The sequence below is a fragment of the Hydrogenophaga sp. 5NK40-0174 genome, from assembly GCF_040372165.1.
In the GTDB taxonomy this organism is placed as follows: Bacteria; Pseudomonadota; Gammaproteobacteria; order Burkholderiales; family Burkholderiaceae_C; genus Hydrogenophaga.
Map to the genome: position 1 here is coordinate 178,682 of NZ_BAABWG010000002.1, position 56,834 is coordinate 235,515.

General features: G+C 61.4%; 49 protein-coding genes and 1 tRNA gene (2 of these 50 running past the window's edge). 24 read left to right on the forward strand and 26 right to left on the reverse strand.

Annotation, left to right across the window (positions count from 1 at the left end):
* From ftsW to lpxC, 8 genes are all read left to right on the forward strand, one after another.
* Window positions 1-200, forward strand: partial view of a putative lipid II flippase FtsW gene (ftsW, locus tag ABWV89_RS06490; protein WP_353395375.1) — the 3' end only. 1,081 nt of this gene lie to the left of the window's left edge; 200 of the gene's 1,281 nt are visible here — the last part of the coding sequence; its start codon lies beyond the left edge, outside the window; the stop codon is at window positions 198-200.
* Complete coding sequence (gene murG, locus ABWV89_RS06495; RefSeq protein WP_353395376.1) at window positions 197-1,282, forward strand: undecaprenyldiphospho-muramoylpentapeptide beta-N-acetylglucosaminyltransferase; 1,086 nt, start codon at window positions 197-199, stop codon at window positions 1,280-1,282. Before ftsW ends, murG begins: the two co-directional genes overlap by 4 nt.
* A complete protein-coding gene (gene murC, locus ABWV89_RS06500; RefSeq protein WP_353395377.1) occupies window positions 1,279-2,682 on the forward strand; it encodes a UDP-N-acetylmuramate--L-alanine ligase in 1,404 nt (467 codons plus the stop codon). The genes murG and murC overlap by 4 nt, the downstream gene beginning before the upstream one ends.
* Window positions 2,679-3,665 (forward strand): D-alanine--D-alanine ligase, encoded by a 987-nt coding sequence (locus ABWV89_RS06505; RefSeq protein ID WP_353395379.1) that lies wholly within the window; start codon window positions 2,679-2,681, stop codon window positions 3,663-3,665. The genes murC and ABWV89_RS06505 overlap by 4 nt, the downstream gene beginning before the upstream one ends.
* A gap of 5 nt (window positions 3,666-3,670) precedes the next feature.
* A complete protein-coding gene (locus ABWV89_RS06510; RefSeq protein WP_353395381.1) occupies window positions 3,671-4,471 on the forward strand; it encodes a cell division protein FtsQ/DivIB in 801 nt (266 codons plus the stop codon).
* A gap of 18 nt (window positions 4,472-4,489) precedes the next feature.
* Window positions 4,490-5,719, forward strand: a complete 1,230-nt coding sequence (ftsA, locus tag ABWV89_RS06515) for a cell division protein FtsA (RefSeq protein ID WP_353395383.1) — start codon at window positions 4,490-4,492, stop codon at window positions 5,717-5,719.
* Between the two features lie 239 nt (window positions 5,720-5,958).
* Window positions 5,959-7,185 carry a cell division protein FtsZ gene (gene ftsZ / locus ABWV89_RS06520; RefSeq protein WP_353395385.1) on the forward strand — a complete coding sequence of 409 codons (1,227 nt, stop codon included), beginning with the start codon at window positions 5,959-5,961 and terminating at the stop codon, window positions 7,183-7,185.
* A gap of 105 nt (window positions 7,186-7,290) precedes the next feature.
* Window positions 7,291-8,214 (forward strand): UDP-3-O-acyl-N-acetylglucosamine deacetylase, encoded by a 924-nt coding sequence (gene lpxC, locus ABWV89_RS06525; RefSeq protein ID WP_353395387.1) that lies wholly within the window; start codon window positions 7,291-7,293, stop codon window positions 8,212-8,214.
* Here lpxC and ruvC read toward each other — a convergent pair whose 3' ends face one another.
* The 5 genes from ruvC to ABWV89_RS06550 all read right to left on the reverse strand — a co-directional run bounded on the left by ruvC (window position 8,215) and on the right by ABWV89_RS06550 (window position 13,296).
* A complete protein-coding gene (gene ruvC, locus ABWV89_RS06530) occupies window positions 8,215-8,763 on the reverse strand; it encodes a crossover junction endodeoxyribonuclease RuvC (RefSeq protein WP_353395388.1) in 549 nt (182 codons plus the stop codon).
* 43 nt (window positions 8,764-8,806) lie between these two features.
* Window positions 8,807-9,571 (reverse strand): monofunctional biosynthetic peptidoglycan transglycosylase, encoded by a 765-nt coding sequence (mtgA, locus tag ABWV89_RS06535; protein WP_353395389.1) that lies wholly within the window; start codon window positions 9,569-9,571, stop codon window positions 8,807-8,809.
* Between the two features lie 50 nt (window positions 9,572-9,621).
* Window positions 9,622-10,479, reverse strand: a complete 858-nt coding sequence (locus ABWV89_RS06540; RefSeq protein ID WP_353395390.1) for an energy transducer TonB — start codon at window positions 10,477-10,479, stop codon at window positions 9,622-9,624.
* A gap of 47 nt (window positions 10,480-10,526) precedes the next feature.
* Complete coding sequence (locus tag ABWV89_RS06545) at window positions 10,527-12,611, reverse strand: ribonuclease catalytic domain-containing protein (RefSeq protein ID WP_353395391.1); 2,085 nt, start codon at window positions 12,609-12,611, stop codon at window positions 10,527-10,529.
* A 64-nt stretch (window positions 12,612-12,675) separates the two neighbouring features.
* A complete protein-coding gene (locus ABWV89_RS06550; protein ID WP_353395392.1) occupies window positions 12,676-13,296 on the reverse strand; it encodes a YqiA/YcfP family alpha/beta fold hydrolase in 621 nt (206 codons plus the stop codon).
* A gap of 20 nt (window positions 13,297-13,316) precedes the next feature.
* On the opposite strand from ABWV89_RS06550, the gene rodA reads away from it, so the two are divergent.
* The 6 genes from rodA to ABWV89_RS06580 all read left to right on the forward strand — a co-directional run bounded on the left by rodA (window position 13,317) and on the right by ABWV89_RS06580 (window position 20,021).
* Window positions 13,317-14,471: a rod shape-determining protein RodA gene (gene rodA, locus ABWV89_RS06555; RefSeq protein ID WP_353395393.1), complete on the forward strand. Its 1,155-nt coding sequence runs from the start codon at window positions 13,317-13,319 to the stop codon at window positions 14,469-14,471.
* Window positions 14,471-15,403, forward strand: a complete 933-nt coding sequence (locus ABWV89_RS06560; RefSeq protein ID WP_353395394.1) for an NAD(P)-dependent oxidoreductase — start codon at window positions 14,471-14,473, stop codon at window positions 15,401-15,403. Before rodA ends, ABWV89_RS06560 begins: the two co-directional genes overlap by 1 nt.
* A 66-nt stretch (window positions 15,404-15,469) precedes the next feature.
* Window positions 15,470-16,948: a metalloprotease TldD gene (gene tldD, locus ABWV89_RS06565; protein WP_353395395.1), complete on the forward strand. Its 1,479-nt coding sequence runs from the start codon at window positions 15,470-15,472 to the stop codon at window positions 16,946-16,948.
* A 249-nt stretch (window positions 16,949-17,197) separates the two neighbouring features.
* Window positions 17,198-18,331 carry a 3-deoxy-7-phosphoheptulonate synthase gene (locus tag ABWV89_RS06570; RefSeq protein ID WP_353395397.1) on the forward strand — a complete coding sequence of 378 codons (1,134 nt, stop codon included), beginning with the start codon at window positions 17,198-17,200 and terminating at the stop codon, window positions 18,329-18,331.
* Window positions 18,332-18,507: 176 nt separating this feature from the next.
* Window positions 18,508-19,548, forward strand: coding sequence for a hypothetical protein (locus ABWV89_RS06575; RefSeq protein WP_353395398.1), 1,041 nt, complete (start codon window positions 18,508-18,510; stop codon window positions 19,546-19,548).
* Between the two features lie 152 nt (window positions 19,549-19,700).
* A complete protein-coding gene (locus ABWV89_RS06580) occupies window positions 19,701-20,021 on the forward strand; it encodes a hypothetical protein (RefSeq protein ID WP_353395399.1) in 321 nt (106 codons plus the stop codon).
* 4 nt (window positions 20,022-20,025) lie between these two features.
* Here the strand turns inward: ABWV89_RS06580 and mpl are convergent, their stop codons facing one another.
* Window positions 20,026-21,477 (reverse strand): UDP-N-acetylmuramate:L-alanyl-gamma-D-glutamyl-meso-diaminopimelate ligase, encoded by a 1,452-nt coding sequence (mpl, locus tag ABWV89_RS06585; protein ID WP_353395400.1) that lies wholly within the window; start codon window positions 21,475-21,477, stop codon window positions 20,026-20,028.
* Between the two features lie 48 nt (window positions 21,478-21,525).
* Here mpl and ABWV89_RS06590 point away from each other — a divergent pair, with 48 nt between their 5' ends.
* From ABWV89_RS06590 to ABWV89_RS06620, 7 genes are all read left to right on the forward strand, one after another.
* Window positions 21,526-22,158, forward strand: coding sequence for a hypothetical protein (locus tag ABWV89_RS06590; RefSeq protein ID WP_353395401.1), 633 nt, complete (start codon window positions 21,526-21,528; stop codon window positions 22,156-22,158).
* Entirely contained in the window at window positions 22,155-22,679 is a 525-nt protein-coding gene (locus tag ABWV89_RS06595; protein ID WP_353395403.1) for a TlpA family protein disulfide reductase, read from the forward strand. The genes ABWV89_RS06590 and ABWV89_RS06595 overlap by 4 nt, the downstream gene beginning before the upstream one ends.
* 268 nt (window positions 22,680-22,947) lie before the next feature.
* Window positions 22,948-23,427 (forward strand): acetyl-CoA carboxylase biotin carboxyl carrier protein, encoded by a 480-nt coding sequence (accB, locus tag ABWV89_RS06600; RefSeq protein WP_353395405.1) that lies wholly within the window; start codon window positions 22,948-22,950, stop codon window positions 23,425-23,427.
* 12 nt (window positions 23,428-23,439) lie between these two features.
* Window positions 23,440-24,789, forward strand: coding sequence for an acetyl-CoA carboxylase biotin carboxylase subunit (accC, locus tag ABWV89_RS06605; RefSeq protein WP_353395407.1), 1,350 nt, complete (start codon window positions 23,440-23,442; stop codon window positions 24,787-24,789).
* A complete protein-coding gene (gene prmA, locus ABWV89_RS06610) occupies window positions 24,786-25,682 on the forward strand; it encodes a 50S ribosomal protein L11 methyltransferase (protein WP_353395409.1) in 897 nt (298 codons plus the stop codon). The genes accC and prmA overlap by 4 nt, the downstream gene beginning before the upstream one ends.
* Window positions 25,683-25,792: 110 nt before the next feature.
* The gene (locus tag ABWV89_RS06615) at window positions 25,793-27,613 is read left to right on the forward strand and encodes a DUF3426 domain-containing protein (RefSeq protein ID WP_353395410.1); all 1,821 of its coding nucleotides are present in this window, start codon (window positions 25,793-25,795) and stop codon (window positions 27,611-27,613) included.
* Window positions 27,614-27,640: 27 nt separating this feature from the next.
* Window positions 27,641-28,528, forward strand: coding sequence for a carbohydrate kinase family protein (locus ABWV89_RS06620; RefSeq protein ID WP_353395411.1), 888 nt, complete (start codon window positions 27,641-27,643; stop codon window positions 28,526-28,528).
* 13 nt (window positions 28,529-28,541) lie between these two features.
* On the opposite strand, the gene ABWV89_RS06625 is transcribed toward ABWV89_RS06620, so the two are convergent.
* From ABWV89_RS06625 to ABWV89_RS06665, 9 genes are all read right to left on the reverse strand, one after another.
* Window positions 28,542-29,756, reverse strand: coding sequence for an SGNH/GDSL hydrolase family protein (locus ABWV89_RS06625; protein ID WP_353395412.1), 1,215 nt, complete (start codon window positions 29,754-29,756; stop codon window positions 28,542-28,544).
* A gap of 259 nt (window positions 29,757-30,015) precedes the next feature.
* Window positions 30,016-30,708 carry a histone H1-like DNA-binding protein gene (locus ABWV89_RS06630; RefSeq protein WP_353395413.1) on the reverse strand — a complete coding sequence of 231 codons (693 nt, stop codon included), beginning with the start codon at window positions 30,706-30,708 and terminating at the stop codon, window positions 30,016-30,018.
* Window positions 30,709-30,921: 213 nt separating this feature from the next.
* Window positions 30,922-32,097, reverse strand: coding sequence for a ribonucleotide-diphosphate reductase subunit beta (locus ABWV89_RS06635; protein WP_353395414.1), 1,176 nt, complete (start codon window positions 32,095-32,097; stop codon window positions 30,922-30,924).
* A 156-nt stretch (window positions 32,098-32,253) separates the two neighbouring features.
* Window positions 32,254-35,151 (reverse strand): ribonucleoside-diphosphate reductase subunit alpha, encoded by a 2,898-nt coding sequence (locus tag ABWV89_RS06640; protein ID WP_353395415.1) that lies wholly within the window; start codon window positions 35,149-35,151, stop codon window positions 32,254-32,256.
* A gap of 450 nt (window positions 35,152-35,601) precedes the next feature.
* Window positions 35,602-36,231, reverse strand: a complete 630-nt coding sequence (ampD, locus tag ABWV89_RS06645) for a 1,6-anhydro-N-acetylmuramyl-L-alanine amidase AmpD (RefSeq protein WP_353395416.1) — start codon at window positions 36,229-36,231, stop codon at window positions 35,602-35,604.
* Window positions 36,221-37,726 (reverse strand): sigma-54-dependent transcriptional regulator, encoded by a 1,506-nt coding sequence (locus ABWV89_RS06650; RefSeq protein WP_353395417.1) that lies wholly within the window; start codon window positions 37,724-37,726, stop codon window positions 36,221-36,223. The genes ampD and ABWV89_RS06650 overlap by 11 nt, the downstream gene beginning before the upstream one ends.
* 18 nt (window positions 37,727-37,744) lie before the next feature.
* A complete protein-coding gene (locus ABWV89_RS06655; protein ID WP_353395419.1) occupies window positions 37,745-39,622 on the reverse strand; it encodes a sensor histidine kinase in 1,878 nt (625 codons plus the stop codon).
* A gap of 2 nt (window positions 39,623-39,624) precedes the next feature.
* Window positions 39,625-39,867, reverse strand: a complete 243-nt coding sequence (locus ABWV89_RS06660; RefSeq protein WP_353395420.1) for a PP0621 family protein — start codon at window positions 39,865-39,867, stop codon at window positions 39,625-39,627.
* A gap of 16 nt (window positions 39,868-39,883) precedes the next feature.
* The gene (locus ABWV89_RS06665) at window positions 39,884-40,684 is read right to left on the reverse strand and encodes a cytochrome C assembly family protein (RefSeq protein WP_353395422.1); all 801 of its coding nucleotides are present in this window, start codon (window positions 40,682-40,684) and stop codon (window positions 39,884-39,886) included.
* Window positions 40,685-40,885: 201 nt separating this feature from the next.
* Here ABWV89_RS06665 and ffh point away from each other — a divergent pair, with 201 nt between their 5' ends.
* Together ffh and ABWV89_RS06675 are read left to right on the forward strand one after the other, a co-directional pair.
* The gene (ffh, locus tag ABWV89_RS06670) at window positions 40,886-42,256 is read left to right on the forward strand and encodes a signal recognition particle protein (protein ID WP_353395423.1); all 1,371 of its coding nucleotides are present in this window, start codon (window positions 40,886-40,888) and stop codon (window positions 42,254-42,256) included.
* Between the two features lie 46 nt (window positions 42,257-42,302).
* Window positions 42,303-42,938, forward strand: a complete 636-nt coding sequence (locus tag ABWV89_RS06675) for a hypothetical protein (RefSeq protein ID WP_353395424.1) — start codon at window positions 42,303-42,305, stop codon at window positions 42,936-42,938.
* Here ABWV89_RS06675 and mdoH read toward each other — a convergent pair.
* From mdoH to ABWV89_RS06710, 7 genes are all read right to left on the reverse strand, one after another.
* Window positions 42,913-44,958, reverse strand: coding sequence for a glucans biosynthesis glucosyltransferase MdoH (mdoH, locus tag ABWV89_RS06680; RefSeq protein WP_353395425.1), 2,046 nt, complete (start codon window positions 44,956-44,958; stop codon window positions 42,913-42,915). The two genes, ABWV89_RS06675 and mdoH, sit on opposite strands and share 26 nt — an antisense overlap.
* Window positions 44,931-46,508 carry a glucan biosynthesis protein G gene (locus ABWV89_RS06685; protein WP_502903163.1) on the reverse strand — a complete coding sequence of 526 codons (1,578 nt, stop codon included), beginning with the start codon at window positions 46,506-46,508 and terminating at the stop codon, window positions 44,931-44,933. Before ABWV89_RS06685 ends, mdoH begins: the two co-directional genes overlap by 28 nt.
* A 191-nt stretch (window positions 46,509-46,699) precedes the next feature.
* Window positions 46,700-48,103, reverse strand: a complete 1,404-nt coding sequence (locus tag ABWV89_RS06690; protein ID WP_353395426.1) for a sigma 54-interacting transcriptional regulator — start codon at window positions 48,101-48,103, stop codon at window positions 46,700-46,702.
* Between the two features lie 5 nt (window positions 48,104-48,108).
* Window positions 48,109-48,774 carry a hypothetical protein gene (locus ABWV89_RS06695; RefSeq protein WP_353395427.1) on the reverse strand — a complete coding sequence of 222 codons (666 nt, stop codon included), beginning with the start codon at window positions 48,772-48,774 and terminating at the stop codon, window positions 48,109-48,111.
* The gene (locus ABWV89_RS06700) at window positions 48,764-50,182 is read right to left on the reverse strand and encodes a sensor histidine kinase (protein ID WP_353395428.1); all 1,419 of its coding nucleotides are present in this window, start codon (window positions 50,180-50,182) and stop codon (window positions 48,764-48,766) included. The genes ABWV89_RS06695 and ABWV89_RS06700 overlap by 11 nt, the downstream gene beginning before the upstream one ends.
* Before the next feature lie 46 nt (window positions 50,183-50,228).
* Window positions 50,229-51,590, reverse strand: coding sequence for a tRNA (N6-isopentenyl adenosine(37)-C2)-methylthiotransferase MiaB (gene miaB, locus ABWV89_RS06705; protein WP_353395429.1), 1,362 nt, complete (start codon window positions 51,588-51,590; stop codon window positions 50,229-50,231).
* Window positions 51,591-51,747: 157 nt separating this feature from the next.
* Window positions 51,748-52,119: a hypothetical protein gene (locus ABWV89_RS06710; protein WP_353395430.1), complete on the reverse strand. Its 372-nt coding sequence runs from the start codon at window positions 52,117-52,119 to the stop codon at window positions 51,748-51,750.
* Window positions 52,120-52,401: 282 nt separating this feature from the next.
* Between ABWV89_RS06710 and ABWV89_RS06715 the strand changes: the two genes are divergently transcribed.
* Entirely contained in the window at window positions 52,402-52,962 is a 561-nt protein-coding gene (locus ABWV89_RS06715) for a lipocalin family protein (RefSeq protein WP_353395431.1), read from the forward strand.
* Between the two features lie 56 nt (window positions 52,963-53,018).
* Here the strand turns inward: ABWV89_RS06715 and ABWV89_RS06720 are convergent, their stop codons facing one another.
* The 4 genes from ABWV89_RS06720 to ABWV89_RS06735 all read right to left on the reverse strand — a co-directional run.
* A complete protein-coding gene (locus tag ABWV89_RS06720) occupies window positions 53,019-53,579 on the reverse strand; it encodes a YaeQ family protein (RefSeq protein WP_353395433.1) in 561 nt (186 codons plus the stop codon).
* Between the two features lie 73 nt (window positions 53,580-53,652).
* Window positions 53,653-53,729 (reverse strand) — tRNA-Met (locus tag ABWV89_RS06725).
* Between the two features lie 36 nt (window positions 53,730-53,765).
* Window positions 53,766-55,373 carry a VWA domain-containing protein gene (locus ABWV89_RS06730; RefSeq protein ID WP_353395434.1) on the reverse strand — a complete coding sequence of 536 codons (1,608 nt, stop codon included), beginning with the start codon at window positions 55,371-55,373 and terminating at the stop codon, window positions 53,766-53,768.
* A gap of 120 nt (window positions 55,374-55,493) precedes the next feature.
* Window positions 55,494-56,834: the 3' portion of a hypothetical protein gene (locus ABWV89_RS06735; protein WP_353395436.1), read on the reverse strand. It continues 147 nt past the right edge of the window; only the last 1,341 of its 1,488 coding nucleotides appear in the window; its start codon lies beyond the right edge, outside the window; the stop codon is at window positions 55,494-55,496.

Here is a 56,834-nt window from a genome sequence, read left to right on the forward strand (position 1 = left end):
CCCAGGGCGTGGGCTTGTGGTTCGGGTTTCAGGCTTTCATCAACATTGGCGTGAACCTGGGCGCATTGCCGACCAAGGGTCTGACGCTGCCGTTCATGAGCTATGGAGGGTCAGCGATTCTGATGAACATGGTGGCGCTGGCCATCGTGCTGCGGGTCGACTATGAAAACCGGCAGCTGATGCGGGGAGGACGTGCATGACCGGTCAGCATCAACCCGCAGCGCTGATCATGGCCGGCGGTACCGGTGGCCACATCTTCCCCGGCCTGGCCGTGGCGGAAGCCCTGCGCGATCGTGGATGGCGTGTCCATTGGCTGGGTGCGCCAGGCAGCATGGAGAGCCGCCTGGTGCCGGCACGCGGATTCACCTTGGAGACGGTGGAGTTCGGTGGCGTGCGAGGCAAGGGTCTCAAGACCGTGCTGCTGCTGCCGCTTCGTCTGCTCAAGGCGTTTGCGCAAGCGATTGGCGTCGTGCGGCGCGTACAGCCGGATGTGCTGGTGGGCCTGGGCGGATACATCACTGTTCCTGGCGGCATGATGGGCAGCCTGCTGGGCAAACCCATGGTCCTGCACGAGCAGAACTCGGTCGCCGGGCTGGCCAACAAAGTGCTCGCAAAGCTGGCCGACAAAGTCTTTTCTGCATTTCCAGGCGCAATCGAAAAAGCGCAATGGATTGGCAACCCCTTGCGCCGTGCTTTTCTCGAGCAGGCCTCGCCGGCGGAACGTTTTGCCGGTCGCTCGGGCCCGCTCAAGCTACTGGTGGTGGGTGGCAGCCTTGGCGCCAAGGCACTCAATGAAATCGTGCCCCAGGCAGTTGCCTTGTTGCCCGATGCTCAGCGTCCGATCATTCTTCATCAGAGCGGCGAAAAGCAAATCGCCGAGCTGCAATCCAATTACGAAAAGGCCGGTGTGACCGCCGAACTGACTCCATTCATCGACGACACCGCACAAGCCTACGCTGACGCGGACCTCATCATCTGCCGCAGTGGTGCCAGTACGGTGACCGAAATTGCCGCAGTCGGTGCAGCCGCCTGGTTCGTTCCGTTTCCCCATGCGGTCGATGACCATCAGACCACCAATGCCCGGTTCCTCTCGGACAAAGGCGGCGCCTGGCTGACCAGGCAGAACGAGTTGACCGCGCAAATGGTGGCTGATCGCCTTCGCGCGCTGACCCGGCAAGAGCTGCTGTCCGTTGCCGTCAAAGCCAAGGAGGGCGAAAAGCTCGGCGCAGTTGAAGCGATGGTCGGCGCCTGCGAGGTACTGGCGAAAGTGAGGGCGGCATGAAACACGCGATTCGCCATATTCACTTCGTCGGCATCGGTGGAGCAGGCATGAGCGGCATTGCCGAGGTGCTGCTCAACCAGGGCTACGTCATCTCAGGCAGTGACCTGGGCGAGAGTGCAGCGACACGTCGTCTCAGTGAAATGGGTGCCAAGGTCAATTTCGGACATGATGCCGCCTACATGGAAGGGGCTGATGCCATCGTTACGTCCACGGCCGTCAAGGAAGACAATCCTGAAGTGGTGGCCGCCCACGAGCGCCTGATTCCTGTCGTGCCTCGCGCCATCATGCTCGCCGAACTCATGCGCATGAAAAAGGGCGTAGCCATTGCCGGCACCCACGGCAAGACCACGACCACCAGCCTGGTGGCGAGCGTGCTGGCTGCGGCAGACCTTGATCCGACCTTCGTCATCGGAGGCCGGCTCAACAGCGCAGGCGCCAATGCGCGCCTTGGAACGGGTGAGTACATTGTTGTCGAAGCCGATGAATCCGATGCATCGTTCCTGAATCTTCTGCCCATGCTGTCAGTGGTCACGAACGTCGATGCGGATCACATGGACACCTACGGGCACGACTTCGGCAAGCTCAAGAGCGCCTTTGTCGACTTCCTGCATCGCATGCCTTTTTATGGCGCAGCGGTGGTGTGCGTGGACAGCCCGGCCGTTCGGGAGATGCTGCCGCAAATTGCGCGCCCCATCACCACCTACGGTCTGTCTGAAGATGCGCAGATTCGAGCAGTCGATGTCAAAGCCTGTGAAGGCCAGATGCACTTCACGGTCTTGCGCCGCAATGGTGAGCAAATGCCTGACCTTCGCGTGGAGCTCAATCTCCCAGGCGAACACAACGTGCTCAATGCTCTGGCGGCGATCGGTATCGCCGTAGAGCTGGGTATCCCGGACAGTGCTGTCCAGCAGGCTCTGTCGGACTTCAAGGGCGTGGGACGTCGGTTCCAGCGATACGGAGATGTCCGCCTGGCCACTGGCGGCGCAGCGACGATCGTTGACGACTACGGACACCACCCGGTCGAGATGGCCGCCACGATTGCCGCAGCGCGCGGCGCGTTTCCTGATCGGCGGCTGGTATTGGCGTTCCAGCCTCACCGCTACAGCCGGACACGGGACTGCTTCGAAGACTTTGTCAAAGTCATCGGGCAGGCCGACGCCGTCTTGCTCGCGGAGGTCTATCCCGCTGGCGAGGCTCCGATCGTCGCGGCCGATGGCCGCAGTCTGACGCGGGCTCTGCGCGTTGCCGGCAAGGTCGAGCCAGTCTTTGTCGACGAAATTTCGGATATGCCGCAAGCGATTCTCGACAACGCAGCCGACGGCGACGTGGTCTTGTGCATGGGGGCAGGATCGATCGGTGCCGTGGCTGGACAGGTCGTGGAGATCGGAGGTCAGGCATGAGCGATACCTCGCAGAAGAACGTGAAAGTCGACCCCGCAACCATGGGCAAAGTCGCCGTTCTCATGGGTGGCCGCTCAGCGGAGAGAGAGGTCTCGTTGATGTCGGGCAATGGTGTGCTCGCGGCGCTGGTCTCCCAGGGGGTGGATGCTCACGCGTTTGATCCGGCCAACCGTGAGCTCTCCGACCTCAAGGCGGACGGGTTCGATCGCTGCTTCATCGCATTGCACGGTCGCTGGGGCGAAGACGGCACGGTTCAGGGTGCGCTTGAGCTGATGGGCATCCCCTATACAGGCCCTGGCGTTCTGGCGTCGAGTCTGGCCATGGACAAGCTCATGACCAAGCGTATCTGGCTGTCTGAAGGCCTTGCGACACCAGCGTGGCGAAAGGTCGAGAGTGTGCCTCAGACGCGCAAGGCGTTCGAGGCCCTGGGCAAGCCCATGATCGTCAAGCCGGTGCGGGAAGGCTCGACCATTGGCCTGACGAAAGTCATGGATGTCTCCCAGTGCGAGACGGCGTACCAGCTGGCGGCGTCGCAGGACCCCCTGGTGATGTGCGAGCAGTTCATCTCGGGAGACGAAGTCACTTGCCCCATCCTGGCCAGCGCAGACGGCGTTCGTGCCATGCCGGTCATCCGCATCGTGGCACCTGATGGCAACTACGACTACCAGAACAAGTACTTCAAGAACGACACCCAGTACTTCGTTCCCTGTGGCCTGCCCGAAGGCGAGGAATCGCAGATTCAGAAGCTGGCACTGCAAGCGTTTGAAGCGCTGGGTTGCCGTGGCTGGGCGCGCGTTGACGTGATGATCGACGCGCGCAGCCGCAAGCCCTGGCTGCTGGAGATCAATACCGCGCCAGGGATGACGACGCATTCACTGGTTCCCATGTCTGCGGCCGCGGTGGGAATCTCGTATGAAGCCCTGTGCCTGCAGGTGCTGGCATCGGCTTCGCTGGACAACCTTGGCAAGAAGAAGGAGCGCTGATCCGGATGGCTGCCAATCCCTCACTGCCCATGGACGTACGGTTGATGACCGTCATGGCAAACGCATTGTTCAGTGCGTTTGCCGTGCTGTGCCTGGTTGGTATGGGGACCTGGGTCGTGCGACATCCCATGTGGGCCGTCCGATCCATCAGCGTTCACGGTGATGTCGCACACCAAAGTGACGTCACGCTGCGAGCACAACTGTCAACCCAGATGCAGACAGCGCTCGCCGGCAGCTTCCTCACTGTCGACCTGGCTAAGGTACGTACCTTGTTCGAATCGGTGCCCTGGGTCCGGCAGGCCGTCGTGCAGCGCGAATTTCCCAACCGGCTTCGGGTCAGACTTGAAGAGTATCGTGCCGTCGCCTGGTGGGGCAAGGAAGGCTCCGGGCAACTGGTGGGCGACCTGGGTGAAGTGTTTGATGCCATGCCAGACGAGTCGGACGGTATGCCCGAACTCGCAGGGCCTGCCGAGCGGTCGAAAGATATCTGGTCTCTGTACCGTCGCCTTCATTCCTCGCTCGATGGCGCAGGCATGAAGCTTGTGCGCCTTGAGCTGACCGACCGGGGTGGCTGGCTGGCCACGCTGGACAACGAGGCTCGGATCGAACTCGGAAGAGGAACTGAAGTCGAAATCATGGGGCGGGTCGATCGCTTTACCCAGACCATCAATCAAATGACGCAACGCTATCCCGGCGCCGTGGAGGCTGTCGATCTTCGATACCCCAACGGCTATGCATTGCGCATGGAAGGCGTGACGACGTTGACTGAAGACGCCCGAACCAACAACCGAAACAGCAGACGCTAAAGACGAAAAGCATCAATCATGGCCAAGGAATACAAGGATTTGGTGGTTGGATTGGACATTGGCACGGCCAAGATCATGGTCGTGGTCGCCGAAGTCCAGTCGGACGGTCAGCTCAAGCTGGCTGGTCTGGGCGTATCCGCCAGCCACGGCCTCAAGCGCGGCGTGGTAGTCAATATCGACGCCACCGTACAGAGCATCCAGCAGGCACTCAAGGAGGCCGAGCTGATGGCCGACTGTCGCATCGCCCGCGTGTATACGGGGATCACCGGCAGCCACATCCGCGGCATGAACTCCAGCGGCATGGTGGCCATCAAGGACCGCGAAGTGGCGCCTGCCGATGTCTCACGCGTGATCGAGACGGCCAAGGCGATCAACATTTCCACGGATCAACGCCTGCTGCTGGTGGAGCCGCAGGAGTTTGTGATCGACGGGCAGGAAGTCAAAGAGCCGATCGGCATGAGCGGCATCCGGCTGGAAGCCAAGGTGCACATCGTCACAGGCGCTCAAAGCGCGGCCGAGAACATCATCAAGTGTGTGCGTCGCTGTGGTCTGGAAGTGGATCAGCTCATGCTCAACCCACTGGCCTCCAGCCAGGCGGTGCTGACCGATGACGAGAAAGAGCTTGGCGTGGCCATGGTGGACATTGGTGCGGGCACCACGGATGTGGCCATCTTCTCTGGCGGAGCCATCCGCCACACCGCAGTGATTCCAATTGCTGGAGACCTGATCACCAGCGATATCGCCATGGCCTTGCGCACGCCCACGGCTGATGCCGAGGACATCAAGGTGGCCAGTGGTTGCGCCAAGCAGTTGCTGGCCGACCCTGACCAACAGGTCGAAGTCCCCGGCCTGGGCGACCGCGGCCCGCGCATGCTCAGCCGCCAGGCTCTCTCGGGCGTGATCGAGCCGCGCATCGAAGAAATCTTTTCGCTCGTCCAGCAAGCCATCCGCGAATCCGGGCACGAGGAAGTCCTGTCTTCCGGCATCGTGCTCACCGGTGGCAGCGCCGTCATGCCAGGCATGGTGGAGCTGGGAGAAGACATATTCCTCAAGCCCGTGCGCCGCGGTGTGCCGCATTACGCCAGCGCGCTGTCCGACATGGTCGCGCAACCACGCGCTTCCACGGTCATGGGTTTGCTGGAAGAAGCTCGACTGGCACGTCTGCGTGGCCACAAGGTGGCGCAGAAGGCCGGATCCATGCAGGGTGCGCTGGAGCGCCTGAAAAACTGGTTTGTGGGGACGTTCTGATGAAAACAGCACTGACGACGACTGCTCGCATGGCCGTGAAGACCGAGCGTGCACGAACCCACCTCTGGCCGCCCCCGCGCTGGTTGCGATCAATGGCCCGTTGCATGGAATGCACCGGGCCGCCTGGTTGAAGCAAGCCCCCGGAAACGGCCGGGGGCCAGACCCAGACAAAGATTCATTGCATTACTTGATTGATTGACATTGGAGCCGAGGCAACCGGTTCCGCACAGGAGGTAGACATGAGCATCGAAATGATTGAAGTTGAAGAATTCAACGCAGGTACTCAGATCAAAGTGATCGGCGTGGGCGGCGGCGGCGGAAACGCAGTCGACCACATGATCTCCAGCCGTGTTCAAGGCGTGGATTTCATTTGCGCCAATACCGATGCGCAGGCCCTGACCCGCAGCGCAGCCAACACCACCATCCAGCTCGGCGTGACCGGCCTGGGTGCTGGCAGCAAACCGGAGAAGGGCGCTGATGCCGCAGAAGAAGCGGTCGAGCAAATCCGCGAAGCCATCGCCGGAGCCCACATGCTGTTCATCACCGCCGGCATGGGTGGTGGCACAGGCACCGGCGCTGCACCTGTGATCGCTCGTGTGGCCAAGGAAATGGGCATTCTGACCGTGGGCGTGGTGACCAAGCCTTTCGACTGGGAAGGTGGCCGCCGCATGACCAATGCCGACAACGGCCTGGCCGAGCTGGAAGCCAACGTCGACTCGCTGATCGTGGTGCTCAACGAGAAGCTGCTGGAAGTGTTGGGTGACGACATTACCCAGGACGAAGCCTTTGCCCACGCGAACGACGTTCTCAAGAACGCGGTCGGCGGTATCGCCGAGATCATCAACGAGTACGGCAATGTCAACGTCGACTTCGAAGACGTCCGCACCGTGATGGGCGAGCCTGGCAAGGCCATGATGGGTACCGCGCTGGCCTCCGGCCCGGATCGTGCCCGCATCGCCGCCGAGCAAGCAGTGGCCTGCCCGCTGCTGGAAGGCATTGACCTCTCTGGCGCCAAGGGTGTGCTGGTGCTGGTCACTGCCGCGAAGGGTTCGCTCAAGCTGTCGGAGTCCAAGCTGGCCATGAACACCATCCGTGCCTACGCTTCGCCAGACGCCCACGTCATCTACGGCGCTGCCTACGACGACTCCCTGGGTGACGAGATGCGCGTCACTGTGGTGGCTACCGGTCTGTCGCGCGAAGGCGTTCGTCGCACTGCGCCTCCGCTGCAGGTACTGCGCACGGGTACTGACGATGTGCCGTTCAACGTCCCGACGGTCAATGAAGCCGTTGGTGGCGCTGGCAGCCACAAGTCCGGCGGCACGACGCAGCCGGACTACGGTTCCATGGCTGTTCCAAGCGTCTGGCGCACCAACCGCACCCAGGCCGCGGCGAAGGTCGACGCCCTGTCATCTGGCGGCATGGATGACTTCGAGATCCCGGCTTTCCTGCGCAAGCAGGCTGACTGATCGGCGCCGGTCGTCTCCGATCCGGCAGCCGGAGGTGGGCTTGGCCCCCTCCGGCCAGCGGGTCCTGTCTCGGCAAGGGTTATCCCGAATAGGTAGAATGTAGGCATGCTTGCGCAACGCACCCTCAAATCCCTGACCAAAGCGGTAGGCGTCGGTCTGCACAGCGGTCAACGGGTAGAGTTGACGCTGCGCCCGGCTGCGCCCAATACCGGCATCGTGTTCCGTCGTGTGGACCTGCCTGAACCGGTTGAAATCCCGGTCAACGCAGCCTCCGTGACCGATACCCGGATGGCGACCACCATCTCCAAAGACGGCGTCAAGGTGCTCACCATCGAGCACCTCATGAGCGCTTGCGCGGGTCTGGGGCTGGACAACCTCTATGTGGACATCACGGCCGAGGAAGTCCCCATCCTTGACGGATCAGCCGCATCGTTCGTCTATTTGCTGCAAAGCGCCGGCATTGAACTGCAGAATCAGCCCAAGCGTTTCATCCGGGTGAAAAAGCCCGTCGAAGTGCGTGAGGGCGAAGGCCGCAATCTCAAATGGGCGCGACTTGACCCGTTCAACGGCTACAAGCTGGGCTTTGAGATCGAGTTTGACCATCCTGCGGTCAATGCCACCGGGCAGCGGGTCGAGTTTGATTTCAGCAGCGGTCAGTACGCTCGCGAAATTGCCAGAGCGCGCACGTTCGGGTTCACCCGTGACCTGGAAATGATGCGGTCGCGAGGGCTGGCACTGGGCGGTGGCCTGGACAATGCCATCGTCATGGATGACGTCAAGGTGCTCAACTCGGAGGGCCTGCGCTACCAGGACGAGTTCGTCAAGCACAAGATGCTGGACGCCATCGGCGACCTGTATGCCGTGGGCAAACCCATGCTGGCCGCCTATTCGGCCTTTCGTTCAGGCCATGCGTTGAACAATCAGCTGCTCCGCGCCCTGCTCGAGCAGCCAGACGCCTGGGAAGAAGTGAGTTTTGCCTCGGAGCGGGAGGCGCCAAAAGGCTTTGCCCAGCTCGCTCCCGCCTGGTAATCAGTAGTTTCGCCCGGCACGGTACTGCGCCGTCGCCCTGGCTTTGAGAGGCGCTACCTTGTTGATGGCCTGAGCCGTGCTCGCCACCTGCGCGTGGGTGATACACAGTCCCAAGGCGTCGGCCGCATCTTTGCCGGGCAGACCCGGGAGCAAAAGCAGCCGCTTGACCATTTCCTGCACTTGCGGCTTGGCTGCCTTTCCGTAGCCCACCACAGCCTTCTTGAGCTGCAAAGCGGTGTACTCGCTGACAGTCAGGCCGCTGGCCACCAGTGCGGTCAGGCAGGCACCCCGTGCCTGACCCAGCATCAGCGTCGCCTGTGGATTGACGTTCACGAACACAATCTCGCAAGCGGACACGTCGGGCTTGTACCGGGCCACCACTTCGGTAATGCCTTCGTAAAGCACCTTCAGTCGCTCGGGCAGTAATGCGCCGTCCTTGGGGCTGGTCTGAATGGTGCCGCTGGCCACATAGCTCAGTTTGCCGCCGACCACATCCACCACACCGAAGCCGGTGCATTGAAGGCCTGGATCAATACCGAGAATGCGCATAGAGGGTGAGTGTGGAGATCAACAACAGGGCGTCGCTTTGTTCTCACGGGATGGCTGCAGCACCCATGCGGCCCTGAACCCTGCGTGCCTTGCCGGACAAGGCCACCGAATCCCGGCGCGAGTCATAGAACTTGGGCCGTGGCAGCATGCTGGCCAGTTGGGCTGACTGGTAGCTGCTGAGCTTGCCGGGCGAACGCTTGTAATAGTGCTGGGCAGCCGCCTTGGCGCCAAAGACGCCTTCACCCCATTCTGCGGTGTTGAGGTAAATCTCCAGAATGCGCTCCTTGCTCAACAGGCCTTCGAGCATCACGGTCAGGACAAACTCCTGCCCTTTGCGCAAATAGCTACGCTCACCCGAGAGAAACAGGTTCTTGGCCAGCTGCTGGGAGATGGTCGACCCACCCACCAGCCGCACACTGGCCTGAGCCGGCCGCGTCTTTGGCTTGTTCTTGGCTCCGGCGTTTGCCTGCGCCATGCGCTTGGCGTTCTTTCGCCAGGCGGACTCCATGGCATTCCACTCGAAGCCGTTGTGCTCAGTGAATCTGGCGTCCTCTGCTGCCACCACTGCACGCTTGAGCGACGCGCTGACTTCGTCATAGTTTGCCCACTGTGCCGACCAGGTCATGGGGGTGCCTTCCCCGATGCTCGACCGACCAAGGCGCCAGGCTTCAGATCGCATGAACGAAGTACTTTGCGGGTCTACCACGGTCATCATGCCAATGCGTGCCAGAAAAAACACCTGGAGAGCGACCCCTGCAGCCAACACGAACAGCAACCAGCTGCCGATGATTCCCAGGTACTTTCTCATGTTCGACCGTCCTCTGCTGATCCCGCTGGTTTGACAAAACCCGTCGAGGGTTACTGGCCGCGCAGTTGCGTCTGAAGTCCCTGATCGCGCGTGAAACGGAACCTTGAGACCACCACAATCTGGTCTGCACGACGGCGCATGGCCTTGTTGAACTCATCGAAGTTCAGGCTGTTGACAATGGCTTTGGCCCTTCGATCCAGCGTAGCGTTGCCGGACGAGATCACAACGTCGGTTTCCAGGACCCGACCGGTATGGTTCACGGTGATCACCATGGTCAGCTCGCCGTACAGCTTGCGCCCGCTCGCGGTTGGAAAGTTGGTCGTGCCTCGGTCCTCGATCTTTCGGCGCAGCTTGTCGTAATAGATCGCATAGACCGCTTCGCGGGTGGCTGGACTGATATAGCGCTTCTTTGGTCGAGCGTTCTCTTCGTTGATGCGTTTCTCGATCTCCGCCAGAACTTTCACCAGCGCCCGTCGCTTTCGTTCTTGTTCCCGTACCGCAGGATCGGCTTCATCGAGCTGCTTTTCCGGCTCGGGCAGTGCAGCCAGCTGCTTGCGCACTTGGGCGAGCAATTGCTCCTGCTGAAGCTTGAGGGCCTTGAGCATGCGCTCTTCGTCTTCAGCCGCATCCCCAATGCGAGCCTCCATGTTGGGAGGCAGGGGAGACTGCGCGCGCCCTTTTTCTGCATCGCCACCACCAGCGAGATTGGCCTGAGCGATGGCTTTGGCCTCCTCGGGCGCTTCATTGCTCTTGGCGTTGACCAGGATGACTTCCAGCGGCGTGTCCTGAAACACCCGGTTGAAACCTTCAGGGTCGACAAATCGGATGGTCAGCAACGCCGCATGCACGGCAATGGACACGCCCAGCGCCCATTGGAGTGTTGTGAGCGCACGCAAATATGACAGCACAGAGTTCACTCGGCCATTATCGCCCGATGCCGCCCCATATCGATTCCTCAAGCTTCAGGAGCCGGTGATCTGTTGTGCTTATGCTGAGTGCCGGCGGCATCTTCACCTTCGCTGACATCGATGGCCAGGGCCACAGGTGCGGACATGTCTGCGTCCTCGTCTTCGTCACCCGAATCGGATGAGTCCTTGGACGTCGAATCCGTATCAAGATGTTCGATGATGGTGCCCTTGATTTCCAGCGAGATCTTGTCGATTTCACCCAGGCGAACCCTGACCTGGGCACCACGAGGAAGGCCGTCGCTGCCCAGGACAGGAAGGACGAGTGGCAATGTGTTGACGCGGGCGAGGTTGTCCTTGAACAGCGTGGCCTCCACTTCAGTGGTGCCATGTTGCTCGAGCCAGCACAGTGTCCAGTAGCGCTCCATCCCGGACTGGAAACGGCCGTAGGCGCCATAGGCGGCATCGAAGGCGCTGATGATCGACAGCAGTACGGCATCCTTCGGCTTGAATGGCGCCGCCAGTGCCGCTGTGGCGCCGTGGCGGGCGCAGGCAATGATCTGTCGCTGATTGACCAGATCCACATAGCGCCGCAGCGGGGAAGTGCTCCATGCATAGCTTGGCACACCGATCCCGGCATGGGGCAGAGCCCTTGCACTCATCCGGACCTTGACGCCGGGCGCCATGCTGGCCTGGCTTCTGTAAATGCCAGGTACACCCAGACTGGCGAGCCATTGCCCCCAGGTTGAATTGGCCAGAATCATGGCTTCGGCCACCATCAGATCCAGCGGGGCGCCGCGTGAACGGGTGCCAATCACAACGGTTTCGCCACCGCTCGGAAGGTCGCCAGCGACACCGTTGCTCTCGAGCTTGAAGGTGTAGTCGGGGCGGTTGAAGTTCTCAGGCTTTCCACGGACCTCTTCGCGCCCAAGCTTGAGTTGTCTGGCCAGCCGGTAGAGAAATCCCAGCGACCCGTGCAGCGATTGGACCTCTGCCGGTGCATCCGCCCCTGTGCCATCCCCGAGCAGCCATTCCTCTGTGACCACGCCATCGAGCTGGTCATGCCTGAGGTTGTGTGCAATGGGGACGCGCTCCAGTGCGGTGTGACTGCCAGTGACCTCCAGTGTTTCCTCGTTGACCTTGACGTAGAGCGACACAGCAGGACAAGAACGTCCAGCCTCCAGCGTATAGGCCTGCACCACCTCGTCTGGCAGCATCGTGATCTTGTGCCCGGGCATGTACACAGTGGAAAGCCGGCTTCGCGCCACTTGATCCAAAGGTGAATCGGTCTCGATCGCGAGGCCGGGTGCGGCAATGTGGATGCCCACAGTCACCTCCCCTGAGCCAAGGTCACGCACTGACAGCGCATCATCGATCTCTGTGGTCATTGAGTCGTCGATGGAGAACGCCTCCACCGGCGCCTCTGGCAGGTCGTCTGCAATGCCTGGGGCTTCCAGGTTGGGGAATCCGGTCCCCTTGGGAAACTGGTCGAAGAGAAAGCGTTGCCAGTGAAACTGATACGCGTTGCTGATGGCGCCAGCCTTTTCCAGCAATGCCAGCGGTGCAGATTGGCTATGGCGAGAAGCTTCCACCACAGCCTTGTATTCAGGCGCATTCTTGTCGGGCTTGAACAGAATCCGATAGAGCTGATCAAGGATGGGCTGTGGGCATGTGCCCTGCGTCAGCTCGGCCACCCAGCCATCAATCTGGGCCTGAACCTGCTTCTTCTTCTCGATGGCAGCCAGCGCCTGCTCCACGATGTCACGAGGGGCTTTCTTGAAACGGCCTTTGCCGGCCCGCCGGAAGTAGTGAGGCACAGCCTGCAGGCACATCAGCGCCGCGACCTGCTCCGTGGTGCCAGCGTCGGCACTGAAATAGTCCGCAGCCAGATCCTGAAAGCCGAACTCCCCCTCAGGAGCGAATTCATATGCCAGTTCCACGTCCATGTCATCCGCGAGCAGGCCTGCCTTGGCCATGAGGTCGGCGGGTTCGGGCTTGCCGAACTTGAGAAAGATATTGGCGGTCTTGACCTTGACCCGCTTGCCCGTGGTCAGCTCCGCCTGTACCGAGGCTTCGGCCTCTGTGAGCACACGGGCTGTCTGCAATTTGCCTGCATCGTCGAAAAGAATGTACATGGCAGCATTTTCCCACGACAAAGGTGCCGCTCACAGGCGACGCTTTGCAAATCTCGCCAGGCCTTCAGGCTCCATCGAGGCGCGGGCGAACAAATTTCATGACCGAGGGCAGGTGGTCAGCAAAGTTGCTGATGGCGTGGTCACCACCAGCGAGCCGCACGGTGTGTCCGCCGGCGCAAAAAGCCTCCATTTCCCGCCAATCCAGCACTTCGTCACCTTCCGTAATGATGGCCATTTGCTGCTCGGGAGTGGCTGGGCGAGCAGGTGACCACTCCAGGATTTCGTGCTCCATGGCTTCCAGTGCCTCAACATGCGTCTGCTCGAAGTCAAAGCGGGTTTCGGGATCATGCCAGGCGGTCTGCGTGCCCAGATGGCGAGCGAGGTCCCGGGCAGGGTGTGCCGCGGGGTTGAGGAGTACGCGGCGCCACCCCTGGCGAAGCCCCAGCCAGCGTGCATAGAAGCCGCCCAGTGAGGAGCCGATCACCGTGGACGATGCTGCTGGCCAGTCACGGGTCGCTTCCAGTGCGTCGGACATGGCCTGCTCAGGCGAGTGGGACAGTTGTGGGCACAGCCATGTGACCTTCGGTGCCTGCATGTGAATGGCGCGGGCCATCAGTTGCGCCTTCATGGACTTCGGAGATGAGCGAAATCCATGCAGATAGAGCAGGTGTGTGGTGGGGTGCATGAAGCGAAGGATAATGCCGCATGGTCGCCGTGATTGAAAAACCGTCTCTCTGGGCCCGGGTATCCCCCGTGTTTGCCGGGTTTGATGCGCCCCTGGCGCTGGCCATCCTGTTGCTGGCCGCTGCGGGCCTGGTCACCATGTACTCGGTGGGATTCGACCATGGATCCCGTTTCCAGAGCCATGGTCGCAACATGTTGCTGGCGTTACTGGTGCTTTTTGTGATCGCCCAGGTGCCGCCACAGCGCATGATGAGCCTGGCCGTGCCCATGTACACGGTGGGTGTGGCTCTGCTCGTGGCCGTGTTTCTGTTTGGCATATCCAAGAAGGGCGCCCAGCGCTGGCTCAACATCGGGGTGGTCATTCAGCCCAGCGAGCTGATGAAGATCGCCATGCCGCTCATGCTGGCATGGTGGTTTCAGAAGAGGGAGGGCCAGCTCAATCCTCTGGACTTTGTGGTTGCAGGCGTGATGTTGGCGGTGCCTGCGGCGCTCATCCTCAAGCAGCCAGATCTCGGAACAACCTTGCTGGTCCTTGCCTCCGGCCTGTTTGTCATCTTCCTGGCAGGACTCAGCTGGAAGCTCATCATTCCGCCAGTGATTGTGGTGGCGGTCGGTATTGTGGTGCTGATCCTGATGGAAGACCAATGGTGTGCAGCCGGTGTTGACTGGAAGGTGCTGCACGAGTATCAGCGCCAGCGGGTCTGCACGTTGCTCGACCCCTTCAAGGACCCGCTGGGCAAGGGTTTTCACATCATCCAGGGCATGATCGCCATCGGCTCGGGTGGCATCTGGGGCAAAGGCTTCATGCAGGGCACCCAGACCCATCTGGAGTTCATCCCAGAGCGCACAACGGACTTCATCTATGCGGCCTTTGCCGAAGAATTCGGACTGGTGGGGACGGTGGCCCTGATGCTGGGCTTTATTTTCCTGGTGGTGCGCGGTCTGAGTATCGCGATGGAAGCACCGACCCTGTTCTCGCGCCTGCTTGCTGGCGCCATCACCCTCAACATCTTTGTGTATGCCTTTGTGAACATGGGCATGGTCAGCGGGATTCTTCCGGTGGTGGGGGTGCCGCTGCCGTTCATCAGTTATGGCGGTACCGCCATGGTCACCATGGGCGTAGGCCTCGGCATTCTGATGTCCATTTCCCGCTCCAGACGTTACATGCCAGGCTGATGGTTGCCAGAACCACACATTCTGCGATGGAAGTCGCTTTTGTCGGCGCCGGCAACATGGGCGGCGCCATGGTCGAACGCCTGCGGGAGCAGGGGGTCGGCGTGGCCGTTTGCGATATCGATCCCGTTCGTCAGGCACAGGCAGAGAAAGCTGGCGCAAACCTGGTGGGGACGCCAGCTGAATCCGCTGCGGCTCTGTGTGCGGGCGGCGTGCTGTTCGTGGTGGTCGTGACAGCGCAGCAATGCCGCGAAGTGCTGTTCGGAGCTGATGGTGCAGCGCCCGAGCTGAAGCCGGGGCAAGTGGTGGTGCTATGTCCCACCATTGCACCCGCGGATGTGGAGGCCCTTGCACAGCAACTGCAGGCCCTTTCCATTGCATGTGTGGACGCACCTTTGTCTGGCGGACCGGTCAGGGCAAGGGACGGCAGCATGTCCATGATGGTGGCGGGTGAGCCAGCTGCAGTAGCAGCTGCGCAGCCATGGCTAGACCGGGTCTCGGGCCGGCAGTTCAGCGTTGGCGGGCGAGCTGGCGATGGGGCCAGGACCAAGCTGGTGAACAACCTGTTGGCGGCCATCAATCTCGCAGGCGCAGCGGAAGCGCTGGCGTTGGCCTCGCAACTGGGGCTCGATCCGGCGCGGACGCTGGATGTGATTGAAGCATCCAGCGGCCAGAGCTGGATAGGATCCGATCGCATGCGCAGGGCGATTGCGGGGCAGGAGCAGCCACTTGCTCACATGCAACTGCTGGCCAAGGACAGCCGGTTGGCCATGGACGAAGCCCGGGCTGTGGGGGTGCCAGCCAAGGTGGGGGATGCGGCACAAAGTGTGTTTGAGGCCGCGCTGCACGCCGGCATGGCCATGGAAGACGACGGCGCCCTGCTGCCATGGACGCTGGCGAGAGCTGGCAAGACCCAGGCGCCGCCGACAGACTGACCCCGTTGGGCAAAGGGTTGCCTGCCCTGCTGTGCGGGCGGCGGCAAGTATCCCTAAAATGACGGGATGATTGCTCGCGAACCCACACTGGCCCGCCTGGCGTCGGCCGAAGCCCTGTTGCTGTCCCCTTATGGACTTTCCCAGACGCACCTGCAAAAGGCGTTGGGCGAAATCATGCGCCATGGCGCGGACGATGCAGATCTGTACTTCCAGACCACGCGCAGCGAGGGGTGGAGCCTGGAGGAAGGCATCGTCAAGACCGGCAGCTTCAGCATCGAGCAAGGCGTGGGTGTTCGTGCTGTCAGTGGCGAGAAGACAGCCTTTGCCTACTCCGATGACCTTTCCTGGGCTTCCTTGCTCGATGCCGCCCAGACCGTGAGATCGATTGCTGCTCAAGGGCAGAGTCGTCGGGTGAGCCGCAAGCGTGGCATGGCGCTGCCCAAGGCGGTTGTCGCCAAGTCGCGTTCGCTCTATGGGGCTCAAGACCCCATCACCACGCTGGACAGTACGGCCAAGGTCAAGCTTCTGGAGCAAGTTGAGCACATGGCCAAGGCCAAGGACCCGCGGGTGGTTCAGGTCATGGCCGGCATGGCATGTGAGCACGATGTGGTGCTGGTGGCGCGGGCCGACGGCACTCTGGCCGCCGATGTCCGGCCGCTCATCCGCCTTTCCGTGACAGTGATCGCCGAGAGTCAGGGTCGAAGGGAAGTTGGTTCGTCAGGCGGTGGTGGTCGGTTTGGCCTCGATTACTTTGACGAAGAAATGGTCCAGTCGTATGTGGACGAGGCGGTGGACGCAGCCTTGACGAACCTGGATGCCCGCCCGGCACCTGCAGGCGAAATGACGGTTGTGCTCGGCTCCGGATGGCCTGGCGTCTTGCTGCATGAGGCGGTAGGTCACGGCCTGGAGGGCGACTTCAACCGCAAGGGCTCCAGCACGTTCTCTGGCCGTATTGGTGAGCGAGTGGCGGCCAAAGGTGTGACCGTACTCGACGACGGCACCATTGCCGATCGACGCGGCTCCCTGAACGTGGACGACGAAGGGCACGCTTCCCAGAAAAATGTGCTGATCGAAGATGGCATTCTGCGCGGCTACATCCAGGACGCGATGAACGCTCGCCTGATGGGCGTCAAACCCACTGGTAATGGCCGCCGCGAAAGCTATGCCCATGTACCGATGCCACGCATGACCAACACCTACATGCTCGGTGGTGACAAGGACCCGCAGGAAATCGTTGCCAGCATGGATCGGGGTCTGTATGCCACCAATTTCGGTGGTGGTCAGGTGGACATCACCTCCGGCAAATTCGTCTTTTCCGCCAGCCAGGCATGGTGGGTCGAGAAAGGCAAGATACAGTATCCGGTCAAGGGTGCGACCATCATTGGCAACGGCCCCGACGCCCTGACCCGAGTGAGCATGATTGGCAACGACATGCGCCTCGACAGTGGTGTGGGCACCTGCGGCAAAGAGGGTCAAAGTGTGCCAGTGGGCGTGGGGCAGCCGACGCTGCGAATCGACGGGCTGACCGTCGGGGGTACCGCCTGATAGCAACACTGGCGGCCGCCCTCTTGACGCGCTTTCTGGCAGTTGTGATACAGTCCGTGACTATGCAAACGCGCAAGTCCTACTTTTTCGGCTTTTACTTTTGGTTCTCAGTCCCAGGCGGACGAGAGGCTCAGGTGTAAGCGCGCAGCAACCCAACCTCGAAAAACCGCCGGGAAACACCCCCGGCGGTTTTTTTTTGCCCCTGTTTCCTTTTCCCATCTCACGTCAAACACTTCAAGGAGCCCTGTGATGAATGCCAAGAGCAAGACGGCCGGTAAAGACGGCTGGCAGACCTATCCGAACGATCGCACCAGCCAGACCGACGACCAACGCATTGAAGACATCACCGTGCTTCCGCCACCCGAACATCTGATCCGTTTCTTCCCCATCACGGACACACCCGTGGAGAAACTGGTGGGCAAGACTCGCCGCCGCATTCACGACATCATGACTGGCGAAGACGATCGCCTTCTGGTGATCATTGGTCCATGCTCCATCCATGACCCCGCCGCTGCACTGGAGTACGCACGACGGATGAAGCCATTGCGCGAGCAGTACGCCGACACCCTCGAAATCGTCATGCGTGTGTACTTCGAGAAGCCACGCACCACCGTCGGCTGGAAGGGCCTGATCAACGACCCGTATCTGGACGGCAGCTTCCGCATCGACGAAGGCCTGCGTATCGCCCGCCAGCTGCTGATCGAAATCAACCGGCAGGGCATGCCGGCCGCCAGCGAGTTCCTCGATGTGATCTCTCCTCAGTACATCGGTGACCTGATTGCCTGGGGTGCCATTGGCGCCCGAACCACCGAGAGCCAGGTGCATCGTGAACTGGCTTCCGGCATCTCTGCGCCGATCGGATTCAAGAACGGTACCGATGGCAACATCAAAATCGCGACCGATGCCATTCAGGCCGCGGCCCGCGGTCATCACTTTCTCTCTGTTCACAAGAACGGGCAGGTGGCGATTGTGCAAACCAAGGGCAACCAGGACTGCCACGTCATTTTGCGCGGCGGCAAGGCGCCAAACTACGATGCGCAGAGCGTGGAAGCCGCCGTCAAGGAGCTCGCTGCTTCCAAACTGACCCCGAGACTGATGGTGGACTGCAGTCATGCCAACAGCAGCAAGAAGCATGAGCGCCAACTCGAGGTGGCGCGTGACATTGCTGACCAGATCGGTGGCGGCTCAACCCATGTTTTTGGCGTGATGATCGAGAGCCACATCGAAGAAGGTGCGCAAAAGTTCACGCCGGGCAAGGACCCGGTTGACAAACTGGTTTACGGCCAGAGCATCACCGATGCCTGTCTCGGCTGGGATGACTCCCTCGAGGCGCTCGAGGTACTGTCGCAGGCAGTGAAAAAGGGACGCAAGAAGCGCCGCTGATCGAGGCAGGAGTGCCGGTCGCTTCAGAAACAGGTTCCGTGTGGAATATGTCCGCACCTGGCTCTTGAGGTGACGGGGTTGGCTCGTTACGCTACGGACATCAGGGACAAGGCAGTGCGTCGAGCGCCGCCTTGTTTTCATCATGTCCATCCGATCACCAGGGAGGTTCGTCAATCGTGGAGCAGCCGCAGTTGCGTCTGGGCGTCATGGGTTTTGGCCAGCAGCAGGCCGATGCTTTTGCCCAATGGAGTGCGCGAATGCCGGCAGGCGGCCCCGTTTGGGTCATGTCCAACGTAGACGAAGCCGACGTCTGGTTGATCTGTGGCAGCTCGGTCAATGTCACAAACAGTGGTGAACTCATGGTGAGCGAACCCAGTGACCCTGCCGTGCAACACGTGATCACCCGTGACAATATTGTCCGGCCGCTGGCTTTCGCCAAGCCTGTGCCGGAAGGCTTTGAGTCAGCCGAGTGCTTCGACGTCAGCACCGAGAAGCAGCTCAAGCGCTGTCTGCAGCGGTTTGAAGCATGGCTGCGCCCTCTGAGAACCCAGTTCGAACTCGCGGCATTGCTGGCGGAGCGGGTATCGGAGTACAAAGGCTCCGTGGTTCATGTGGTGCGCGAAAACAAGCTCATCGCGGTGGTGGATCTGGTGAACTGGGCCATTGGCATTCACCCCAGAACCCGGCCTGTCGATCTGGCAACTTCCGAGTGGATACGGCGTCCCCCGAGAGCCGCTGATATTCCATCGAGCTTTGTGCGGCAGCCCTTTCATCGTCTCATGTGGATGTACGCGTCGCGAAGCGATCGGGATGTACTGCCAGGGCGATACCGCCAACTGCAGGTTCACTACCGAAAGGCGCCTGCCGTGCCGGACGACTGGCTGGACGATTTGCACCGCATCGTGCTGCACGCACTCAAGGATTCCCCGGCGACGTTCGACGTACTTCAGGACATGACGCTGGCCTCCCGCGAAGAGCTCACCCGCTGCCTTGGTGGTCTGTACTTCGGTGGGGCCATCACCACCAATGCCGATCACTCATTTCGCAACCGGCACAATGCTGCGCCCGTGCGGCGGCGCCCGTCGTCAGGGAGCAATCGTGGCAGCAGTGGTGTCGCCGGCGGACGTCGTTCGCGGCCAGGACTGATTGGGCGGGCTTTGTGGGCCACCCGCCGCAAGCCGGATGTTGGCAGCAGCACCCACTTGTCGACCCATTGACCATTCCCGGAGCCAAACTTGCGCCCCAGTGCAATCCCGGGTGCTCGTTGCCAGGCGCTCAGTGCAAAATGAGAGCATGCGTCTCGCGCTGATGGGGTATTGAGACTTCAATTCGCCGGAGTCGAGCCTGAAACGATCCAAGGAGCCGAAGCATGCGCAGCCAAGTCACCCTGAACTGGGGAAATGCGGCCAGTTATCAGTATGACCTTGAAGAAGTGCAGCCCATGCCACATGATGTGGCCAGAAGCTGGCTCGATGAGCAGTTCACCTTTTTCGAGTGTGAACCCATTCGCCTGACCGGCAAGGTTCTGACGGCGGACAAGGTCCTGGCCGTGGCGCAGGCAGCAGGCGAAGAACGCTTTCGCGATGAGGCTCACCGGGCATGGGCCATGACATTTGCGCGGGCTGCCAGTTCAGCGCTTGCCAAGCCGGTCGTCATGGTCGACGTTCCAGCCATGTCTCTGCACTATTGAACGCTCACGCCCCGGGCGATCGAGCCCGTTCCGTGAGGGCTTTGAGCAGCCGCTCATGGATACCGCCAAAGCCGCCGTTGCTCATGCACACCAGGTGATCGCCAGGTTGCGCTTCCGCGATCACAGCCGCCACGAGCGAGTCAATGCTCTGGTGCACCTGCGATTTTTTACCCAGCTCGGCCAGCGCTTGCCCTGCATCCCAGTCCAGGCCGCCCGCATGGCAAAAGGCCAGGTCGGCTGAGGCCAGGCTCCATGGCAACTGGGACTTCATGGTGCCCAGCTTCATGGTGTTGCTGCGTGGCTCGAACAAGGCCAGGATGCGTTCCTTCTGTCGTCCCTCAGCGGTCAGTTGGCGCTTGAGTCCATCCAGCGTGGTCCGGATGGCGGTCGGGTGATGGGCGAAGTCGTCATACACCGTGACCGGCGCAGTGCCCGCGAGCATCTCAACCTTGCCCCGTGTTTCCATTCGGCGGCGCACGTTCTGGAAGCTGGCCAGGGCTTTGGCCGATTGTGCGGGCGCCACCCCGAGGTGGTCGGCCGCGGCGATGGCTGCCAGTGCATTGAGCTGGTTGTGGACACCCGTCAGTCCCCATTGCACGCTGGCGACAACACGGTCTCGCTCGAGCACCTCGAAGTCACTGGGCTCGCCTTGTGCGCTGAAGTCGCTGACAGTCGAGCCAAACGTTCGCAGCTCGCTCCAGAGGCCCATATGGAGCACGCGGTCCAGACTCTCCTCCACGCCATTGGAGACCACCCGCCCGGAGGGAGGGACCGTCCGCAGGAGGTGGTGAAACTGTCGCTCGATGGCGGCCAGGTTGTCGAAGATGTCGGCGTGATCGAACTCGAGGTTGTTCAGCACAGCCGTGCGGGGCCGGTAGTGAACGAACTTGCTTCGCTTGTCGAAAAAAGCCGTGTCGTATTCATCGGCCTCGATCACAAAGGGTGGGGCGGGTCGCGCTGTCGTGGCGCTGTCCCCTGAGGCGCCCAGCCGGGCCGATACACCGAAGTTCAAGGGAACGCCTCCGACCAGGAATCCGGGTGCGAGTCCTGCGCACTCGAGAATCCAGGCCAGCATGGAGGTGGTGGTGGTCTTGCCATGGGTGCCGGCGACCGCCAGAACATGGCGCCCTTGAAGAATGTTCTCAGCCAGCCATTGCGGTCCGCTCGTATAAGGTGCACCTGAATCCAGAATGGCTTCCATCAATGGAAACTTGGGTGTGCCGTCCGGCAAGCGCGCACGGCTGACCACGTTGCCAACGACATAGACGTCGGGCCTGAGCGCCATCTGGTCGGCGGCAAAGCCTTCAATCAGGTCGATGCCCAGGGCCTCGAGTTGGTCGCTCATGGGCGGGTATACGCCTGCATCGCAACCGGTGACGCGATGGCCAGCTTCGCGAGCCAGTGCAGCCACCCCGCCCATGAAGGTGCCGCAAATACCCAGGATGTGAATGTGCATCCCGGCATTGTATGGGGCGACCTGGCTTGGGCAGTGCACAATGGGGCCATGGAAGCGTTTCGCTCACCCGAGCAGGCCGAATTGCTGGCCACGGCTGCAAGACTGATTGTCGAAGACGGTATGGAGTATGGTCCGGCCAAACGGCAGGCGCTGGACGTTCTGCGCCTGCCTCCCCGAACCCGGTTACCGGACAACGATGTCCTGGAAGATGCGGTCAGAGAGTACATAGCGCTCTTCTGCCCTCAGGAGCAGGCCGAAGCCCTTCAGCGTCTGCGTCGGCTGGCTTTGACCTGGATGGAGCGGCTGGCCGAATTCCGGCCTCACGTCGTGGGCGCGGTCTGGCACGGGACGGCGACCGATCTCAACGACATTTACCTTTACCTGTTTGCCGATGACGCCAAGGCGGTGGAGTGGCGCCTGCTGGACAAAAAGGTGAAATACCATCCCGGAACTCTTCCCGGCCGTCCAGGAAAGGGGCAAGGTCGGGAACGCGAGGTGCTGACCATTGAAGAGCGTGTGACAGGCTGGACCCATGCGGTGCTGGTGCATCTGGTGGTCATGGATCTGGATGACCTCAAGGGCGCGCTCAAGCCAGATGGCAAGGGGCGTACCCCTATCGGAACGCTGGGAGCCCTGAAGGCTCTGATGGGGCAAGAGGCGGGAGAAGGAGTGGGGTCATGAAGCGCAGGACGATGGTGGCCGCTGGAGCGGCGGCTGCGGCCGCTGGCCTGGCGGCTGGTTGGTGGCGCTATAGTCTCAAGCCCGTCATGTCGACAGCGGAAGCCACTTTCTGGGCGTCGCGATTTGTCAGCCCCGATGGCGCAGCGATGCCCATGGAGCAATACCAGGGCAAACCCATGCTGCTTAATTTCTGGGCAACATGGTGTCCGCCATGTGTGGAAGAATTGCCGATGATTGACGTGTTCTTCCGTGAGCAGGCCGAACGTGGACGCCCATGGCATGTGCTGGGTCTGGCCGTGGACAAGGCCAGTGCGGTGCGGACCTTTCTGGCGCGTCAGCCGGTGACCTTCGATGTGGCGGTTGCAGGATTTGCCGGCTCGGAGCTGGGCAAACAACTGGGCAACGACACGGGCTCTTTGCCTTTCTCGGTGGTATTCAATGCCGATGGGCAAATCGTCGAGCGCAAGCTGGGCAAGCTCGACGAGCAGGACCTGCAACAATGGGCTGCTGCTGTGCGCTGAGCTGGCTGGCGCCACCCGCCTGACCAGTGGTTGAGAGGTTGATCGCCGCCAAAGTGCCTTTTTGTCGGCAAATTCGGTCTATGTCGGTCAAATCGAATTCAAGTTCGGTGAAAATGACTGATGACTTGATTTCAGTATTGCGTGTGATCCGGCGCTGAATCTCGCGCTTCATCGTGTACACTGCCTTCCCATTGCCAAACTTTTGTCCCGGGTTAGCGCTCTTTTGGCGCGATTTCCGACAATTTGGCGAAAGTTTTATGGAGAAGTCATGGATCTGCGAAAACTGAAGACGTTGATCGACCTGGTGTCGGAATCGAACGTCTCTGAACTGGAAATCACTGAGGCCGAAGGCAAGGTCCGCATCGTCAAGAGCGTGCCGCAGGAGACGCAGGCGCCCATTACATATGCAATGGCACCTGTGGCCGCGCCTGCCATGCCGGCTGGCGCGCATGCGCCCGCCGTGGTGGATGTGGCTTCCGCTGCAGCAGCACCAGCCGCGGAAGCAGCGCCAGCTGGCCACCAGGTCAAATCGCCGATGGTGGGTACCTTCTACCGTGCTTCCAGTCCGGGCGCCAAGCCTTTTGCCGAGGTGGGCGACTCCGTCAAGGAAGGGGACACCATCTGCATCGTCGAGGCCATGAAGATCCTCAACGAGATCGAAGCCGACAAGAGCGGCACCGTGACCCAGGTACTGGCCGAGAATGGTCAGGCGGTCGAATACGGCCAGCCCCTGTTCGTGATCGAATAAACGGCAGAATCCATGTTCAAGAAAATCCTGATCGCCAACCGCGGTGAGATCGCCCTGCGGATTCAGCGAGCCTGCCGGGAAATGGGCATCAAGGCTGTGATGGTCTATTCGGAGGCCGATCGTGACGCCAAGTATGTTCGCCTGGCCGATGAGGCCGTCTGTATCGGTCCTGCGCCATCTGGCCAGAGCTATCTGAACATGCCTGCCATCATCTCTGCGGCAGAAGTCACTGATGCAGAGGCCATTCACCCCGGCTACGGGTTCCTCAGCGAGAACGCGGATTTTGCCGAGAGAGTGGAAAACAGCGGGTTCACCTTCATTGGCCCGACGCCTGAGTCCATTCGCACGATGGGCGACAAGGTGTCTGCCAAACAGGCCATGATTCGCGCGGGCGTGCCCACTGTCCCCGGTTCTGAGGGCGCGTTGCCGGATGACCCGGTCCAGATCAAGCGCATTGCCAAGTCCGTTGGGTACCCCGTGATCATCAAGGCCGCCGGCGGCGGGGGTGGTCGAGGCATGCGTGTTGTGCATACGGAAGCGGCCTTGCTGCACGCCGTACAGACAACGAAGGCGGAAGCGGGCGCAGCTTTTGGCAACCCCGAGGTGTACATGGAGAAGTTTCTCCAGAACCCGCGGCACGTCGAGATTCAGGTGCTGGCCGATACCCACAAGAATGCGGTGTATCTGGGTGAGCGCGACTGCTCGATGCAGCGCCGTCACCAGAAGGTGATTGAAGAAGCGCCTGCGCCTGGCATTCCACGCCGTCAGGTCGAGAAGATCGGTGAGCGCTGTGCATCGGCATGCAAGAAGATTGGCTACCGTGGTGCAGGTACGTTTGAGTTCCTCTATGAAAACGGCGAGTTCTACTTCATTGAGATGAATACTCGCGTGCAGGTTGAACACCCGGTGACTGAAATGATCACCGGTGTCGACATCGTGCGAACCCAGATCGCCGTGGCGGCAGGCGAGAAGCTGCCGTTTACGCAACGCCACATTCAGCTGCGGGGCCATGCAATCGAATGCAGGATCAATGCTGAAGACGCATACAAGTTTGTACCCAGTCCCGGACGGATTGCCACCTGGCACCCGCCGGGCGGCCCGGGTGTGCGAGTGGACTCACACATCTATACCAACTACTTTGTGCCGCCCAACTATGACTCCATGATCGGCAAGATCATTGTTCATGGCGACACGCGTGAGCAGGCGCTGGCACGCATGCGCACGGCGCTGGCGGAAACCGTGGTCGAAGGCATCAGCACCAACGTGCCGCTGCATCGCGAGCTGATGGTTGATGCCAACTTCGTCGCAGGCGGGACCAATATTCACTATCTCGAAGAATGGCTGGCCCAGCGGGAGCGATGACCTACCACGAACTGGTCCTGCTGTTGCCCGAGGGCGCCGTTGAGCCCGTCAGCGACGCCCTCGACGCCCTGGATGCCTTGAGTGTCTCGGTCGAGGATGCCGATGCCTTGACTCCGGCGGAGCAAGCCATGTTCGGTGAACCGGGCATGCCCGCGCCCAGAGAGGGCTGGCAGCGTTCCCGCATCGTGGCATTGTTCGCTTCTGAAGCGCTGGCACGAGATGCAGCCCGTATTCTGTCTGCGCAGGATTTCTGGGTCGATTCGGAGACCGTCGGTGTTCGCAAGGTGGAAGATCAGGACTGGGTGCGTCTGACCCAGTCCCAGTTTGACCCTGTTGAAATCACGCCAAGCTTCTGGATCGTGCCGAGCTGGCACCAGCCACCGGAAGCGGCGACGCACGTCATCCGTCTGGACCCGGGCCTGGCCTTTGGTACGGGAACCCACCCTACCACCCGAATGTGCCTGCGCTGGATTGCAGCGCATGCGCCACAGGGCCAGAGGGTGCTGGACTACGGCTGCGGATCGGGGATTCTGGCCATTGGCGCGCGCTTGCATGGTGCATCCGAGGTGGACGCCGTGGACATTGATCCTGCTGCCGTGGAGGCGACACGGCTCAATGCCAGCGAGAACCATGTTGAGTTGTCTGCTGGCTTGCCCGAACTGGCCGCTGGCCAATACCAGACCGTGCTGGCCAATATTCTTGCCACGCCACTGAAAGTGCTCGCCCCCTTGCTGTGTGGGCACGTGCAGGCTGGTGGCCATCTGGTGCTCGCCGGGATTCTCGAGCGTCAAGCAGACGAGCTTAAGCAGGCCTATGCCAGCTGGGTCCAGCTGGAGGTGCTCGACAGCGAAGACGGCTGGGTGCTGATGGGCGCTTGCAAAAAGGCCGCCTGACAGGGGTGGCCGGTGGTCAATAGCGCGCAGAATGACCACTGGATGGCGCCAGACCAACACTGGGGCAGGCCGACGACAAAAGTTGGCCCAGAGCCTGCAATAATTCCATCATGAGTTACACCACCCGATGTCCCGCTTGCGGCACGACGTTCAAGGTCGTGCCCGACCAGCTGAAGATATCGGATGGCTGGGTACGGTGCGGCTATTGTTCAGATGTGTTTGACGCCAGCCTGTATCTGCAGCCATGGGAGGAATCCCGCAAGGGTGGGCAGCCTGCTGCCGGGCAGAAGAGCCCGGTTTCAGCCGAAGAATCTGCTCCGGTGGGTTCGGCTGCTGCGCGGCCTCGCACGCAAGTGGTGTCCGGGCCTGCTCCCTCTGCACGGCCTCGCATCCCCGAGTCTCAGGTGGCACCTTCTTCCGTGGTGGCGGCGCTCAAGCAGCAACAGAGTAGGGCTGCCGGTGCCGGTGGGTCGGATAGAAAGCCTGTGGGTGCGTCACTGCCACCGTCGGCAAGTCAGTTCCTGTCTTCGCCTGACCCGAAAGCCGCGGTCTCGGCACGGGCCTCGGCCGGCCCCAGTCCTGGCAAGCCAGAAGAGCCAGCCGGTGCAAACAAGGACAAGGAAGCCCGCAAGCTTGCCGAGCAAAATGATGAACTGAAGCCGGATCCTGCCGATGACTGGGGCGACTCGGATTTCATGGCGGAGCTCAAACGTTACGCCGACGAAGTCAGGGCGGAAGACGAGGCGGAGGCCAAAGCGGCACAGGTGGCCAAGGCAGCAGAGCCCGATGCTCCACGGCCACGTGCAAAACCGGCCGAGCTTCCACCCTTGCCTCCGGTGGCCGGGCACTTTCGGCCCCGTCCGCAGCGCCTGATCCGTGACCCACGCAATGAAAGGCACGCTGCAGACGATATCTATTCGGCGGTCCCTCCGCCGCCTGAGGGCAATGACGCGGAGGAGGCAACCCCTTCAACTCAGGAAAAAGCTGCCGGTACAAAAAACACACCGCCGACCTCGTCAGATTCTGTGCTGCCTCCCGTAGCAGCCGGGAAGGCGCCGGGCAGCAAGTCGGGGTCTGTCGCCAAGGAAGAGGTCGCGCCCGACGTAGCCGCTCCAACGAGCGCTGTTGAGAAAGCGAAGGCACCGGCCGCCCGTGCATTGGCGCCTGAGAGCGACAAGGCCGAGGCAAGTGACTCATCTGACGATACGGATGAGATTGACAGCGAGTGGCCGCTGGAAGAGCGCGATGAAACCGAGGACGAAGATGGAACGCTCGCGACGGCGTCCTCGCCTGCCCGCGGGCTACCACCGGCTCGAAACAAGAGCAAGCGGGAGACCGACGAAGACGAAGACGAAGTGCCGCTGGCGGAGGATGACGTCAGCAGCCGATTGATGGAAGAGGGTGTGGAGCTGAGCTTTGTTCAGCAGGCCAGGCGAAAGGCGTTCTGGGAGTCCCGGGCTGTGCGCATGAGCATGGTTGCGCTTGTCCTGCTGCTGGGCATGGCACTGGCAGGCCAGTGGGCCATCCAGGAACGCAATGAACTGGCGGCAGCGCGCCCTGCGATCAAACCTCTGTTGGTTTCGGCATGCGGTGTTTTGGGTTGCGAAGTCGGTGCGGCGCGCCGTATCGATCAGGTGGTGATCGAGCGGGCCAACCTTCAGCGTCGCCTCGACAATCTGTACTCGTTTGACTTCGAGATTCGCAACACCAGCGATATTCCGCTGGCTGCGCCTGCGGTGGAGCTCAGCCTGACAGGCTCCGAAGGTGCATCGCAGGTGATCGCTCGCCGCGTTTTCCTGCCGCAGGAATGGCCCGGGCAACCCGAAGAAGTACCGGCAGGCAAGAGTATCAGCGTCAGCTTGAGTCTCACGCTGGCTGGCGGCCAGGACCTGGCCAGCGCTGGCTTCCGCGCATTTGTTTTCTATCCTTGAGTCGTCCTCCGGACGCATTTGATCATCATGTCCATTCTTATCTGCGGCTCGCTCGCCTTTGACTCCATCATGACTTTCGAGGGACGGTGTGCCGAGCAGATACTGCCTGAGCAATTGCACATCCTCAATGTCTCGTTTCTGGTGCCGGCCATGCGGCGCGAGTTCGGTGGATGCGCTGGCAACATTGCCTATGGGCTCAAGCAGCTGGGCTCGCCAGCGGTCGCGCTGGCAGCCATTGGCAGTGATGGGCACGGCTACATGGAGCGTCTGCGGGCGCTGGGTGTCGACACGTCGTGCGTGCGAATGGTCAACGATGCATTCACCGCGCAGGCGATGATCATGACGGACCGGGACAACAACCAGATCACGGCCTTTCACCCCGGTGCCATGTCGCATGCGCATGAGACACCGGTGCCTGTGGATGCCGGGATCAAGCTCGGCATCGTGGCGCCCGATGGTCGCGACGCGATGATCAGTCATGCCGACCAAATGGCTGCTGCTGGCATTCCATTTGTGTTTGATCCTGGCCAGGGGTTGCCCATGTTCAATGGTGAAGAGCTGCAACGCTTTATCGAACAGGCGACCTGGGTTGCTGTCAATGACTATGAAGCCAAGATGCTCAGCGAACGCACGGGGTGGTCACTGCAGGAAGTCGCCTCTCGTGTGCAAGGCATGGTGGTGACGCTGGCCGAGCATGGATGCGATGTGTATGCCGGCAACAGTGTGGTGCGCGTGGCAGGCGAGGTGGCCACCGAGTTGCTTGACCCCACCGGCTGTGGCGATGCGTTCCGTGCGGCTTTGCTGCATGGCTTGTTGCAGGGCTGGTCGCTCGAGAAATGCGCTGCGCTCGGCAATCGCATGGGCGCGGTCAAGATCGCGTCACGTGGCGGACAAAACTATGAGTGGGGCGGCTGATCGTCGCTTTCGGTCAGTCAATCTGAGCCGTTTGTAGGGCCGCCAGAACTTCCCGGCGTGTTCGGCGGGCCATGTAGGCAACGCCGTTTCGCTGGCCTTCGTGGGTAGGGTGTGTGCCGTCCGCATCAATGTACACATCGGCGTTTCCATCACCCTTTGGGTTGGCGATGGTGCCAGTGCCTGTGATCCAGGGGCCGTTGCCAGGTGCAGAGGCACCCCATCCGGTCACCCATCCACCCTCAAGAGTGTTCAGGTAGATCCACCAAGGACTTCCCAGATTGGCCAGTTCATTGCGGATGTACTGGTTGATCAGGGAGTACTTGTCGCGGCCGTTCAGGTATGACTGCCTGGGGCACCAGGGCCCATGAACGATGAGCAGCGTTTGCTGCAGGTGATGACGGCAATAGGCGAAGAAGGCCTGAATCTGCGCATGGGTTCTGGCGTTGGCGGGGTCGTTGATACCGCCGCTGACCACAAGCACCGATGGCGGCCAATGTTCAGTGTGCTCCCTGAAGAGTTGGAGCCGATTCAGAAAATTGAGTCCCTGGTTGGTCGTCTCATAGCCGCTGCCGCCGTGTTGCAGGTTGGCGAAATGGAAGCCGAGTGCGTCCGCCAGCAGGATGGATGCGCCGCCGTGAGGAAACCCCCATTGGCCAAAGCCTCCGTAGCTGTCGGTCAGCGCCACCATGGGCGTGCTCAGGCCCGGGGTATACGGTATGACGGAATCGGTGTTCGGGTTGATGAACACGCCTGCAGTACCGCCAAAATGTCTGGGCATGACGACGACTCTGCGCAGAGCCCTGCTGTCGAAGTCGACTCGCAGCTGCCGGCGTATGTTGCCGTTCGATGGCGCGCTTTCCACGATGAGGTCTTCGGCGACCCGTGCCCCCTCCACCCAGAGCATGACCCCATAGTTCGGATGGGACTGCCCATCGATTTCGAGCGCGGAGCCGTCGAACCAGAAGCTGAACACTTCGCGTGCCCCCAGGCCATTGACGGGTCTGAAGACTTCTCGACCTTGCGTGCTGTATGCCGTGTCAATGGGCACCGCCAGGTGAAAGCCGGGATCGTCGAGAGGAACCAGCTGCGCTCCTGAGATGCTGCCACTCGCAAAATCTTTGCTCCAGCGGAAGCTGGGTGCCGGCTTCATGGGCTCCCGCTCGGACATGAGACTGGATGACAGCCGCAGTCTGAGTACACGCATGTTGTACTTGATGTTGACGTTCACATGGCCTTCTTTCTCCTCCCCGGAGATGTTTGCCCCTGATTGGGCTTGGCCAAGGACGGGTCACGATGCGGTGACCGCTATCGCCTTGAACGGTCCTCAGCGGATGTCGTTTTCTGAAGTGGCGATTGCAGGGTACTGCATGCAGCGTGGTGCAGGAATGTCAAACTGTTAGTTTTTGCAGTGGTATCCAACGAGAAAGCCCGACACACTTGCGTGTGTCGGGCTTTTGAACACCTGGCCTCTATAAGACCTCAGTGCCTCAAGGGCGGCTGGACGTCGGGAACGGCCATGCTGCTTGAGGGTTCAGCTTTGTACGAGCTGCTGGGGCCGCAGGGGCTGCCGGCTTTTTAGCCGGCGCGGCTTTTTTTGGCGCAGAAGCCTTTCTTGCAGCAGGTTTCTTGGCTGCAGATTTTTTGGCCGCGGGCTTTTTCGCTGCAGGCTTCTTCGCTGCGGCTTTTTTGGCGGCTGGCTTCTTGGCTACGGCCTTCTTGGCAGCAGGCTTCTTCTTGGCTACGGCTTTCTTAGCAGCAGGCTTCTTCTTGGCAGCAGCTTTCTTGGCCGCGACCTTCTTGACCGCTGGCTTTTTGGCTGCAGCTTTCTTCGCTGCTGGCTTCTTCTTGGCCGCTACTTTCTTGGCCGCTGGCTTTTTGGCCGCAGCTTTCTTCGCTGCTGGCTTCTTCTTGGCCGCTACCTTCTTTGCTGCCGGCTTTTTGGCTGCAGCTTTCTTCGCTGCAGGCTTCTTCGCTGCAGGCTTCTTCGCTGCAGCTTTCTTGACCGCTGGCTTTTTGGCTGCAGCTTTCTTCACTGCAGGCTTCTTGGCCACGGGTTTCTTGGCTGCAGCTTTCTTCGCTGCAGGCTTCTTGGCTGCCACCTTCTTCACTGCCGGCTTTTTCGCCGTAGCTTTCTTGGCGGCTGGCTTTTTGGCCGGAGCCTTTTTCTTCGCAGTTGCCATTGCTTTCTCCTTGATCAAGTTGGAAAGAGCACTTCTAGCGGTCTTGTCGCCGCTGAAGCGATTCAATTTCCTGGAGTCCCGTGGATGCACCCACCTGGAACTTCAAGAATTTGAATGCTGTGACAAAGCCCCGAGCCATCGTTTTGCAACGAGTGGGACAGGGCTTTGTGTTGTTGCTTGACATTGCTGATTGTCGCTGAATTCAAAAGGATTTCAATCCCATGACAATGCGCCACCCGATTGATATTCAATCACTCGGGTTTCGAAGAAGTTGCGCTCCTTCTTGAGGTCAATCATTTCGCTCATCCAGGGGAACGGATTTTCCTCGTTGGGGAACAGTGGCTCCAGTCCAATCTGCGTTGCGCGGCGGTTCGCGATGTATCGCAGGTAGCCCTTGAACATGGAAGCATTGAGGCCCAGCACGCCGCGTGGCATGGTGTCCTCTGCATAGCGGTACTCAAGATCGACAGCCTTGAGGAACAGGGCCTTGATTTCAGCCTTGAACTCAGGTGTCCACAACATCGGATTCTCGAGTTTGATCGCGTTGATCAGGTCGATGCCGAAGTTGCAATGCATGGATTCGTCACGCAGGATGTACTGATATTGCTCAGCAGCACCAGTCATCTTGTTCTGACGGCCCAGCGCCAGAATCTGTGTGAAGCCCACGTAGAAGAAGAGGCCTTCCATCAGACAGGCAAAAACGATGAGACTCTTGAGCAGCGTCTGGTCGTTTTCTGGTGTGCCGGTCTGAAAGTTCGGGTCCATGATCGCGTCGATGAACGGAATCAGGAACTCGTCCTTGTCACGGATGGAAGAGACTTCGTGGTACGCGTTGAAGATTTCTCCTTCGTCCAGACCCAGCGACTCGACGATGTACTGGTATGCGTGGGTGTGGATGGCTTCTTCAAATGCCTGGCGCAGCAGGAACTGGCGGCACTCGGGCGCCGTGATGTGGCGGTAGGTGCCCAGCGTGATGTTGTTGGCCGCGAGCGAGTCGGCAGTGACGAAGAAGCCGAGGTTGCGCTTGACGATGCGGCGCTCGTCTTCGGTCAGGCCGTTGGGGTCCTTCCAGAGCGCGATGTCGCGGCTCATGTTCACTTCTTGCGGCATCCAGTGGTTGGCGCAAGTTGCGAGGTACTTCTCCCAGGCCCACTTGTATTTGAACGGCACCAGCTGGTTGACATCTGTCTGACCATTGATGATGCGTTTGTCGGCCACGTTCACGCGACGCTCGCTGGCAGCAGCGGCAGACGAAGTGTTGGGTGTGGAGGAGTCTGTTGCCTGCTGAGCCGCTTGAGGCGCCGACGGCCGAGCGGCTGGCGTGTTGTTCGCCAGTGGATTCAACGCAGGTTTTGGGGTGGGTGTGACGTTGTCGTCCCAAGTCAACATAGATCGATCCGGTTCAGTGAATTATCGAAGTGTCTGCTTCAATTGCAAAGCGATCACAGCAAAAGCTGTCTCGTTGTGTTGCTCGTGAACATCGAAATGCATGTGAGGTCGCGTTTCGATGTTCACGAAAAAGCAGGCGTCGGTTCTGTTCTGGGCTTATTGGCAGGCTTCGCAACCAGGGTCATCGATGGCGCAGAACTTCACATCGGTGGCTGGTTCACTGGCTGCAGATGCAGCGGTGTGCGATGAATCGCTCGACGACGAAACAGCATTGAGCTGACCAGCGCGCCCAGTGGATTTTTCTGCATGCGTGGCAGAAGTGGTGCGAAGGTAATAGGTGGTCTTCAGACCGCGCAACCATGCGAGCTTGTAGGTGTCATCGAGCTTCTTGCCGGACGCGCCAGCCATGTAGATGTTCAGGCTCTGTGCCTGATCGATCCACTTCTGGCGACGGGCTGCAGCTTCTACCAGCCAGAACGGTTCGATTTCGAAGGCCGTGGCGTACATGGCCTTGATGTCCTGCGGAATGCGATCGATCGGTTGCAGCGAACCGTCGAAGTGCTTGAGGTCCATGACCATCACGTCGTCCCACAGGCCCAGGCGCTTGAGATCCTTGACGAGGTAGTTGTTGATGATCGTGAACTCGCCCGAGAGGTTGGACTTGACGGACAGGTTGCCAAAGCTCGGCTCGATGGAGGCATCGACGCCGATGATGTTGGAGATGGTGGCGGTCGGTGCGATGGCTACGCAGTTGGAGTTGCGCATGCCGTCCTGGGCGATCTTGTTGCGCAGGGCGTCCCAGTCCATGGTCGAACTGCGGTCGGTGTCGACATAGCCGCCGCGCTCCTGAGCCAGCAGATCGAGCGAGTCCAGTGGCAGGATGCCTCGGTCCCAGAGAGACCCCTTGAAGCTGGAGTAATGACCGCGCTCACGTGCCAGCTCGGTAGAGGCCCAGTAAGCGTAGTAGCAGATGGCTTCCATGGAGTTGTCGGCGAACGTGACGGCTGCGTCGGAGCCATACGGCACACGCATTTCGTACAGGGCGTCCTGGAAACCCATCAGGCCCATGCCCACGGGGCGGTGGCGCATGTTGGAGTCGCGGGCCTTCTTGACAGCGTAATAGTTGATGTCGATCACGTTGTCGAGCATGCGCATCGCTGTATTGATGGTGCGCTTGAGCTTCTCGTGGTCCAGTTCCTTGCCGTTGGCGCCGTCCTTGAGGTGACGGACCAGATTGACCGAGCCAAGGTTGCACACCGCAGTTTCGCCATCACTGGTGTTGAGCGTGATCTCGGTGCACAGGTTGGAGCTGTGGACGACACCGGCGTGCTGCTGCGGGCTGCGCACGTTGCAGGCGTCCTTGAAAGTGATCCATGGATGGCCGGTTTCGAACAGCATGGAGAGCATCTTGCGCCACAGGTCGATGGCCGGTACTTTCTTGTGCGGCCGGATCTCGCCGCGGGCAGCTTTTTCTTCGTAGGCGGTGTAGGCCTTTTCGAAATCGGCGCCGAAGAGGTCGTGCAGGTCGGGGACGTCGCTTGGGGAGAAGAGTGTCCACTCTCCCTTTTCCATGACGCGCTTCATGAACAGGTCCGGAATCCAGTTGGCCGTGTTCATGTCGTGGGTGCGGCGACGGTCGTCGCCGGTGTTCTTGCGCAGCTCGAGGAATTCCTCGATGTCCAGGTGCCAGCTCTCGAGATAGGTACAGACGGCACCCTTGCGCTTGCCACCCTGGTTCACGGCGACAGCGGTGTCGTTGACCACCTTGAGGAACGGGACCACGCCTTGCGACTCACCATTGGTACCCTTGATGTGGCTGCCCAGTGCACGCACGCGGGTCCAGTCGTTGCCCAGGCCGCCAGCGAATTTGGACAGCAGTGCGTTTTCCTTGATGGACTCGTAGATGCCATCGAGGTCGTCCGGCACGGTGGTCAGGTAGCAGCTCGATAGCTGAGAGCGCTGGGTGCCGCTGTTGAACAAGGTGGGCGTGGAGGACATGAAGTCGAAAGAGGAGAGGACTTCATAGAACTCGATGGCGCGGGCTTCGCGGTCGATCTCGTTGAGCGACAGGCCCATGGCCACCCGCATGAAAAATGCCTGCGGCAGCTCGATGCGCTTCTTTCGCACGTGCAGGAAGTAGCGGTCATACAGGGTTTGGAGACCCAGGTAGTCGAACTGCAAGTCGCGCTCGGGCTTGAGAGCGGCGCCGAGCTTTGCGAGGTCGAACTGCATCAGCTTGTGATCAAGCAGGTCATTCTCGACGCCCTTCTTGATCAGCTGTGGGAAGTACTCCGCATAGTGCTGTCCCATGTCCTGTGGCAGCACTTCTTCACCCAGGACTTCCTTGATGATGGTGTTGAGCAGCAGACGCGAGGTGGCGTATGTGTAGTCAGGGTCTTTTTCAATCAGGGTGCGGGCCGCCAGGATGGACGCCTTGTGCACTTCTTCCATGGGCACGCCGTCGTAGAGGTTGCGCATGGTTTCCGCGAGGATCGGATCGGGCGTGACATCCGCGCCCAGGCCAGCGCATGCGTTCTCGATCTGGGTGCGCAGCCTGCCCAGGTCCAGCGGGATTCGCTGTCCGTTGTCGACAACAGTCATGGACGCTTCGGCCACAGGCGCCGTGGCTTCGGCCTTCTGGTGTGCGCGTTCTTGCGAGCGGCGCTCACGGTACAGAACATACGCGCGGGCCACTTCGTGGTTGCTGCTGCGCATCAGGCCGAGCTCGACCTGGTCCTGCACGTCTTCAATGTGAAAGGTGCCGCCGCCCGGACGAGAGCGCATCAGGGCACGCACGACGTTCTGTGTCAACTCTTCCACCGTCTCTCTCACGCTGGCCGACGCCGCGCCCTGGGTGCCATGGACAGCCAGGAAGGCTTTCATCATGGCAACAGCGATCTTGCTGGGCTCAAAGGGGACGACCGCACCATTGCGGCGAATGATCTGGTACTGGGCGTACTGCGCGTCGTTGATGCGTGGCGCTGCGTGTGCGGGCTGGATGGACGACGGCGCTTTGGCGGCAGCCGATGAGTCGGTGGGTTGGGCAGTCTGCATGGTTCCTCTTTCAATGCGCTTGTGTGTGTGTTTTTGGCTCAAGGCGTGGAAGCTCCTGATTGCGCTGCACATAGGGCTTGCTCGGCTCGCTCCAGGCACGTTGCTCCCTTGTGGAGAGCAGGAGAGGAGGGTTTTCTGCGGTGAAAACGGGGGAGCGACGGCGGCAATGCGTCAGCGCAGGAGACACTATATATGGTGTCTCGCCAGCTATCAAGACACTACCGGTAGTGTTTGGCTAAAAAAGCAGCAGGCAACTGCCACTCGTCTTTTCGCACAGTAAAAAACGGGTGTGCACCGCTCTTGTGCGGCGGGTCGGCAAGGTCGATATGGCGGGCCTTCTTCACCTGGTGGTCAGGTTTTTCGGGCTGTCCGGCGGATTTTGGTTTTGCAGGCCTTGTGAATCAAGGGGGCAGGGCTGTGCCCCTGATCAGCCCGGTGCCAGCGTCGCCGTCAGGACGCCTGTCCGGGAATCACAGCATCAGGAAAACACTGATTGGGCCAATGCAACAGTTGTTGCAGGCGAATCCAATCAAATCCGGCGCCTGGATCCAACTTGCGACCAGGCGCGATGTGTTCATGGCCTGCAATGTGCCTGATAGGGTATCGGGCTTGAATCACGCGGCAAAGCCATGCCAGCTGCTCATACTGAGCAGGCTCGAAGCTGCCGCCTTCCAGGCCTTCAAGTTCGATGCCGATGGAGTAGTCGTTGCAGTTGTTCCGCTCCATCCAGCAGGACCGACCGGCATGCCATGCCCGGTCGTTCACGCTCACAAACTGCTGGACGCTGCCGTCCCGGCGGATGAGGAAATGTGACGATACCTCTGTGCCCCGAATGGATTGGAAGTATGGATGAGCGTCCCAGTCGAGGCAGTTGGTGAACAGCTGCTCGATTTCCCTTCCGCCAAATATGCCTGGCGGAAGGCTGATGGAATGCACGACGATGAGATCGACGTCCGTCTTGTCAGGTCGCGGGCCGAAGTTGGGGGACGGACAATTTGCCACACTGCCCAGCCAGCCATCGCGCCAGTCGGCGGCTTCGACTGCCCTCTCGCCAGTGTGGGCGTGAGGGTCAGTCTTCACTTGAGTCGGATGGCATCGTGATGCCCAGTCGCTGGATGCGATAACGCATCTGCCGAAGATTCAGGCCCAGCCGTGCAGCGGCCGCGGTGCGGTTGTACCCGCTTTCCTTGAGCGCCATCAGCAGGACCTGGCGTTCCTGGTCATCAAGGAAACTCTGCAAGTCCGGCGGAAGGCTGAGCGGGCCTTGCGCGGCAGCCGGAATGCTGTCGCCGGTAGCCATTTCGAAGGGGCTGGCGACGCCGGGACGACTGACCGGCTCACTTTCCTGCTCGGCATGCTGACCCGGCGTGTCATCTCCGAAGTCTCCTGGCTCGATGGTATGTCCGGAGCTCAGCGCCAGCGCACGCTGAAGCAGGTTTTCCAGTTCGCGAACGTTGCCAGGCAGTTCGCGGCCCTGTAGCGACGCGATGGCTGCCGTCGACAGCAGGGGAACTTCCTGTCTGGACTCTTCGCAGATACGGCGCAGAATGGCCTGTGCCAGCTCTGGCAGGTCTTCTCTTCGCTCGCGCAATGCTGGCGTGCGCAATTCGATGACGTTGAGCCGGTAGAAAAGATCTTGCCTGAAGTCTCCCGACTGTACGAGTGCGGCCAGATCCTTGTGGGTCGCGCTGACCAGCCGCACGTCGACTGTCTCTTCCTGCACGCCACCCAGCGGGCGGACGCGCCGCTCCTGGATGACCCTCAGGAGCTTGGCCTGCATGGCCAGTGGAAGGTCTCCGATCTCGTCGAGGAACAAAGTGCCTCCCCTCGCCGCCTGGAAGTAGCCCTCCCGGTCAGAGCTTGCCCCTGTGTAGGCACCCTTTCTTGCGCCGAAGAACTCGGCCTCGATCAGGTTCTCGGGAATGGCTCCGCAGTTGACGGCGATGAATGGCCCTTCGCTGCGGTGGCTGCACAAGTGGACAGCGTTCGCCACGAGCTCTTTACCGGTTCCTGACTCTCCCATGATCAGAACAGGCGCCATGCTGGTGGCCACCTTCTCGATGCGGTTCTTGATCTGGTCGATCGCCCCCGACGATCCGACGATACGGGCGAGTGCCTGAACGCCAGAAGGGGGGGGAGGTGCCGTGTGAATGACGGCGCTGGCCGAAGATGGTCCGGCAGCAGGTTCGGCAGACTGGCGCTGGCTTCTTAGGGCAGAGACGACCGCGGCACGAAGCTGCTTGAGGTCGACCGGCTTGGTGAGGTAGTCAAAGGCGCCATTCTTGAGCGCCTCGACGGCGTTCTCGGCAGATCCGTAGGCCGTGATGACAATGGTCTTTTCAGGGCGCTGATCGGCAGTGAGTTCCTTGAGCAGCTCAAGCCCCAGGCCATCGGGCAGGCGCATGTCGGAGATGAGTACGTCGAAGCGGTCGGCACTGAGCATTTCGCGCGCCTGGCGCAAATCTTCTGCACAGGTGACTTCGTGTCCTTCCCTGAGGAGGGTCAGTTCGTAGAGCGTGCGCAGGTCCGGCTCGTCGTCGACGACAAGTATGCGGGCGGGGCGTGCTTGGGACATCTGTCGGGGTCGGTCGTGTTATGGCTGTGAACTGCCCAGTTCGCCAGGAGACGTGGCAGTTGGTCTCGTCAACGCAGGTTGCGAGTCGCCTGGCGGGTAGTTCAGACTTTGCTGTATGGGGACCGGGCGGCTCTCGGTAGCAGATGGAATGATGACAAAAAACTCATTGCCGTCATGGTTGTCCAGCGCGCTGCGCTGGTAGGAAATCTGCGCACCGTAACGTTCGCACAGTTCCCGGCAAATGTAGAGCCCCAGACCGCTCGAGCGGCTCTCTGAAGAGAAGAACGGTTCGAACAAGTGGTTGAGAACACTCGGTTCGAGTGGCGGCCCGTCGCTCCATACAGAGAGCCGGATGCGATCATTGCCGCTGGGCTGGGTGATGACCCGAATGGAGTTGGGCTGGCGCGAGGCGTGGCGCAGGGCGTTGTCCAGCAGGTTGATCAGCAATCGGCGAAGGTGCTCGGCGTCGAAAGGAACAAAGGCGCCAGGGGCATGGATATGCACGCCCAGAATGCCTCTGGCCTTGGACTGCCTGACCCACTCATGCGTGATCTGTCGCACCGTGTGGTCCAGAGGCAGCGTCATGGATGCGTCTGCCGGCTCCAGGGGCTGGGCACGGGCGAGGTTGAGAATGTCGTCGACAATTCTGGCCAGACGCTGTGCGTTCTGATCGATCATGCTGGTCAACCGCTTCTGGCCGGGATCGGCAACCTCTTCTTCGAGCAAGGCGTTGGCCTGCGTGATGGCGGACAAGGGGTTGCGAATCTCATGGGCAACGGCAGCTGACATTCGCCCCATGGATGCCAGCTTCTCTGTTCGTACCCTTGCTTCGACTTCCCGCAAATCTTCCAGAAACAGGACGCAGCGAATACCCCGACCGCTTTTGGACTGACTGATGCCTGTGGTGAGCCGCGTGCGGGCGAACAGTTTGTGGGTGGTGAGATCGTCGACGTCTACCTGGATTTCCGCTTCCAGCGGCTGACCCATGTTGAAGGTCTCATTGACGAGATGCTCAATGCCTTCCCATCCCTCCCTGCCAGACAGAAGCAGTCGCGCTCCGATGGGGTAGGGGTGGTCGCCCATCAGCATGCGCTGTGCAGCAGGGTTGGCGCTTCGGACCACACCATGGGTGTCGGTGATCACCACGCCCTCGCTGAGACCTTCGATGATCAGCTCATTGACCTGTGCCTGTGCCTTGGCCGATGCCTGGCTGCTCAGCGCCAAAGCCTCTTCTTTCGCCAGGCGCCGTGCCAGCTGGTTGGCCAGAAAGGCCACCAGGAAGAAGCCAGTGCCTGCCATCGCCGCTTCCAGCAGCTTGGGTGTTTGCTCGCTGGCCTGGGCGGGACCCAGAATGGCCGATATCAGAAGAATGAGGGTGACGGTGGCTGCACTGGCCAGTCCGAGGTTCAGCGGCCCGACAATGGCCGCCAGCAGCACAGGCAAAGCGTACAGGGGAGTGAGGTTGTGGCTGCCTTGCTGGAAGTTCTGAATGATGGCGATGACAGCGATGTCGATGGCGATGGTGACCAGCCATCGCAGGACCGGGGATTTCCAGCGGCGAAAGGAGCGGCCATAGCGGAAGACAAAGCCTGCCCCGACCACATGGGCCGCCGCCAGGGGCAGGATCCACAAGCTGTTGCCGGGGTTGGTCTGCGTGAAGAAGAGGAAGACCTGCAGTGCCAGCAACGCGCTGGCGGCAAACAGACGTGCGCCCAGAAACGCACGCCAGATGCGGCTGAATGCGTACTCTTGCTTGGTCGGCCCGAAGCCGCTGCTCTCGGGGCCGAAGTCGCCCATGCGGGTGGAGAAACCGGACGGCGGTACCGTGTCGCGAGGGACTTCGGTCAGGAGGCTGAAGTCGGTGAGGGCGCGACGGCGCGACGAGCGGTACTTCATGGTCAGCCCTGACGCTCGTGCGCAGCCCTGTGGGAGGGATCGCAGAAATAGGCGTCCTTGCCCCGGACGGCTTCAGACTGTGGGAGGTGGGTGCCGCAATGCGCACAGGCGACCATCGCTACGGGCGCATGAGAGCGGCCGGCCGGTGCGGTCTTGTGAGTGGTGGACGCCTGTCCGACATGGTTCTTTCGCCACATCCACCAGGCAACACCCAGTACGACGGCCAGCAGCAGGTATTTCATCATGGCTTCACGCACCTGGTCATTGGCTGGCCCGGTGAAGGACGACTTCAAGAACAAAGCGGGAGCCGACGTAGCCCAGCAGCATGAAACCCGCCGCGACGTAGATGGTCCTGACTGCGGCGTGGCCGCGCCAGCCCAGGCGCCAGCGGCCGAGAAGGAGGACCCCCATGATCAGCCAGGCGAGCACCGAGAAGGCGGTCTTGTGGTTCCAGACCCAGCGCTCATTGAGCATCTCGGAAAACCAGCCGCCGGCCAGCAGCGTAGCGGTCAGCAATACAAACCCGGCTGTCACGAACCGGAAGGTCAGATTCTCCAGGGTCAGCAGCGGGATGGTGTTTTCAAGGGTGGCGCCGGCCCGCATGGCTTTGTCTGCGCGTTGCATCAGCCAGGCGTGAACCACTGCCGCGCTGATCAGACCGTAAGCTGAAATGCCCAGCGCCCAGTGCAGTGGCAGCCAGGCGGAACCCAGCGCCGGATAGTGTGCGCCAGGGAAAATCAGGGAGAGCAGGACGGCCAGAGTACCCAGCAGAGCGAGATTGCCGCGTGCTCGCCATTGGGGATAGAGCCTGCTCTCCAGTGCGTAGATGGTGAGAACCAGCCATGCGGTCATGGACAATGCCGGTGCAAAGCCAAAGCGGGTGGGCTGGATGAACAGGCCGGCCATGAGACCGAGCAAGTGCAGCAGCCAGGCAATACCGAGCAATGTCCGCGTCTGACCGGCCCCCAGTCGCTGGTGGACCATGGCCAGCACTGCATAGGCCAGTGCGGCAGCCAGTGTCAGCGCAGAGTAGACAGGGTGGGCAGATACGGTGGTCAGCATGGGCCTTGGTGCTAGAAATGGACGGCCGGCGCGCTCTGGCGTGGCGCCGGTAAAATCCAAGGAACAGTGTAACGGCCCGGAAGGCTCAGGGCGAACCCTGCCCAGTCATTTCTGTGGTGGCCGTTTCACTTCTCTGACACCTTGCCGGTGTCGGGCGTGTTTTTCGCCCGGTCACCCGCCCTTTGCACTGGACGCTCAATCATGGCCTCAGCTCTCTCCGAACGCTTGACGAAAATCGTCAAGACCATGCGTGGTCAGGCGCGCATCACCGAAGACAACGTCTCGGAGATGATGCGCGAAGTGCGCATGGCCTTGCTGGAGGCGGATGTGGCGCTGCCAGTGGTTCGCGATTTCATCGGACGGGTCAAGCTCAAGGCCCTGGGGCAGGAAGTGGTGGGCTCGCTCACACCGGGTCAGGCACTCGTCGGTATTGTCAACAAGGAGCTGGCGGCCACCATGGGGGAAGGGGTGGCTGATATCAACCTGTCTGCGCAGCCCCCCGCGGTCATCCTGATGGCTGGCTTGCAGGGCGCGGGCAAGACGACGACCACAGCCAAGCTGGCCAAGCACCTGATCGAGAAGCGCAAGAAAAAGGTGCTCACAGTGTCCGGCGACGTCTACCGTCCAGCGGCCATTGAGCAGCTCAAGACGGTGAGCGGTCAGGCGGGGGCAGAGTGGTTCCCCAGCTCTGCGGACCAGAAGCCGCAGGACATCGCGCGAGCGGCGCTGGACCATGCCCGCAAGCATTTCTTTGACGTGCTCCTGGTGGATACGGCCGGACGACTGGCGATCGATGAAGCGCTGATGCAGGAGATCAAGGAGCTGCATGGTGTGCTCAAGCCGGTGGAGACGCTGTTCGTGGTGGACGCCATGCAGGGTCAGGACGCGATCAACACTGCCAAGGCCTTCAAGGAAGCGCTGCCATTGACAGGCATTGTGCTGACCAAGATGGATGGCGATTCGCGTGGTGGCGCTGCGCTGTCAGTGCGCCAGATCACCGGTGCGCCCATCAAGTTCGCTGGCGTCTCCGAGAAAATCGACGGGCTTGAAGTCTTCGATGCCGAACGGCATGCCGGCCGCGTGCTGGGCATGGGTGACATCGTGGCGCTGGTCGAGCAGGTCTCGGCTGGCGTGGACATGGAATCCGCTCAGCGCCTGGCGGCCAAAGTCAAGAGTGGCGAGAGCTTTGACCTGGAGGATTTTCTTGGGCAGCTCCAGCAGATGAAGCAAATGGGTGGGCTTTCCAGCCTGATGGACAAGCTGCCCGGAGAGCTGGCCGGCAAGGCCAGCGAGGCGGACCTGACCCGCGCAGAAAAGGACATCAAGCGCAAGGAGGGCATCATCTGCAGCATGACGCCAACCGAGCGTCGCAAGCCGGAGCTGATCAAGGCGACGCGCAAGCGCCGCATTGCGGCTGGTGCCGGCGTGCAGGTGCAGGAAGTCAATCGCCTGCTCAAGGAGTTTGATCAGATGCGCGCCATGATGAAGAAGATGAAGGGCGGCGGCCTGATGAAGATGATGAAGCGCATGGGAGGCATGAAAGGCATGCCCAAACTTCCCGGAATGGGTTGACTGAAGTCAAGCCGCGACGGGCAAGCAGGCCGCATACTGCGGCACCATGTGGTTGACCGCCGTTGAATTGCTGATTCTGGCCAGCTCCGTGGTGGTGGCGCTGTGGTTGCGCCCGTGGAGGATGCTCAATGGCCCTTTGCTGACGCCTGCTTTGGCCGCTGTGGCGCTGCTCCCCTGGGTCTGGTTGTTGCCACAGAAAATGCCGCACGGCCTGCAAGTCCAGCTCTCTGGTGCCTGTTTGCTGGTTCTGATGCTTGGCTGGCCTCTGGCCACACTGGTGCTGTGCGCCGTGGCGGTTGTGGTTTGGCTTGCTGGTCAGGCCGAGGTCACCAGCGTGCTGGCCCAGCTGACGTGGCTGGGGCTGGTGCCTGCAGCGTTCACACTCGGCATTGGCGCGCTGATACGGCGCTGGCTGCCGCCTCACCTTTTCATCTACACGCTTGGCCGCGGTTTCCTGGGAACAGCCGTGGCCTTGTTTGCCGCCGGCAGTCTTCAGGAGTTGCTGCACCGCCTCACTGGCGGTGTTGGCATAGAGAACGCGCTGGTGGCCAGATGGCTGATGGCCTGGGGCGATGCCTTTCTGACGGGCATGTTCTGCGCCATCTTCGTGGCGTTTGTACCCCAGTGGATGGCCACCTGGTCGGATGAGCGCTACCTCAAGCCGCCTTCGTCGAAGCCATAGCCAATGACGGCGTAGCACGCGGAGCGGTGGCCGCCAGTGCATGGCGCCAGGCGCGGCGAAGGACGGCCGGCGACCAGGATTCCTCTGGAATGAGCAGGGCACCACGCTGGCGCCAGCGGGCACCGAGGCGGTCGTGGCCCGTGACCACCGAGAATGGAATCGATACCAGCAGTGGAAGGCCAACGGGCAGCAGCCACACCAGGGCTTCGGGTTCATGCAAGGCAATGCCGATCGTGGCAAACACCATGAACGAGGACATGGGTGCCAAACGCGCAAAGGCTTCGCGCCAAGGGACGCCAGCGGCTTCCCGCGGAGGCGACTTCCACTCAAGCTTGAGGCCGGTCAGGGCGACGATCACAAATAGCGAGTGACTGATCATGCGAATGGGCGCCTGGACCATGGCCAGGAGCGACTCGAGAATGGCCGATCCGATCAACTTGATGCCACCGCCAAACGCGCGCTGCTGGCCCCGGATGAACACAGCCGCGACCCCCAGAACACGCGGCAGGAACAGCATGCCAGCGGTCCATGCCCACAGGAGGACGAGCTCAGACTGCACGATCTGCCAGGCTGATGAAGCAGACTCTGCGCCCAGCCAGAGGCCAGTGCCCACAGCCAGGAAGGCCAGCCACATCGGGGCGCTCAGGTAGGACATGGCGCCGACCACAAACATGGCACGGTGCACGCGGTGAATGCCGGGTTCAGCCATGAGGCGGGAATTTTGCAGGTTGCCCTGACACCAGCGACGGTCGCGCTGCAGTTCGCTGAGCAGGTCAGGTGGCTGCTGTTCGAAGCTGCCGCCCAGGTCGGAGACCAGCCACACGTGGTAGCCAGCGCGGCGCATCAGGGCCGCTTCGACAAAGTCGTGCGACATGATGGAGCCAGCCAGACCGCCCTTGCCTTCGATGGGTGCAAGCGCGCAGTGCTTCATGAAGGGCTCAATCCGGATGATGGCGTTGTGACCCCAGTAGTGGGACTCACTCAGTTGCCAGAACTGCATGCCCAGTGTGAACAAGCGGCCGGTGACACGAGCGGCGAATTGCTGGGCGCGAGCGTGCAGCGTGTTGTGGCCGACGGCCTGAGTGGCGGTCTGGATGATGCCGGCCTGCGGGTTGGCTTCCATGAGCTTGACCAGGCTGGTCAGGCAGTTGCCACTCATGACGCTGTCCGCATCGAGAACAACCATGTAGTCGTAGTCCTTGCCCCAGCGGCGGCAGAAATCGGCGACGTTGCCAGCCTTGCGGTGTGTACGGCGGGTGCGCAGTCGGTAGTAGACCTCGACAGATGCCTTTCCGTCGGGACCGGTGAGCGTGGCCCGCAGTTGCTCCCAGGCAGCACGCTCTGCCGCAATGGTTTCGGCGTTGTAGCTGTCCGAGAGAACAAACACGTCGAATTGCTGGGCGTGATGGGTTGATGCCAGCGACTCGCAGGTGGCACGCAGACCGGCGAAAACCGTGGCCACATCTTCGTTGCAGATGGGCATGATGACCGCCGTGCGCGCATCAGGGTTCATCGGGTGATGACGCACCGATGCGCCGCTGATGCTGTGCTTGTCGCCTTTGATCAGCACCCAGAAACCCATGATGGCAGTGACAAAGCCAGTCACCAGCCATGTGGAGAGGATGACAAACAGGCCCATGTGAACCAGTTGCAGCCAGGTGGGCTCCTGGATGGGCTGTGTGTGCTGGAACAGAACCGCTGCCGTGGCAGTGCTCAAAGCAGTGAGTGCAATGAAAGCGGTACGCCGCAGGCTGGCCGCCTGCTCACGCGATCGCTCTGCGGCGGTGGCCGTGTCCCGGCGGAACCTGGCCAGCCAGGGGTTGGCTGGACGCACGCCGGGAAGACTGTTGAGAAGGCCGCGACCGAGGCTGCGCCAAAAGCCGACCCATGGGACGGGCGTCATGGATCCGCGATGGATCGGAGGGGCGGTGATCATGTCGTCTTCGTTCGAGCGTGTTGGCGCAATGGCGGTGACGACAGGCTGGGACTTCTTTACTCGGGCAACTGCAGTTGTGTCCATGTTTCGCTCACAGTGTCGTTTTCGTGTTGGAGAAAGGCGCGCAGCTCGATGGGGCGGGCTGCATCCAGGCGGCGGACGCGCAAGCTGGCGCGCCACATTCCGGGTTGTGAATGGGGGTAGGCGATGGCTTCAAGCACTTCGCCATTGGCGTCAGCCGTGGCCACGAGACTGACCTTGGCGTCGCGCTCGAGCTTGCTCAGCGCAGGTCCGGCAAAGTCGATGACGTAGTGAATCTGCTCGCGCTGCTCTGCTTCCGACAGCCGCGTGTAGCCGAAGCCGATCCGCGACTGGACGGTCCAGGCCGACGGTGGACGCTGGTCGGCGTCGCTTTGCCAGAGCAGGTCATACTGAAGGCGCAGCGGTTCGCCCGGGGCGGGCAACTGTGCCGGAACCCAATACGCAACGATGTTGTCGTGGGTTTCGTCCGGCGTGGGCAGCTGTACCAGCTCGACCCGCCCGTCGCCCCATTGCCCAACCGGACGCACCCACGCGCTGGGGCGACGCTCGTACCGGGCCTCGATGTCTTCGTAGTTGTAGGCATGGCGGTCACGCTGCATCAGGCCAAAACCCTGCGGGTTGCGCATGGCAAACGAGCTGACAGTGATCTGCCTGGGGTTCTGCAATGGACGCCAGAGCCACTCGCCATCACCCGTGGCCATCATCAGTCCGTCAGAGTCGTGCACTTCCGGCCGGAAGTCGCCGGGCCGGGGCTGGTTTTCGCCAAAGAAGAACATGCTCGTCAAAGGCGCCACGCCCATCGTGTGCACCGGATCGGCACCCTGGCGCACAAAGATGCGGGCATCGACACGGGTCACGGTCTGCTCGCCGGGTTCGATGGTGAATTCGTAGGCACCTGTCACGCGCGACGATTCCATCAGGGCGAGCAGCTTGACCGACTTGGTGGTGGCGTCTGCAGGGCGCTGCAGCCAGAACTGGGTGAAGCGGGGAAACTCCTCGCCTTGGCCGCCCACAGTGTCGATGGCGAGTCCACGCGCCGACAGGCCGTACTGTTGCCCTGCGCCCAGTGCGCGAAAGTAGCTTGCGCCCTGGAAAACAACCAGCTCATCCTTGTAGGCCGGGTTGTTCAGCGGGTAGTGCAGGCGAAAGCCTGCAAAGCCGAGGTCGCCCCATTGGCCGGGTTTGACGATGTTCTTGCCATAGTCGAACAGGCGATGGCTGTAGGCGATGTGCTGCACAGAGCCGTCGGGCAGGATTTCATGAATCTGGACGGGTGCTTTCTGGTACAGGCCCAGATGGAAGTACTGCGCCTCAAACGGCAGGGCTTGCTCGCGCCATGTGCTCTGGTCCGTCTTGAAACGGATGTCACGTACCTGGTCGTAGTCGAGTTTGGCCAGCGTGGGCGGGAGCTCGTGCCGGGGTTCTTGCCAGGCCTTTTGAGCGGCGGCGCGTGCCAGAGACTCGACATCTGCCATGCCAAAGCCCGCCGCCTGGCTCCAGGAGGTCGAGGCGGCCAACGCCAAGCCAAGCCAGAGTCGTGCGGACCGGCCGAGCAGGTTTGACGAAGAAAAATGGGCGAAACACAGGTTCATGCCCCTTCTAGGGCAAACCCTGTGCCAGGGCTGCAAAACCCAGTCAAATCAAGGCTTTCAGCCGTAACGGGGTGTGCTTTTCGGGCGCTGCCATCGCGCCATGCTGCGCTGCACCCTGTTTTTGTCGCCGTCTGGCGACAGCTGCCGCTCGTGTGGGTGAAACACCCAATGAAATCAAGGGCTTGGGGCTGTCACTGATCAGCGACAGGCTTGTTGTCCGATTCGTCGGGTGGTGCACCCGCATCGCTTTTGAAGGACCCCGGTGTGAGCTCGTGCTTTTGCAGCAATCGATAGAACTCGGTTCTGTTTCGCTGCGCCAGGCGGGCAGCATCGGCCACATTGCCATCGGTCATTTTGAGCAGCCCGACCAGATAGTTGCGCTCGAAGCGCTGCCGGGCATCGGCCAGACTGAGCACCTCTACGCTGGGTGTGCGCAGGGCGCGCTGGACCAGTGCGAGAGAGACCAAGGGCGTGGTGGACAAGGCGCAGGCCTGTTCGACCACGTTGTAGAGCTGGCGCACATTGCCAGGCCAGGTCGCCATGGTCAGGGCCTTGAGGGCTTCCGGAGAGAAGCCGGAGAGCCGTTTGTCGTACTTGCGGGCGAGCCTCTTCAGGAAATGGTTGGCCAGCAGGGGAATGTCTTCCCGCCGTTCGCCCAGGGTAGGCAGGTGCAGGGTGACGACATTGAGCCGGTAGTACAGGTCCTCCCGGAAATGCCCCTCCGCCATGGCGGACTCGAGGTTGCGGTGCGTGGCTGAAATGATGCGCACATCGACCGGAACCGACTGGCTGGAGCCCAGAGGGCGCACTGCGTGTTCTTGCAGCACCCTGAGCAGCTTGACCTGGAGTGCCAGCGGCATGTCGCCGATTTCATCGAGCAGCAGTGTTCCGCCGTCTGCGGCCTGGAAGAGGCCTTTGTGATTGCTCACGGCATCCGTGAACGCCCCTTTCATGTGACCGAAGAGTTCCGACTCCAGCAGCGCTTCAGGAATGGCGCCACAGTTCACGGCCACGAACGGCTTTTTGGCCCGGGCGCTGGCTTTGTGGATGGCCTGGGCGAGCACTTCCTTGCCCGTGCCGCTGTCGCCCTGAAGCAGGACGCTGGCGTCGGACTTGGCCACCATGCGCGCTTCCGCCAGCAGGTCGGCCATGCGGTTGGAGTGGCTGATGATGTCGGCTCTCCAGGCCTCGCGCGCGGGCTTGGCGTCGCTGCCGGAGGGCGCGCTCAGGGCCAGCGCCGCGTGAATTTTCTCCAGCAGCTCTTTGGCGTCGTAGGGTTTGGTGAGATAGGAGTACACGCCTCGGGCCGTTGCCTCCACTGCGTCCGGGATGGTGCCGTGGGCCGTCAGAAGGATGACGGGCAGCGAAGGATGCCTCGCCCGTATCTCATCAAACAGTGCCAGACCATCGCGGCCGGGCAGACGGACGTCGGAGAGCACCAGGTGCGGGCGTTCGATATCGAGTTGGCCCAGGGCGGCTTCGGCCGAACCCACGGCGGTGACCTGGTAGCCAGCGGCATTGAGGCGCATCGACAGCAGACGCAGCATGTCTGCGTCGTCGTCAACCACCAGCAGTTTGGCCTTGTGTTCGGACATGGGCATCAGGATCCCGGTGCGCGTGGCGGGGCGCCGGGGGACATGGGGTTGGGTGAGAGGCTGCGCTCGATGGCCCGCATGGCTTCCAGCCGGCTGTTGAGTGCTTCGATCTTGCGCTGGTACTCGCGCGCGATCTGGGTCTGGCGTTCCGCCTGTTCTTCCAGTCGCCGTTGTTCGAGCAACCGGGCCATCAGCACACGCACCAGTGGCTTGAGTGGTTCGATGGCGGTGTCTGCGCTGGCATCGGTCTTCTGCAAAAGGGCCAGGGCCCTGGCAGTGTCCGCTGCACGCCGGGTATTGATCAGCGTCAGCGCCACACGCAACTGCCTGTCGACGTCATCGCCTGGCTCACCCAGGGCGGCGAGCTCGGCTGTCAGGCCGGCAGGCGTCATTGACCGCAATTCGGTCATGTACACCAGCACCTCCTCAAGGGTGAAGAAGCGCAGAGGCCGTGGCTTGGGCGCTGGTTCGATTTTCTCTGGAGCGGGAGGGGCGTGTATCGGCTCGGCCGCGGGTACCGCGACAGGCGCTGAGTCGACGGCGGCCGGAGGTGGCGCTGGGGGAGGAGGGCTGGCGCAGGCCGAGGCCAGGGCGCAGGCAAGACTGACCGCCAGCCAGCGCAGCCGATGGGCCGTGTGGTCGTGCGTGATGCCGGTGGCTTCAGTTCGCATGTGGCAACTCAATCCTGAAATGGGCGCCCTCGCGCCCCTCGAGCAACTCAATTTTCCCACCATGGGCATTGATGTATTCCTTCACGATGGACAGCCCGACACCAGAGCCTTTGACGGCGTCCTGGGGCTGCCTCTCTCCCCTGAAAAATGGCTCAAATATGCGTTGCCGGTCCAGCTCCGATACGCCGGGGCCGTCATCCTGAACATCGATGGCGACCCTTCCGGGCAATGACAGTATGCCCAAGCGGATACGCCCGCCCACCGGCGAGAACCGGATCGCGTTGGACAGCAGGTTGCCAAACGCCGAAGCGAGCTTCTCGGTGTCCACTGGCATCGTGACCGATGGACCCTCCACCCGCACATGAAGCTGCTTGGCCTGCCAGCGCAGCCGCTGACTGTCAACTTGCGACTCCAGCATGGCGAGCAGGTCGACCGGGGTTCGCTTGAGCTGGCGCGCATCGAAAGCCGCTGCATTGAAACGCAGCAGGGCTTCGATCTGTGACTGAAGCTCGCCAGTGTTGTGGCGCAGGATCTGCACCACTTCGTCCTGACTGGGGTTCAAGGGGCCGGCCACACCATCGCTGAGCACGGCCACGCCTTCGTGCATGGATGCCAGCGGCGTCTTGAGCTCGTGCGAAATGTGGCGCAGGAAGCGGGCCTTGTCGGCATCGAGCTCGGTCAGGCGCAATCGCAACCATTCGAGCTGCTGACCAACCTGCCGCACATCGTGCGGGCCGGGGATGTCGATGGGGTGTTCCAGTCGGTTCTCACCGAGCCCGATGATGGCCTTTTCCAGTCGCCGAAAAGGGCGAGACAGCCACAGGCCAGACCCGATCGCCAGAAGTGCCGCCAAAACGATCGCGCCCAGTACCAGGCGGGTCAACCGCTGCTGTGTGTTGGTCAGCCGGGTCTGTAGCGCCGCGTTGCGGTTGGTGATGATGTTCTGGACTTGCTGGGTGATTGCTGCGTTGTGTTCACCCAGATCCCGAAAGGCCTGTGCCACCGCCTGATCACGCTCGAACATGGTGGCTTCGTCACCCTCGAGCTGTGCCACAGCCTTCTCGAGCTGATTTCGCCAGGCACTGGCCGTCTTGGATGGCAGCTCATTTTCTTCCAGGCGTGCCAGGACATCGCGGGACTGGCCAGCGAGGTCTTCGAACTGCTGGCGCAGCTGCTGGTCCCTGAGGACCAGCGACTGCCTGGCCGAGCGCTCCATGGCCAGTGTCTGCTCGGCCAGGGACTGGGCCGCTGTGCTGAGCTCGATGGCTTGCATGTTGCCTTCGCGTCCCTGGTCCATGAGGGACTCCATCGAAACCAGCGCCTGCACGGCAGCACCGCCGAGCAAGCCACCAACCACCACAAAGGCGGCCAGCATCAACTGGGTGAACGAAGGACGAAAGAAGGCCATTGGCAGCTTGTCGGGCGGTTGCGTCTTGTCTTTTTTGTTGAATCGGTCAGAGCGTTTCGCGCACCAGAACTTCGCCGCGCAGCGAGTGGGGCAGCGCTTGCGTGATCTTCACATCAATCATCTGTCCCACCAGGCGAGCGCTGTTGGGTCCGCCATCAAAATTGACGATGCGGTTGCATTCGGTGCGACCCATGAGCTCGGCGGGATTCTTGCGTGACGGCCCTTCGACCAGAATGCGCTGGATGGTGCCTTCGCGGCTGGCGCTGATGCGGCGAATGTTCTCTTCCAGCGTTGCCTGCAGATGTTGCAAGCGCTTGAGCTTGACCGCGTGCGGCGTGTCGTCGGGGAGGTTGGCTGCTGGCGTGCCCGGGCGCGGGCTGAAGATGAAAGAGAAACTGCTGTCGAAACCCACATCGGTGATGAGCTTCATCATCTTTTCAAAATCTTCCTCCGTCTCGCCGGGGAAGCCGACGATGAAATCGCTGCTCATGGAGATGTCGGGGCGCACGGCGCGCAGCTTGCGGATGATGCTCTTGTACTCCATGGCGGTGTAGCCGCGCTTCATGGCCATGAGGATGCGGTCGGCGCCGTGCTGTACGGGCAGGTGCAGGTGACTGACCAGTTTGGGCACCTTTGCGTAGGTGTCGATCAGGCGCTGGGTGAATTCGTTGGGGTGGCTTGTGGTGTAGCGAATGCGCTCGATGCCCGGGATCTCGGCCACGTACTCAATGAGCAGAGCAAAGTCGGCAATCTCGTCCGAATCGCCCATCTTGCCGCGATAGGCATTGACGTTCTGGCCCAGCAGGGTGATTTCCTTGACGCCCTGGTCCGCCAGCTCGGCCACTTCCGTCAATACGTCTTCAAACGGGCGGCTGACCTCTTCGCCCCGGGTGTAGGGCACGACACAGTAGCTGCAGTATTTGCTGCAGCCTTCCATGATGGAGACAAAGGCCGATGCGCCCTCCACGCGGGCAGGGGGCAGGTGATCGAATTTCTCGATTTCGGGGAAACTGATGTCGACCTGGGGCTTGGCTCTGGCCTCACGGGCTTTGAGCATCTCCGGCAGGCGGTGCAGGGTCTGGGGGCCAAACACCACATCGACGTAGGGCGCGCGTTTGATGATCTCTTCACCTTCCTGGCTGGCCACACAACCACCTACGCCGATGAGCACGCCCTTTTCCTTGAGGTGGCGCACCCGGCCCAGGTCGGAGAAGACTTTTTCCTGGGCCTTTTCCCGAACCGAGCAGGTGTTGAACAGAATGAGGTCGGCTTCTTCCGGATTTTGCGTGGATTCGTAACCCTGGGCAGCGCCCAGCACATCGGCCATCTTGTCCGAGTCGTACTCGTTCATCTGGCAGCCAAAGGTTTTGATGAAGACTTTCTTGCGGGAGTTGGTGGTGTCGGTCATGGCAAGGAGGTGGGCACGCGCTGCAGCCAGCCGCTGGCGTGCTCGAATGAAGGGTGTATTGGCAGGTGGCCGGCATGCGGATTGCCCGGGCCACCGAACCGCCTGCAGGCAGGCGGTGAATGAGAAAAAAGGGAGGAGGGGGGGCGCCTCCGGGCGCTCAGTCGCCAGCGCGTGGGCGGTCGAGAGCGGCTTCGGCTTCGTTGAGGATCCAGACCTGATGGATCTTGCCCGCGTTGTCCGGCAGGTAGTTCACGATCAGCTTCTCGCCAACCAGTGTGCCGGAGAGGACGATGGTGTTGCGCGTATTGAAAATGCGGGCGCCGGGCGTCAGGCGGGTCGGCTGGCCATCCATGGTGACAACAGGTGGCTTTTGCACGATCAGCGTCCCGCGCAACGCCTTGGGCGGGAAGTTCCGCACGTTGGACTTGGCGACGGCTGGTACCGAAGCGCATGCGAGGGCCAGAACAGACGCGCCGAGCAAGGTGCGTCGGCCGAAAGCGGATTGGTCGATTTTTGAACAGCGGTTCATGGTGTAGATCCAGAGGCTGGTTGACTCATGTGGGGTGAAAGGCACATTGTCTCATGTGGCTGCCGCCCCAGGTGTGTCCGAAGCTTGCATTGCGTCATCATTGCAACGACTTTTGTGGCAAGGCGGATTCGGCAAGGCTGGCAGCCCATGGGTGAAAATGGGGTTTCACGGGGCAGGTTGTCACGGCAGATGGTTGCTTTGAGCCTCTTTTTCGCGCACTCCGGCGCGTGACGCGAAGGCGTTCGCCCCATTGCATTGCCTGAAACAAGGATCGATGAACGAATGACAAATCCATCTGTTGCGCAAGTGGTCCGGCAGCTGTTGATGGGCGCATTGATCATGGGGCTGGCAGCGTGCTCGACGGCGCCACCCAAGGGTTTGGAGCCCGTCAACGGTTTCGATGCGACGGAGTACGCGGGCATCTGGTACGAAATCGCGCGCCTGGACAATCGATTCGAGCGCGGGCTGGAGAGCATCACTGCGCAGTACACCTTGCAGGCTGATGGCAGCGTGAAGGTTGAAAACCGTGGCTACAACCCTGAGAAAGACGAGTGGAGACAGGCGGACGGAAAGGCCCGGTTCAGGGGCGAGCGGGATATTGGCTCACTCGAGGTTTCGTTTTTCGGGCCGTTTTATGCCGGCTACCACGTGGTGGCGCTGGCGCCTGACTACAGCTGGGCGCTGGTGGCCGGTGGCACAGACCTCGAGTTTTTCTGGATTCTGGCGCGCGAGCCAGTGTTGCCTGACGATGTAAAGGTCAGGCTGCTGGAGAAAACGAAGTCATTGGGAGTGGACCCGCAGCGCCTTATCTGGGTGCGGCATCTGGCGCGCCCCCCTGCCTGACCGGGCTGAATCGGGCCCAAGGGCAGCGGCGCTGCCGCTTGAGAACCTCTTGAGCACTACTTGAGTCGGGTGGGCTCGATGAGCACGCTGCCCAGGGCAGAGCTGATGGTGAGGGTTCCGTCCTGGATCGTGGCCTGAATCTGCATGCTGCGCTCGGCCAGTTCGGCCAGCGCCTGAGACTGTTCTGCCGGCAGGCACCAGATGCTGAGCTTGTCCAGGCGGCTGACCTTGTTCTGCAGGTTCTTCCACCACACATCAGCCTGTGAAGCATAGGCGTACACCAGCACCGTGTCGGCCTGGCTGCAGGCTTTGGCCAGGGGTTTGTCTTCTGGCTGGCCCACTTCAATCCACAGGCGCTTGCGGCCGGTGAAGTCGGTCAGGTGAACGTCCGGGTCGCTCGGGTCGCACAGGCCGGCGCCAAATGCCAGGGTGCCGTCTCCGTTGCAGGTGTCCTGGAGTTCGTGAGCATTGAGTGCCAGTGCCGCCAGCCGCACCATCATGCGCTCATCGGTTTCGCTCGGGTGGCGGGCCAGCGTGAGCGAATGGTCGGCATAGTAGCCGTTGTCGATGTCGGCGATGCCAAGCGACGCCTTGAAGATGGTGGATTTGAGGGCCATGCCTTGCTCGGTACCCGGAGTCCGGAAATGAAAAAAGCGGACCTGGTAACTGCCAAGATCCGCTTTTCAAGTCTGGTGGCGATAGGTGGACTTGAACCACCGACATCAGCATTATGAATGCTGCGCTCTAACCAACTGAGCTATATCGCCGCAAGAATGGAATTATATGCCAGATTTTCGGGGTCTTCAAGCGTCATCGGCGGAAATCGTGGGGAAGGCGGCGAGTTCCTCCCGGATCAGGCGTCCGATGAGCTGGTCCAGCGTGGAGACCGAGTAGTTCTTCACGTCGTGCACGGTTTCACGGCCGGGGCCACTGCCCGGGTCTTCGGCCCGGTCATAGGTGAGGAACACAAATCGGCCACCAGTGAACTGGGCCAGCTGGCGCTGGATGTACTCGCCCTGGGGATCAAGCCCACTGGCGCCCACGCTGAAGATCTTGATGCCTTTGCCGGCAGCCGCCACCATGGCCTCGTCGTAGCGGGGCCGGTCCTGACCCAACTGCGGCGGTGCGTCGGCGAGCAGCACGACCATGCGGGTGGTGCCATTGCCGCGCCAGCTCAGCTGGTGCACGGTCTCGTGCAGGGCTTCACTCATGGCTTCAGGCGTGTCGCCACCGCCTCCGGCCTGCAGGAGGTTGAGGACTTTCTGAAAACCCGAGAGGTCGTTGGTGAAGTCGTGCGTCCGCAGCAGGAAAGCGTCGCCCCTGTCCCGGTAGGCCACCAGGCCAAAGCACAGGTCGGGCTGGCTGGGCAGTTGAGCCGCTTCGTTGGCGATGGCCTGGATGCTCGCTTTGAGCTTGGCGATTTCGTCGCCCATCGAGCCAGTGGCGTCGACCATGAACACCAGATCCAGGCTGGCGCGGTGGTAGGTCTGTGCTTTCTGGATCTGGATTTCCACCGCGCTTTTCTGGCCTCGTTGCAGGTAGCTGCGGCCCATCGCCTTGCCCTGGTGGGCGATGACTTCGAACAACTCGGTGTTCGCCGTCTTGAAGGCGTTCGGGTGCAGCCAGGCCTTGCCGGCGGAATCGGTTCGGACCCAGAAGGTTTCGCCTTGGGCCGAGCGCACCTCCACCTCGGCGTCTGGCACCGGCTTGCCCAGGCTGTTCTTCACTTCCAGCAGATAGCGTTCGCGGATGTCCCTCTCTTCATGGCGCACCTGGGTGCGGTCTCGGAAGGCGAGGTATTCGGAGAAGTCGGCGTTGTCGTTGACCATGCCGGCGGTCACCACGGGCCGCTGTGGCGGCGCGACCAGGTGCGAATCCACGCCAACATCGGCTGGTGCGACCGCCGTGGCCTTGTCGGCGAGCTCGGCAATGGGGGCTGCTGCAGGCGAGGAGGTCACGGGTGGGCGCTCGGCTTCCACCATGGGTGCGACCAGCTCTTCAGCGCTGCGCTTGATTCGTGCACTGGCGCGCGCCCTCTCCTTGCGGCTCTCCAGCTTGGGCGCCGCCGGCTTGGCCAATGTGTCGCTGCCCTCGCTGAGCCCCGCGATGCTGACGGCTGCATCCGATTCTTCCTCGGCGCCCTGCAAGGCGGCCGGATCGTGCCACCGTGTCTGGCGAGTTTGGGCCGGGCGCTTGCAATGGGTGGCGCGGGGCGAGTCAAATCCGCGTTGAGCGCTCATGCCGGCCTGCTGGGACAGAGGGACCAGATGGTCCTCGTTCACCGCTGGCCGCATTTCGCGTGCATGCGCGCTGTAGGTCAGGCCGGTCAGCAGCAATGGGCCGCACATGAGGGCAGCGACGGCCCGCTGCAAAGAGGTGGCACGACGGGGGTGGTTTTTCTTCGGCATCATGAACTCCTGGGTGGGTGATGCCGGTTGGACGCAGCGCCGAGCCAAACGGGGTTAAATGTTGCGCTCTTTAGTTGCAACAAATTGCTTCAGGTTTGTGCCGAACGTGCGCGCTTTGTTGGGTCAGATGGGCAATTCATAGGTTTTCCCTGCGTCCCCCAGCACGGTACTGCGTTCTCGAAGCAGCACTCTGAGGACCTTGCGCTCGGGGTTGTATTCGAACGCGTCACCGGTGAACACATCGCGCATGTCGGCGGGGGCGTTGCGCACCCAGTCGGCACTGACCTTACCGGGGGCGATGCCCTGGCGGCGCGCTTCCAGCGTGAGGCGGGTAGCGGCGGCGAAGTTGCGCAGGTCGGCGATTCGGGTGCCGAAGCTCGCGTAGTTCGGCTCAGCCACGGACATCAGAATGATTCCTACGCCATTGCGGCCCAGCGCGCCGCAAATGGCCATGTTTTGCTGCGTCAGGAGGGGGAAGCCGGGGCATGGGCGTCCACTGGCTTGCTCTTGGGGTGCCACGGCCATGCCGCTGGCCGACAGGTGAGCGTTTTTGGCGCCACGCAGCACCATGTCGGCATGGATGTTGGACGTGGCGCTTTCGTCGAAGACAGTTTTGCTCAATGCGCGTCGCCAACTGGATCCCGACGTCATGGAGGCGAGCAAGTCGTTCTGGAGTGACAAGAAGAACGTACGTTCGTTTTCCACCGCTGGAACAATGGCGTCGACCATGTTGTCTGTCGTCCGGGTCAGTTCCACGAGTGCAGCCCAGTCACTGGCCGATGCCGAGCTGTCCTGCTCGAGGGCAAGGTTGTGAATAGCCAGCAGATGATCTGTCTGGGCCACTGCGGCGATCATGGCGCTGATGAGGTTTTGGTTGGCGAAAGTGGGCCATGCCTCGATGAGATGCATCCAGTCGGCCTCTGCTGCCTGACGGTTGCCATCACGCCATGCCGCTCGAAGGTTTGCCACTTTGCTTCGATTGACGGCGATCAGTTCGCTGAATTTGGGGAGTGGGTCACTGAAATTCTCTGCACGAATCGACCTGCTGGTGCTGTCCATTGCTGTGTCGAATCGTTGTTCAAGGTGTGCGTGCAAGGGCGCTTTTGCAGCTTGTGCCCATTGCGATGACGTCCACCCAAGCTCTGGCCGTGCTTGTTCACTTCGATCGGGCGCAGCGAGCAGCGCTCTACCTTCGGCACAGGCAATGGTGCGCGCCTCGCGTTGTTGTTCCAACACGCCTGCCTGGGCTTCGGCTGCCGAGTCTTCCGCTTCAGCAACTTCGCTCAAAGAACGAGTGTTGGCCTCAGGCCGAGTCGACCGGGCAGCCTCCAGCACACACCGACCATACGCCACCGGGTCCATGTCGGCAGGCGCCAGAAAGCCCATCAACAGCAAGCCGCCGTCGGAGTCAACGTTCCCTGCTTGCACACGCTCATCCAGCGCCAGGCGCTCGGGTGTGGGTGC

What these genes read in the sequence shown, in the direction of transcription:
- lpxC (WP_353395387.1), top strand. Translation starts at nt 7,291, where the DNA reads ATGCTTGCGCAACGCACCCTCAAATCCCTGACCAAAGCGGTAGGCGTC.
- ABWV89_RS06710 (WP_353395430.1), bottom strand. Translation starts at nt 52,119, where the DNA reads ATGAACCGCTGTTCAAAAATCGACCAATCCGCTTTCGGCCGACGCACC.
- mpl (WP_353395400.1), bottom strand. Translation starts at nt 21,477, where the DNA reads ATGCACATTCACATCCTGGGTATTTGCGGCACCTTCATGGGCGGGGTG.
- mdoH (WP_353395425.1), bottom strand. Translation starts at nt 44,958, where the DNA reads ATGGACACAACTGCAGTTGCCCGAGTAAAGAAGTCCCAGCCTGTCGTC.
- ABWV89_RS06550 (WP_353395392.1), bottom strand. Translation starts at nt 13,296, where the DNA reads ATGCACCCCACCACACACCTGCTCTATCTGCATGGATTTCGCTCATCT.
- ABWV89_RS06700 (WP_353395428.1), bottom strand. Translation starts at nt 50,182, where the DNA reads ATGGCCTTCTTTCGTCCTTCGTTCACCCAGTTGATGCTGGCCGCCTTT.
- ABWV89_RS06665 (WP_353395422.1), bottom strand. Translation starts at nt 40,684, where the DNA reads ATGCTGACCACCGTATCTGCCCACCCTGTCTACTCTGCGCTGACACTG.
- ABWV89_RS06675 (WP_353395424.1), top strand. Translation starts at nt 42,303, where the DNA reads ATGTGGTTGACCGCCGTTGAATTGCTGATTCTGGCCAGCTCCGTGGTG.
- ABWV89_RS06695 (WP_353395427.1), bottom strand. Translation starts at nt 48,774, where the DNA reads ATGCGAACTGAAGCCACCGGCATCACGCACGACCACACGGCCCATCGG.
- mtgA (WP_353395389.1), bottom strand. Translation starts at nt 9,571, where the DNA reads ATGAGAAAGTACCTGGGAATCATCGGCAGCTGGTTGCTGTTCGTGTTG.
- ABWV89_RS06635 (WP_353395414.1), bottom strand. Translation starts at nt 32,097, where the DNA reads ATGTTGACTTGGGACGACAACGTCACACCCACCCCAAAACCTGCGTTG.
- ABWV89_RS06730 (WP_353395434.1), bottom strand. Translation starts at nt 55,373, where the DNA reads ATGATGCCGAAGAAAAACCACCCCCGTCGTGCCACCTCTTTGCAGCGG.
- ftsZ (WP_353395385.1), top strand. Translation starts at nt 5,959, where the DNA reads ATGAGCATCGAAATGATTGAAGTTGAAGAATTCAACGCAGGTACTCAG.
- ABWV89_RS06505 (WP_353395379.1), top strand. Translation starts at nt 2,679, where the DNA reads ATGAGCGATACCTCGCAGAAGAACGTGAAAGTCGACCCCGCAACCATG.
- ABWV89_RS06570 (WP_353395397.1), top strand. Translation starts at nt 17,198, where the DNA reads ATGAATGCCAAGAGCAAGACGGCCGGTAAAGACGGCTGGCAGACCTAT.
- accB (WP_353395405.1), top strand. Translation starts at nt 22,948, where the DNA reads ATGGATCTGCGAAAACTGAAGACGTTGATCGACCTGGTGTCGGAATCG.
- ABWV89_RS06620 (WP_353395411.1), top strand. Translation starts at nt 27,641, where the DNA reads ATGTCCATTCTTATCTGCGGCTCGCTCGCCTTTGACTCCATCATGACT.
- ABWV89_RS06580 (WP_353395399.1), top strand. Translation starts at nt 19,701, where the DNA reads ATGCGCAGCCAAGTCACCCTGAACTGGGGAAATGCGGCCAGTTATCAG.
- ftsA (WP_353395383.1), top strand. Translation starts at nt 4,490, where the DNA reads ATGGCCAAGGAATACAAGGATTTGGTGGTTGGATTGGACATTGGCACG.
- ABWV89_RS06615 (WP_353395410.1), top strand. Translation starts at nt 25,793, where the DNA reads ATGAGTTACACCACCCGATGTCCCGCTTGCGGCACGACGTTCAAGGTC.
- miaB (WP_353395429.1), bottom strand. Translation starts at nt 51,590, where the DNA reads ATGACCGACACCACCAACTCCCGCAAGAAAGTCTTCATCAAAACCTTT.
- ABWV89_RS06640 (WP_353395415.1), bottom strand. Translation starts at nt 35,151, where the DNA reads ATGCAGACTGCCCAACCCACCGACTCATCGGCTGCCGCCAAAGCGCCG.
- murG (WP_353395376.1), top strand. Translation starts at nt 197, where the DNA reads ATGACCGGTCAGCATCAACCCGCAGCGCTGATCATGGCCGGCGGTACC.
- ABWV89_RS06690 (WP_353395426.1), bottom strand. Translation starts at nt 48,103, where the DNA reads ATGTCCGAACACAAGGCCAAACTGCTGGTGGTTGACGACGACGCAGAC.
- tldD (WP_353395395.1), top strand. Translation starts at nt 15,470, where the DNA reads ATGATTGCTCGCGAACCCACACTGGCCCGCCTGGCGTCGGCCGAAGCC.
- rodA (WP_353395393.1), top strand. Translation starts at nt 13,317, where the DNA reads ATGGTCGCCGTGATTGAAAAACCGTCTCTCTGGGCCCGGGTATCCCCC.
- prmA (WP_353395409.1), top strand. Translation starts at nt 24,786, where the DNA reads ATGACCTACCACGAACTGGTCCTGCTGTTGCCCGAGGGCGCCGTTGAG.
- ffh (WP_353395423.1), top strand. Translation starts at nt 40,886, where the DNA reads ATGGCCTCAGCTCTCTCCGAACGCTTGACGAAAATCGTCAAGACCATG.
- accC (WP_353395407.1), top strand. Translation starts at nt 23,440, where the DNA reads ATGTTCAAGAAAATCCTGATCGCCAACCGCGGTGAGATCGCCCTGCGG.
- ABWV89_RS06715 (WP_353395431.1), top strand. Translation starts at nt 52,402, where the DNA reads ATGACAAATCCATCTGTTGCGCAAGTGGTCCGGCAGCTGTTGATGGGC.
- ABWV89_RS06685 (WP_502903163.1), bottom strand. Translation starts at nt 46,508, where the DNA reads ATGAACCTGTGTTTCGCCCATTTTTCTTCGTCAAACCTGCTCGGCCGG.
- ABWV89_RS06630 (WP_353395413.1), bottom strand. Translation starts at nt 30,708, where the DNA reads ATGGCAACTGCGAAGAAAAAGGCTCCGGCCAAAAAGCCAGCCGCCAAG.
- ABWV89_RS06595 (WP_353395403.1), top strand. Translation starts at nt 22,155, where the DNA reads ATGAAGCGCAGGACGATGGTGGCCGCTGGAGCGGCGGCTGCGGCCGCT.
- ABWV89_RS06720 (WP_353395433.1), bottom strand. Translation starts at nt 53,579, where the DNA reads ATGGCCCTCAAATCCACCATCTTCAAGGCGTCGCTTGGCATCGCCGAC.
- ABWV89_RS06510 (WP_353395381.1), top strand. Translation starts at nt 3,671, where the DNA reads ATGGCTGCCAATCCCTCACTGCCCATGGACGTACGGTTGATGACCGTC.
- ruvC (WP_353395388.1), bottom strand. Translation starts at nt 8,763, where the DNA reads ATGCGCATTCTCGGTATTGATCCAGGCCTTCAATGCACCGGCTTCGGT.
- ABWV89_RS06545 (WP_353395391.1), bottom strand. Translation starts at nt 12,611, where the DNA reads ATGTACATTCTTTTCGACGATGCAGGCAAATTGCAGACAGCCCGTGTG.
- murC (WP_353395377.1), top strand. Translation starts at nt 1,279, where the DNA reads ATGAAACACGCGATTCGCCATATTCACTTCGTCGGCATCGGTGGAGCA.
- ABWV89_RS06660 (WP_353395420.1), bottom strand. Translation starts at nt 39,867, where the DNA reads ATGATGAAATACCTGCTGCTGGCCGTCGTACTGGGTGTTGCCTGGTGG.
- ABWV89_RS06655 (WP_353395419.1), bottom strand. Translation starts at nt 39,622, where the DNA reads ATGAAGTACCGCTCGTCGCGCCGTCGCGCCCTCACCGACTTCAGCCTC.
- ABWV89_RS06650 (WP_353395417.1), bottom strand. Translation starts at nt 37,726, where the DNA reads ATGTCCCAAGCACGCCCCGCCCGCATACTTGTCGTCGACGACGAGCCG.
- ABWV89_RS06560 (WP_353395394.1), top strand. Translation starts at nt 14,471, where the DNA reads ATGGTTGCCAGAACCACACATTCTGCGATGGAAGTCGCTTTTGTCGGC.
- ABWV89_RS06590 (WP_353395401.1), top strand. Translation starts at nt 21,526, where the DNA reads ATGGAAGCGTTTCGCTCACCCGAGCAGGCCGAATTGCTGGCCACGGCT.